We start from the raw sequence: 56,307 nt of genomic DNA, 5'->3' as shown, positions 1-56,307 counted from the left end.
GGTGACGGCCACGACGACGAGCTCCGCCAAGGTGGCATCGCTGGAGCGGCTCGGCGCGGACGGCGTCGTGATGGACGGGCTCGACGCCGTGTCGGTCGGTCATGCGGTGGCCAGGGCGCGGCCGGACACGATCGTGCACCAGATGACGGCGATCTCCGTGGCGCACGCGGGCAAGCCCGACCTGAAGCACATCGACCGCTGGTTCGCCACCACGATCCGGCTGCGCACCGAGGGGACGGACCATCTGCTGGCCGCCGCCGAGGCCACCGGGGTGCCCCACGTCGTCGCGCAGAGCTACGCCTCGTGGAACGGCATCCGCCGGGGCGGCTGGGTCAAGACGGAGGAGGACCCGCTGGACCCGAAGACGGACACGGTCGTGCGCCCTGGTGCCGAGGCGATCCGCCACGTCGAGGACATGGTCCTCAAGGCCGGAGGGGCAGCCCTTCGCTACGGCGGCCTGTACGGCCCCGGTGCCACCGACGACCAGGTCGAGCTCGTGCGCAAGCGGAAGTTCCCACTGGTCGGGAGCGGTGCGGGACACAGTTCGTGGGTGCATCTGGACGACGCGGCGCGCGCCACGGTCCTGGCCGTGGAGCAGCGGGCGCGGGGCGTGTTCAACATCGTCGACGACGAACCGGCCCCGGCCAACGAGTGGTTGCCGTGGCTCGCGACGTGCGCCGGGGCCAAGTCGCCGATGCGGGTGCCCAAGTGGCTCGCCCGCCTGGTGGCGGGCGACGTGGCGGTGACGATGATGACCGAGGGCCGCGGCTTCTCCAACGCCAAGGCCAAACGGGAGCTCGGCTGGGAGCTGCGCTACCCGTCGTGGCGGCAGGGCTTCGAGGAGGACCTGGCATGACGCGGGCCGAGGAGTTCGAGGAGCTGCGGCCCCTGCTGTTCTCGATCGCCTACCGTCTCCTCGCCGGCGTGAGCGAGGCGGAGGACGCCGTCCAGGAGACCTGGCTGCGCTGGGAGGCCTCGCCGACAGAGCCCTCGTCGCCCAAGGCCTTCCTCTCGGCGGTGGTCACCCGGATCTCGATCGACGTGCTGCGCTCGGCCCGCGTACGACGGGAGAGCTACGTCGGACAGTGGCTGCCCGAACCGCTGTTGACGGACCCGTACCAGGACCCGGAGCGCTCGGCGGAGCTGTCCGACTCCTTGTCGTTGGCGGCCCTGCTCCTGCTCGAACGGCTGACCCCGCTGGAGCGTGCGGTCTTCGTGCTGCATGAGGTGTTCGGGTTCGCCTTCCCCGAGGTCGCGGCGGCCGTGGGGCGCTCGGGCGCGGCCTGCCGTCAGATCGCCGTACGGGCACGTCGCCACATGGACGAGGGGCGGCCCCGGTTCGAGGCGGACCGCAAGGAGCGCGAGATCCTCGCAGGGCGGTTCTTCGACGCCTTCAGGGAGGGGGACGTCGACGGGCTGCGGGAGCTGCTCGCCGCCGACGTCTCCCTGGTCGGCGACGGCGGAGGCAAGGCACCGCAGCGGGCCCACCCCGTGGTCGGAGCCGAGAACGTGGCGCGGACGCTCGCCGCGATGGCCGTGCCGTTCGTCCGGATCGGCGGCTCGCTGGAGCCGCACGAGGTGAACGGCCAGCCGGGCGCGGTCTGCCGTGACCGGGACGGGAAGGTCGTCAACACCCTGGCGCTGGACATCCTCGACGGACAGGTCCTGACGATCCGCTCGGTGCTCAACCCCGACAAGCTCGGGCACGTGGGCCCGGTGGCGGACATCTGGGCGCTGGCCCGCGAGGCGCAGGCAGCGGCGCAGGAGGCACGGGCTGCTTCAGCGGAGGAATCCGCCCGTCATTAGGGTTCCTCGCATGGTGGACGGGAACAACTGCGCGGCCGGTGCCATCGCTTCGGCGGCCGGGAGCATCGCCTCAGCGGCCGACGGCATCGACTGGGCTTCTCTGGCGCACGCCTACGGGTCGGCCGAGGACGTGCCAAGGCTGCTGCGGGCGGCGGGTTCGACGGACGCGCAGGTGCGGGACGAGGCCGTCGACGAGCTGTTCTCCTCTCTCTGTCACCAGGGTTCGCTCTACTCGGCGACGGTCACGGCCGTCCCCTTCATCGCCCGGCTCGCTCCCGACCACAGCGCCGGGTTCCAGCCCGCTTTCAGCTCTCGCCCACCTGCGTCATCCGGTCGTCTCCGAGGCGGTGCTGGACGTCGTCGAGCAGGACACCGAGCAGTTCGGTCAACCGACTCTGCTGGTCAGAAGTGAGTCCACTGACCAAGTCGACCTCCCTGCCGAGGACTTGATCCACCGTCGCCTCGACGAGGGTGTGGCCCGCCTCGGTCAGGGTGACCAGGACGGTGCGGGGCCTGCCCTCTCCGGGACGACGGGTGACCAGGCCTTCGCGTTCGGCGCGGGCCACGCGCTGGGAGACGGCGCCCGCCGTGACCATGGAGCGCCGGCCGAGTTCGCGCGTGCTCAAGGTGTACGGGGTGCCGCTGCGACGCAGCACGCTGAGCAGGTCGAGGGTCGCGGCGTCCACCCCGGCGCGGGCGAGGACCCGCCGTCGGTCGTCACCGAAGAGCTTGGCCAGTTGCCAGATCGGCGTGACGATCCCGATCGACGTGGCCGGTGTGCCGGGTCGCTCGCGCTCCCAGGCGGCCACGATGTCCTGCGCGCGGTGCGCGGCCGGCGCCCCGGACCCGCCGTCTTCGAACTCGCCCTCGTCACGCCCGGATCGAGGGTCGGGGTCTCTTGCCACAGTCTCTCCAGATGGATACGTTTAGCTCTAAATTTAGACCTCAACGGAATATTCGGAGCTCAGCTTATGACACGCACCATCCTGATCACCGGTGGCGGCACGGGCATCGGCCGCGCGGCCGCCCGGCACTTCGCCGAGGACGGCGGGGCCGTGATCGTCACCGGCCGCCGCCCCGAACCGCTCGACAGGCTGGCGGAGGAGATCGGCGTACGCGCCCTGGTGTGCGACCACACCAAGCCGGAGGCGCTCACCAAGCTGCTCTCAAAACTGCCGGAGCGCATCGACGTCCTGGTGAACAACGCGGGCGGGAACACCGACTTCGACACCGCCGGGCCGACGGACCTCGCCTCCTACGCGCAGGCCTTCCGCGCCAACCTGGACGCGAACCTCGTCGGCGCGGCACTGACCACGAGGGCCCTGGACGAGCGGCTCGCGGAGGGCGGAGCCGTCGTGCACGTCGGGTCGATCGCCGCCGCCCTGGGCTCCGGATCCGGGGCGTACGGCGCCGCCAAGGCCGGGCTCCACGTCTGGAACCTCGACCTCGCTCGCGCGCTGGGCCCGCGTGGCATCACCGCCAACGTCGTCGCACCCGGCTACATCGCCGACACCGAGTTCTTCCGGAACCACCTGGCCGACGAGCGGCGCGAGCAGCTCGTGGCGGACACCTCGACGGGCCGCGCAGGATCGCCCGAGGACGTCGCGGGCACGATCGCCTTCCTCGCGTCGCCCGCGGCACGGCACATCACCGGCCAGGTGCTGCACGTCAACGGAGGCGCACACACGACGCATTGAGCCCACGGCAGGGGCGGTCCGCGCCCCCTGCCCGGCGAGCCTCCGGGTACCCGCCTGAACCGTCGTGCCCCTCGAAGTGCTCATGCCCCCTAAGATCCGGCTCTTGAGATGCCGCCGCCATGTTTGTGGTGGCCGCTCCGCTGATGCCCGCCGGGTATCCGGCCGGGGCTCCCCGGCCGTCCTTGTCGTCCTTGCCGGTCGAGGGCGGCGCGGTGCTGCGCCCGTGGCTGTTGCGGGACGCCGCTGCCGTCGTGAAGGCGTTCCAGGACCCGGACCTTTGCTGATGGCTGGCACGACATGCATCTCCACACACGCGTCCGATAGCGGCACGGTACTCTCCGGCGTGTGACGAGCGGTGGCGATCGTGAGGCCCAGGTGAACCGGCTGTGGGGTGCCGTTTGCGCCTTCAACGGGATCTTCCTTCTCCTGTGGGCGCTCTCCTGGGTCCATGCGAGCATCGACAATGAGGACCTGCACAATCGCTGCGCAGATCTGCACACGTCCCGCTTCCCCTTCGAGAAATCGTGCACGTATGAGGACGGAACCGTCGCGGGCGCGAACAGCGAGCTCTTCGAAGGGGTCTTCTTCGGGTCGATGGCTGCCGGAGTGGTGAGCCTGGGTGCCGCGTTCGTGATCGAGGGCGTCCGGAGGAAGTAGTCCAGGGCCCGCACCCCGTAGGGCTGTTGTCGTGGGCTCAGAAGAAGCGGGACACGCGTCCGCCCTTCGGGTCTCGACCCTGCTCTGCTGGGACTCCGTCACGGACGAGGACCTCGACGACCCGTCCGACGGGCCGGGCGTCGTCGATGTGGCGCTCGACGACGACGAGATCAACCGCGGCGCCGACAGGGACTCCAACGCCCGCTGCCAGAAGGCACTGGCACGCCTCGCCCGTCGCGGCCGCCCTGCGCGTGGAGTGCCTCAAGAGCGTGGCCGTCCTCATGGCCGAGTGACTTCGGCATGCCCGAGTGACTTCGGCATGGCCGAGCGGCTCCGTATCCCCATCCCCGAGTGAGGTGAACTGGTGTGCGCAGCATTACTGTTGGGGCCTAAATTGTGCGCTGAACAGCTCTACGCCTCGGTGAAAGACGGACCCCCCTCATGACCGACCACGCCACGACGCCGGACCCCTCGGCGCAGCAGAAGATCGACACATCGGTGCCGCACTCGGCCCGGATCTGGAACTACTGGCTGGGCGGGAAGGACAACTACCCCGTGGACGAGGCGGCCGGTGACGCGTACAGCGCGGTCTTCCCCGGCATCGTCACCGTCGCCCGCAGCAGCCGTGCCTTCCTGCGCCGCAACATCACCCACCTGATCACCGAGGCGGGCATCCGCCAGTTCCTGGACATCGGGACCGGCCTGCCGACCGTGGACAACACCCACGAGGTCGCCCAACGGCTCGCCCCGCAGGCCAAGATCGTCTACGTCGACCACGACCCCATGGTCCTCACGCACGCGCGGGCCCTGCTCACGTCCACCCCCGAGGGGGCGACCGCCTACGTCGACGCCGATCTCTCCGACCCCGACCGCATCCTGGCGGCCGCCGCCGAGACGCTGGACCTCAGCCGTCCCACCGCGTTGATCCTCAGCAACATCCTGGGGCACATCGCCGACTACGACCGGGCGCGCGCCATCGTGACCCGGCTGATGGACGGACTGCCGTCCGGCAGCTACCTCTCGGTCAACGACGGCTCACGAGGCACCGACGCCGGCTACGAACAGGCCCAGGACACCTACAACGAGTCCGGCGCCGTCCCCTACTTCCTACGCCCCGTCGACCAGATCGCGGCGTTCTTCGACGGCCTGGAACTCCTGGACCCCGGGGGCGTCTCGGTGCCCTTCTGGCGCCCCGAGCCCGGCTCCCCCGCCGCGGAGCCCATCGGCGAACACGGCGGTCTCGCCCGCAAGCCGTGACCTTCCGACGGGCGAGACCGGTCGCCCTCTCGCCCGTCGGCGCGTCACTCCTGTCACCCGTCGACGCGCCCGCGCCGACGGGTCAGACCGTGCCGAGGTCCGACGCGTACCAGTGCTCGGGCCGCAGGTAGTACACGGCGTGCTCGCCGTGCTCCTTGGCGGCGAACTCCACGTATCCGTCGACCTTGTCGGCCGGCAGATAGCGCGCCGAGATCTCCCGCAGCTTCTCCAAGGTCCCGTCCTCGGTGCGGACCACGGGGCCCTCCACGGACACGTATCGAATGGTCGGCTCCAGGCGGTCCACCATCAGCGAGAACCGTCCGGCGGCCTCGATCAGCCGACCCTTCTTGGAGTGGCGGCCGGTCAGCACCCACAGCTCGCCGCCCGGGGTGTACTGGTACCAGATCGGCAGCGTGAGCGGGCCGCGTCCCTCGCCCGCGTCCACGGCAAGTGCTCCGATGTGCGGTTCGGCCAGGAACAGTTCACGCTCTTCCACGCTGAGGGCCATGCGAATCTCCTTCTGCGACACGTGCGGTCACGTGCGGTGCGGGACGCGCGACGCGGGACCGGCGATGCGGCTGATCGGCGACGCCACCTGACGTGACCCTCAACCCGCCCTCCCACGGCGGATATTCCTCGCGCGGCCGCCTGCCGTCCGCCGCGTGATCCATTCACTCCTTCGAGTGGCAAAGGGGAGGCCGTCGGAGAGTCTCCGGGACAGTTCGAGACCCTGGGCAGGAGTCATTGTGCGCGCAGGGGGCGCCGAGGGCAGAGGGCAGGGGGGCAGTCATGGGGAAAGCGGTCGCCTTGAGCGACGGGAATCCGTTGATACGTGACGCCTTCGGCGCCCGACGCCGGGCCCTGCCCGCGCGTCTCCTTTCGTCGCGGCTCTGAGGCCGCACACGTCCGAGGCTCGGTGCCACGCACTTCGGGACAGTCCGTTCGCGTCCGTTCGCCGCCACGCCTCGTGCCGACAGCCGCGGAGATCCACCGCTGATTCCGCTGCCGCCGTCGCTTCCGTGTCGGTCGAGGGACGGATCCACGCTCCGAGAGTTTCCTGACCCGCTCGACGGGAGAGACCCATGGCCGCGTCCCCATCGCCCGAGCCGTACCGGCTGCTGCGGGCGACCGATCTGCTGGACCTGCACTTCGCCTTCCTGGGGCTGCGCCTGGAGCGCCCCCTGCTCGGCCCACGACGGCTGGTGCGCAAGGACCCCGCCCAACCTGCCTTCCTCGTGGTCACTTTCGGCCCGCAGCACGTCGCCGAACAGGCCTTCTTCGAAGTGAGCCCCGGTCTGCCGGCCCCGGGAACACCGGCCGCGGGCGCCGCGCCCGCCGGCAGCGAGCCGCACAAACCGCCCCCGGTCGCGTCCCGCGTCGGCGGCCGCAGCCTCCTGGTGTTCGCCGTCGCCGCCGAAGACATCATCGAGTACACCGAGTCCGGCCTGCTCACAGCCATGCGGACCCTTCCGCTCCGGGTGGTGGACGCCGCTCGGGAACCCGCGTCGGCGGCCCGGCTCACCCAGGCCATGGGCGGCCCCTCCTCCCCCGGCTCCTCCCCCGACGTGTTCCAGGCGCTGCGCCTGGCCCGCACGACGGCGGTCCTGGCCGCGCGGCACGGAGCACACGGGCCTGTGGCCGCGGGGCTGCTGCGCGCCACGTCCGCACCGGGCGCCTCCGAGGCCGAAGCCACACACGCCAGTGCCGCCCCCGGCCCGGAGAACCCCCTGGCCGACGCCGCCGACCCCCGCACCGCCATCGAACTGCCCTACCGCCTGCTCCTCTCCCCTCCCCGGACGGCCACTTGGACGCACAGCACCGCGCTGCCCGACCCGGACGACCGGATCGAGCTCTGGCACACCCGGATGCCCGCGGGTCCGGCCCGCGCGGTGTGGACCCGCGATCCCGGCTTCGACCCGGCCGACCCGCACCCTCTGCCCGCGGGCGGCGGCGAGTTCACCATGGCCCTGGACCCCAAGGACCGGTCCTCGGTGGTGCACCTGAGCTCGAACCCCAATCTGCCGGACGGCTTCACGCCAACGCCGATCGACGTCGACCACCTCGTGCTGTCCGCCATGGGCGGCTGGCTCGACTCCTTCGGCCGCTGGGACCGTCCCCCGACCGGCTTCGACATCACGCAGTGGCGCCACCGCGCCGCTCTGGGCCGCGATCACTACGTACGCGTGATGTACCGAGGCAGGCTCTGGCCGTTCGGGCACCTGGCCGATCTGGTCAAGGTCACCGAGCGCAAGTTCGACCACGGCCGCCCGGACAACGCCGCCTATCTCAACCAGCGGTTCTTCATCATGGTGCGCGAACCGGTGCGCGCCTATGGCGCCCCGGAGGACAACGACGACCAGAAGCGGCTGCGCCGGCTCTTCCCCTTCACCAGCGTCCGGCTGCTCACCCTGGTCACGCCGGATCTGGAGCAGCCGGTGACGATCCCGGGGCTTTCGGCGATCGGCGGCCAGCCCGACGAGAAGCTCGCCTTCTTTCCGGTGTCCGCCACCGAGGATCCGTTCCAGTTCCAGGTGAGCATGGTCGATCTCGACGGACGCCTCCTGGAGTTCCGTACGCCGATGGCCTTCGTGGGCAAGCTGGTGCACGAGAACAAGGCCGACGTGCGAGCCATCGTCGAGTACTACCGCACGCTCGTCCCCGAACCGACCCCGCAGCCGCCGGACCTCGGCAGTCCGAATGTCAGGCGGGCCGTCGCGGACGTACGCGGCCAGTCCATCGCCTACGCCCCGAGCCGCAAGCCCGGCGACACGTCGCTCTCCACCGGGCAGCTGGTCTGGGGCGCCGTGACCACCGAGGCCATCCTCGGCCTGGACCCCACCGATCACCCCCGGTTCCTGCCGACGGTGCGCTGGGCGCGGGCCGTGATCCCCGCGCTCTGCCAGTTCGGCAGCGGCTTCGGCGGTGATCAGCCGCAGTCGGTGTTCTATCCCGAGCCGTATGTGCGGGACGCCTTCACCGAGGCGAACAAGGGGCAGGTCTTCGTCGAACTGGCCGCGCCCTTCGATCTGACCTTCCGGGGCGGCGGCCAGAGTGCCGGAGCGCTCGCCCAGCCGAACTTCCCGGTCGCCGGTCTCTCCCGGCTCACCGGGCCGGTCGCCGCCACCCCGGCCAGCGCGCTCACCGGCCGAGCGGGCGGCGACGCCGACGACAAGTGGGCCAAGCTCGCCCGGGGCAGGTTCAACCCCCTGGACTACTTCGGCGAGTTGGCCGGGGCGAAGCTGTTCGGGATGTTCCCGCTCACCGAGATCCTGAGCGAGATCGGCCTCGACAACCTCAAGGCCCCGAACTTCTTCACCGCGACGGTCGACGCCGTCACGGGATTCCTCGGCGACCTGCGGGGACTGCGCGATCTGCTCGCCTCCGTGGAGGAACAGTTCCCGGAGACGGTGGACCTGGTCATCCGCGCGACCGACGCGGCGGCGGTCTTCGCGCAGACCCTGGTCGACTACATCACCAGCCAGCTGGAGGGCTCGCCGGACCTCACCACCATCGAAGAGGTCGACAACGCCTTCAGGGCCTTCTCCGACGCCCTGACCGCGCTGCGCCTCGGCCTGCCCGCCGCGGTGGACGCCGGAGTGCGGCAGTTGCTCACCCGGATCGCGGAGCTGTCCGCCACCTGGGAGAGCACCGCCGGACAGGCGCTCGCGCTGAAGAAGGCGGTCGAACTCGCCGCCCTCGGAGCCAAGTTGCCTGACGTCGTCAACTCCCGCCTGCAGTGGCAGCCCGACATCAAGGCCTGGACACCGGGCGAGCCGACGCCGACCGACCCGGAGCACGCCGTGTTCTGGCCGATCGGCAAGCTGACGCTGGTCACCGACCTGCGCGGATCGCTGCGCCCGGACGTCAGCCAGGCCGCGGACGTCACCTGCACCCTGGGCAAGTTCGACCTGCGCATGGTCCCGGGCTTCGACGCGGTCGTGCTGCACTTCGACGAGATCCGCTTCACCATGCGCGCCGGGCAGAAACCGGACGTGGCGGTGAAGTTCGGCGGCGTCGACTTCGTCGGCAACCTCGACTTCGTCCAGACCCTGCGCAACATCATCCCGCTCGACGGATTCAGCGACCCCCCGGCGATCACGGTCGACGGCTCCGGCATCCACGCGAACTACTCCATGAGTTGCCGAACGCGGCGGTCGGCGTCTTCAGCCTGGAGAACCTCTCGCTCAACGCCGCGCTGTCGGTCCCGTTCATCGGCGACACCCCGCTGCAGGCCGGATTCGCCTTCTGCCGCAGGGAGGCACCCTTCCGCCTCACGGTGTCGATGCTGGGCGGCGGGGGCTACTTCGGGATCGTCCTCAACCCCCGGCAGATCGCCGTCCTGGACGCCGCCATCGAGTTCGGGGCCGCCGTGTCGATGAACTTCGGCGTGGCCAGCGGAAGTCTGTCGGTGATGGCCGGCATCTACTTCCGGCTGGACCTGGCCCAGGACAGCGTCACGCTCGTCGGTTATCTGCGGGCGCGCGGCGAGGTCGACGTCCTCGGCATCGTCTCCGCCTCCATCGAGCTCTACATGGAGCTGGGCTACAAGGACGGCTACGCCATCGGCCGGGCCAGCCTGACCATCAGCATCGAGATCGGCTTCTTCGAGACGCCGGTGACGATCCACTGCGAGAAGAAGTTCGCCGGCAGCGGGGCCCGCTCCGCCGCGTTCGCCGCGGGCGAGGAGCCCCCGGCCATCGCCCCGCCCTCGTTCGTCGACCTCATGTCGCCGTACGACGATCCGGTGACCGGCGCCCGCATCGACCCGGTCTTCGACTACTGCACGGCCTTCGCGGAGGTGGACTGACCATGGACGGCATCCGATGGACCGTGCTTCCCGACGGCGTCGTCGACGCGGGCACCGTGCGCGTGTCCGTGCTCGTCAGCCCCAGCCTGACCGGGATCGGCACGCTCGGGCAGTCCGCGTACTTCGCCCGCTGGCCCGAGCGGCTCGCCGCGCTGCTGCCCGCGCTCTGGCTGCGGTTCGACGGCCCGCAGGGCCCTCTCGCCAAGGAGCTTCGGCCGACGGGCCGCTACCCTGCCGCCGATCTCACCCTGTGGCGGACCCTGTTCGACGACAGCACCTTCGTCCGGCCGCAGACACCGCCGACGGCCTTCGGGGCACAGGAGCGGCGCACCCTGCGCTCCTACCCGGGCAAGCTGGTGCACGACGAGGTGACGGGGCTGTACGAGGCGGTCGCGGTGTACACGACCGAGAGCAGGCTGCGTACCGAATGGGCCCGTGAGGAGCGGCTGTTGTGCGAGGAGCCGCCCACCGACCACCGCGGCTGGGAGCTGCCCGCGCTGTTCCGGGTGACGGACATGCTCTCCGAGCGGGTGCTCGAACTCGGCCGGAACGTGCAGGCCGGTTACGAGATCCTGGAGGACGCCCTCAACCCCCGCGGGGTCGCCGCGGCCGACGAGGGCAACGAACCCCGCTGCATGAACCGTCGCAGCGGCGCGTACACCGGCGAGAACAAACGCCTGCTGCCGCTCGCCGAGGCCGCGCGGTTCTACGACCGGGGCGAGGCTCCCGAGACCCTCGCCGAGGAGCCACCGCACCGGATCGACTTCCACGAGGCCTGCGGTCTGCTGGGTGACTATCCGGAGCTGCAGCGCAGGTTCGGGCTCGTCCTCGACCTGAGCTTCGCGATGCCCGCCGGAGTGGCCGACGGATCGAAGGTGCGCGTCCACTTCGACGACCGCATCCCCGAGGCGGAGACACTGAACGCCCCGGGCAGCTGCCCCTGGACGAAGGTCCGGTACACGCCGGGCAGTGTCTTCGAGGCCTCCGTCGGCGACAGTACGGTCATCTCCGGGCGCATGCTCGACCTCGCCGACCCCGAGATCTGGCACCTCACCGAGCTCGACGTGGACGGCGCCGCCCTCAAACACGTCGACTACGCCCGCACGATCGACACCCTGAGCAACGGAAACCTGCCCTCGGGCACCGAGTCGGTGGCCCACCTGGTGTCGGGCACCGGCACACCGGCGGCCCGCGGGGCAGGGATCACGCTCCTGCACAGCGACCACGACCGACATCTGGCCGGGCGCATCGGCGCCGACGTGGATCGTCAAGTAACGCCCGCTGAAGCGGAGTTGACCGCCATCGACCTGCTGCGCGGCTACCGCGTGGACATCGGCGTCGTCGACCCGGCCACCGGCCGCGTCACGCAGTGGCGGTCGGTGCTGCGCCGCCGCGGCCGCTACACCGTGCGCAGGCCGGGCCGGCAGCCCGTCGAGATCCAGGTCCGCCCCGACGAGGGCCTGGTGCGGGCCAGCGCGGTCACCACCGACGCCGCCGACGACCGCCAGCTGTACGGGCACCAGGCCGTGCTGAGCTGGCACGGCTGGAGCCTCGCGGCGCCTCGGCCGGGACGCACCATCGGCCTGGCGGACCAGCCGGAGGCGCCCGCACCGCCGGTGTCGCCGGACGTGCCCCTGGACACCAAGTTCACCGCGGAGCCCGGCTCGCTGCCCGCGCTGCGCTACGGCCGGACCTACCGGATGCGGGCGAGGACCGTTGACCTGGCAGGCAACGGCCTCGACCACACGGCGAGCACTCCGGGCGCCGTCCACTCCGAACCGATCACCTACGGCCGCTGGGAGCCGGTGCCCCAGCCGGTGGTGGTACCGCTCCTGCCGTTCAACGAAGGCGAGTCCACCGAGCGCCTGGTCATCCGCAGCACCGTCACCGACGACGGCCGGTCGATCTCCACCGACGAGTACGCCCTGCGGCGCTCGGACGTCCCCGACCACGGCGCCCGCTCGGAGGTCGACGGTCTCGACCGGCGCTACAAACCGATCGCGGAGCGGCACGTGGCGCCGCCGAAGACCGCCCTGCAGATGGCCGAGGAGCACGGCGTGTTCGACGCCGCCTTCGGCGCGGACAAGCCCGACGAGGTCCGTGAGGAGTACGTCGCCGTCGCGTCCCGCGAATCGGGTTCCTTCCTGGACACCACGGTGCGGGAACCCGAGTGGCCCTACCGCGAGCACGATCTGCTGCGGGAGGACGACATCCACGTCGCCAAGCACAACGTGCACGACCCGCTGCCGCTCACTCAGCTGCCCCTCCCCCGGCGCGGCGCCGAGCTGCGGCAGGGCGAGTTCGTGGTGCACAGCGCCGACCAGCTGCTCCTGCCCTATCTCCCGGATGTGCTTGCCGAGGGCGTGATGCTGCGTGGCCTGCCCGGCGACACGGAGAACCGCAAGATCCCCTTCCCCGGCCCGTGGCCGCAGGCCAAGCCCTTCAAGATCCGTATCAAGGAGGGCGACCAGGAGCCGCGCTGGCGCGACGGTCTCGTCGAGCGCGTCCTGGAGGTGTTCCTGACCAAGGGCCAGATCGCCCCCGTCCGCCTGAGTTGCTACGTGGATCCGGGGAAGCTGCCGCTGCTACGGCAGTGGAGTCTGCTCACCTCCTCCTCGTTCTGGGCGGACCTGCCCGCCGCGGACAAGGCGTTCGTGACGCGGGCGAGCGCCGACGGGGAGAACTGGATGCTCACGCCGTGGGTGGAACTGACGCTGGTCCACGCGGTCGAGAAGCCCGTACTGCGCCCCGCGCTGGCCGAGTTGGCGAGCGAACGCACCGCCGAGCAGACCGCCGCGCGGCTCACCGGGCAGCTGGCCGGCCACTCCGAGAGCAGCGGGCACGTCGAGCTGGACGCGCACTGGAGCGAGTGGCTGGACGACGTCACCCAGGAGGCGCCCAGCCGCATCGAGGGGCACACACACCTGGAGGACATCACCCTGGCCTATGGCGTGGACGAGGAACAGATCGCCCGCACCCACGAGTTCGGGGACACCCGGCACCGCAACGTCCGCTACACACCGACCGCCGTCACACGGTTCCGCGAGTACTTCCACCCCACGCTCACCGAGGACCGGGCCAACGTCACCCGGATCGGCCCGACCGCCGCTCCCCTGCCGGTGCCCAGTTCACGCAGGCCCGAGCCGCCGGCGGTGGCCTACACCGTCCCGACCTTCCGCCGGCGGCGTTCCGTCGACGAAGAACAGAACACCGTCACCCAGCAGCGCCGCTCCGCAGGCCTGCGCGTCTACCTCAACCGGCCGTGGTTCTCCTCGGGAGACGACGAGATGCTCGCGGTGATCCTGGATCCGGTCGGCACGACCCTGCCCGACGCCCAGGCCACCCGCTGGGGCGTGGACCCCGTCTGGGCCGACACCACGGTCCTGCCCGCCCCGAAGGCCGCACACTTCCCGAACGCGGCGAAGAGCCTGACAGGGCTGCGTCTCGCGGAGTCCCCGGATTCCGCACCGGTGTCGGTCGACGCCGTGGCCTTCGCGCCGGCGTACCACCCGGAGAGGCGCCTTTGGTACGTCGACATCGACGTGGACTTCGGGAGCACGGCCGTCGCCGGGACGTCCTACTTCCCGTACGTACGCCTCGCCCTGGCCCGCTACCAGCCGTACTCGGTCGACCCGCTGCACCTCTCGAAGGTCGAGCGCGCGGAGTTCGCACAGCTGGTCCCGCCCCGCTCGATCACCGGCCACCGCGACGGCGACCGGCTCACCCTCCGGATGACCGGCCCGGCGACGTACAACGAACTCGGTGAGCTCAGCGGCACCGGCGCGACCGCCGCGGCCGCGAGTAGGCGGGTCGCCGTGAGCCTGCAGAGCCGGGCGAACCTCCAGACCGACGAGATGGACTGGAAGCCGCTGGGCACACCGGTGGAGCTCACCTGCCGTCCGGAGGGCGGCGGATTCGCGTGGAGCGGTGGGATCGCGGCGCCGGACGGGCAGTTGCTGACGTCGTACCGCCTCCTGGTGCAGGAGTACGAGCTGTACCGCACCGACAAGGACACGGCCACGGACACGGCCACCGTGAACGGCACCGAGGTGCCCGCGGCCCGGCGTCTGGTGCATGCCGACTACTTCGGACTGAGCGTGGGTCTGCTCGGCCGGGTCGACTTCGAGCTCTAGGAGTTCACGATGTCACGACGACCGTTCGTGTACGGCCTGATGGCAATGGTCCTTGCCCTTGCGTGGTCGTCACCCGCGTCCGGCGCCCCGGCGAGCAGGCACAACGACCCGCAGCCGCACCGTGGTGGCGCCGAGTACCACGTCACTGTCAGCGGCAGGACGTACGCCTGTTCCTCGGGGTTCGCCGTGCGCAGGGTCGAGGACGGCAAGCGCGCCATGACCACCGCCGGGCACTGCCCCAGTGCCGTGTCGGGCCTGGAGACGACCTCGGGAGAGTTCCGGTTCGGCACGTTCGTCAAGGCCGTCGACAACGAAAAGGTGGATGCCGCGCTGATCAGCGGCACCCGCGTCAAACCGCAGGTGTACGCGCCGACCCTGTGGACCGACGGCGGCCCTCCCGGCACGCCGGTGGCCCGCCGGGTGCTCGGGAAGGCCGACGGGCCGGTCGTCGGCCAGTCCGTGTGTGTCAGCGGGAAGGTGACCAAGCTGGTCTGCGGCATCGAGGTGAAGTCGCTGACCGACGGCGAATCGTGCGAGGACGATCCGGTGGAGATCTGCACACGCGGTCTGGTCCGTGCGGAGAAGCCGAACGTGAACATCGTGCACGAAGGCGACTCCGGCGCCCCGGTGTTCGTCCCGATCGACACGGAGATCGACGGTCACAAGGTGTACGGCGCCATGCTCGTCGGCGGTGGCCCCACCGGCTCGGAGCCGGGTGCCCCGGAGGACATCGTGACGTTCCACTCCGTGAAGCAGGTCGAATGCGCCCTCAAGGCAAGGGTGTTGACGACCGCCGAGGCGGAGTCGGGCGACACGACTCCGCCACCGCACCGTCCGGACTGCGATCCGGCTCCCGAAGGCGGGTGAACGCTGTCAGGCCGACGGCCCCGGAGCGGCCACAGCGCGGGCGAGCGCCGTGCGGAGCAGGGCGTTGACCGCCGCGGGCCGCTCCTGGTGAGGCATGTGGCCCGCGTCCTCGATCACGTGGAGCTCGCCGTGCGGGGCCAGCGCGGCGAGCTCCCCGGAGACCTCCACGGGGATCTGGGAGTCGAGCAGGCCGTGCACGAAGAGCGCGGGCACCCGCAGCAGACCGAGCGTCTCGCGCGGGTCGTGCGACGCGGCGTCGGTCAGCAACTCGTCGATGTGCGTGCCCGATCGGTGGATCTGCCGGATCGTCTCCGCGGCAAGGTCCGGGTCCGCGTCGGGGCCGAACCACTCGGGGACCCATCCCGCCAGGGTGGCCGCGCGGTCGGTGGCGAGGCTCGTGCGCATGGCACGCAGCGTGTCGGCCATGCCGAGGGTCGGCCAGTGGCCCGAGCCGTCGACGGAGACCACTCCCGCCACGCGGTCCGGTGCCTGGATCGCCGCCTCCAGGGCGTAGGCCGCCCCGATGGAACTGCCCACCAACAGGGCCCCGTCCAGGGCCAGTACGTCCATCAGCGCGAGGATGTCCGCGACGTTGGCCGCCAGGGTGTTACCGGTGGCCGGACGGTCGCTGCGGCCGCACCCGCGCCAGTCCACGGTCACGACGCGGTGGTCCGTCTCCAGGTCGGCGACCTGGGCGTCCCACGCCCGACCGCTGGTGCCCCAGCCGTGCAGGAACAGCACGGGCGCCCCGGTCCCTCCGTCGGTGTGGAACAGCCGGATCCCGTTCACGGTGGCGTGCGGCATGGTGGATCTCCTCGTCTCCTTCGTGCCGCCGCTGTGATCGCGGCGGCGTCCGGAGCCAGTTGACCCCGGCGCCTCGTCCCGACCAAGGTCCACTCCACTCGTACACTCATCAAGAATCGTGATGAATACGGGGCGTGCGGAACGTGCGGGGCGCACGACACGTGCGGGTCGAGTGGGAGCTGGTGGGGATGGAACTGCGGCAGGTCCGCTACTTCGTGGCGGTCGCCGAGGAACTGCACTTCGGGCGGGCCGCCGAGCGGCTGCACATCGTCCAGCCGACGGTCAGCCAGCAGATCCGGCGCCTGGAGCGCGAACTCTCCCTCGACCTCTTCGACCGCACCACCCGCCAGGTCACGCTCACCCCCGCCGGTGCGGCCTTCCTGCCCCACGCCCGCGCCGTCCTGGCCGCGCACCACGCGGCGCTGGACGCGATGGCCGACCTCCGCGCCGACGAGGAGTCGGTGCTGCGCATCGGCACCAGCGTCGGCCTGGGCGCCCACCTGGAGCGCGTCCTCGCCGCGCTCGCCGAGCAGGCCCCCGGCGTCACGGTGGAGTTGGTGAGCTCCCCGGCCGCCGCGCGGCTCAAGGCCGTCCGTGACGGCGAGCTGGACGCGGCGTTCGTCCGCGGCCGGGCGCACGGCCCTGGCCTCGGCCTCGGCCTCGATCTCGTCCCTGTCTGGCGGGACCCGCTCGTCGTGGCCCTGCCTGCGGCCCATCCGCTGGCCGCCCTCCCCGAGGTCCCGCTCGCCGAGCTGGCCGGGATGCCGTTGCGCCTCGTGCCTCGCGAGGCCAATCCGCACCTCGTCGACCTGCTCGTCGGGGCGTGCGCGGACGCCGGGTTCGAACCGGTTCAGGGGCCCGAGTTCACCACCGATCAGGACACCTTGGCTGCCATCGCGACCGGCGAGCCGAGCTGGACGGTCTTCTATGCCGCCCACACCCACTACCTGCCGAGCGGCCGCGCCGTCTTCCGCCCGTTCGCCCCACCGGTCCCGAGCGCCGAGACCTTCCTGGCCGTCCATCCGGCCACACCCGCACGCCGCCTCGCCCCGCTGCTCGGGGCCTGCCGGAACGAGGCGGCGTGCGACCGGTGATCAGGCGGCGGCGCGGACGGTGATCACACGGCCGCCGGTGCCGGTCCCACGAGTTCGCTCAGGACGTCCTCCATGGTCACGAAGCCCAGGACGGCCCCTGTCTCACCGGTGACGGCGGCGAGGTGGCTGTCCATGGCCCGCAGCGCGGTGAGGGTGTCGTCCAGCGGGGTGTCGATGCGGACGTGGGTGACGGGGTGCGGGGCGTCGGCCGGGAAGGGCCGGTCACGGTCGGCGACGCCGAGGGTGTCCTTGATGTGGAGGTAGCCGAGGAGCGCCCCGTGCGGTCCGGTGACCGGGAATCGGGAGTAACCCGCCCGGGCAGCCACCCGCTCCAACTGGGCCGGGGTGACGGTGTGTTCGACGGTACGCATCCTCGCCGCGGGGACGATGATCTCGCCGACCGGCCGCGTGCCCAGCTCCAGCGCGTCCCGCAGACGCTCCCCGTCGGCCGCCGAGAGCAGTCCGGCCTGGCTGGAGTCGACGACCATGCGGGCGAGCTGGTCGTCGGTGAAGACGGACTCGACCTCGTCCTTGGGCTCCACCCGCAGCAGCTTCAGGAGGGCGTTGGCGAAGGCGTTGATGCCGAAGACCAGCGGCCTGACGGCGCGGGTGAGGGCCACCAGAGGAGGGCCGAGCAGCAGGGCCGTCCGCGCGGGTGCGGCGAGCGCGATGTTCTTCGGGATCATCTCGCCGATCAGCATGTGCAGATATGTGGCCACGGCCAGCGCGATGACGAACGCGATCGGGTGGACGAGCGCGTGCGGCACGTGCGCGGCCTCGAAGGCGGGCTCCATCAGGTGGGCGATGGCCGGTTCGGCGACCGCGCCGAGCACCAACGAGGAGGCGGTGATGCCGAGTTGGGCGGTGGCCATCATGGCGGAGATGTGCTCGATGCCCCACAGGGTGATGCGGGCGCGCCGGTTCCCTTCCGTGGCGCGGGGCTCGATCTGGCTGCGGCGTACGGAGATCAGGGCGAACTCGGCGCCGACGAAGAACGCGTTGGTCAGCAGGGTCAGGGCCCCGATGACGAGCTGCAGCGTGGTCATCGGACCGCTTCCTCGCTCTCGTGCCGCTGCCCCGGGAGCGGGGCGGGCTCGGTGATCAGTACCCGGTCGGCGCGGTGGTGCTCGACGTCGAGGACGTCCAGGCGCCAGCCGCCTTCGAGTTCGAGGCTGTCGCCCTCGGCGGGGATGCGGGACAGGAGGGTGGCGACGAGTCCGGCCACGGTCTCGTACGGCCCTTCGGGCGCCCGGAGCCCTATGGCGGCGAGCCGGCCGACACGGACGCCGCCGTCCGCCTCCCAGGCGGCACGGCCGCCCTCGACCGCGCCGGCGGGCAGCAGGTCGGGAACCTCCATGGGGTCGTGCTCGTCGCGGACTTCGCCGACGACTTCCTCGACGATGTCCTCCACGGTGGCGACCCCGGCGGTGCCGCCGTACTCGTCGACGATCACCGCCATGGTGCGGGTGGCCCGCAGCCGCTCCAGGAGGCGGTCGGCGGAGAGGCTGTCGGGCACCAGGAGCGGCTCGGTGGCCAGTTCGGTGACCGGCGTGACGGCCCGCTCGCCCGGCTCCAGTGCGAGGACGTCACGGATGTGGACGGTTCCGATGACCTCGTCGAGGCTGTCGCGGTAGACGGGGAAGCGGGACAGGCCCGTCGCGTACGTGAGGTTCGCCGCGTCGGCGGCCGTGGCGTGCGCCTCCAGGGCGCGGACGTCGACGCGCGGGGTCATCACGTTCTGGGCCGTCAGCTCGCCCAAGTGCAGGGTGCGTACGAAGAGTTCGGCGGAGTCCGCCTCGATGGCGCCCTCGGCGGCCGACCGCTGGGCGAGGGCGACGAGTTCCTCGGGGGTGCGCGCGGAGGCCAGCTCCTCGGCGGGCTCCAGGCCGAAGCGGCGTACGACATGGTTGGCGGTGTTGTTCAGATGCCTGATGAAGGGCGCGAAGGCGGCGGTGAAGCCGCGCTGCGGCCCGGCCACCACCTTGGCCACGGCCAGCGGACGGGAGATCGCCCAGTTCTTGGGGACCAGTTCGCCGATGACCATCAGGACCACCGTGGAGAGGACCACCCCGAGGACGGTCGCCACCGACGACGCGGCCCCGCCGAGCCCGGCCGCCTCCAGCGGGCCACGGAGCAGTGTGGCGAGGGACGGCTCGGCGAGCATGCCGATCACTAGTGAGGTGACGGTGATGCCCAGTTGGGCGCCGGACAGTTGGAAGGTGAGGCGCCGCACGGCCTTCAGGGCTCCGCCGGCACCTCGCTCCCCCGCGTCGGCGGCGCGTTCGAGATCGCCGCGCTCGACCGTGGTCAGGGAGAACTCTGCCGCGACGAACAGGGCGCAGGCCAGGGTCAGGAGCAGGGCGAGGAACAACAGCAGGAGCTCGGTCACCGCGCCACCCCCGTTCCCTCACGCACTGGTCGCGGGCAGGGAGTGGCACGGCTGGTACTGGGAGGCTCACCCATCGCGGGTCTTGGGCCCCTTCTCGCTCGGGAGGGCCGTGGTGCCCTCGCCCACATCGTAAAAGAACGACAAAGCAGCCTGGTCAAGTGGCCTGCGCATGACCGGTGAACGGATCAGGCCGGTGCTGGACCCGGCGCCGGCGAGGTGGAGACGATGAGATGGTCGACGACGTCGGCGAGACTGTCCCGGCGTCGGTAGGCGGCGCGTTGTCGATGGGCCCCATTGCCGGCGGAGCGCAGTCGTGACCACCCTGCGCGGACCAGCTCCAGGTCCCCGTAGTGCCGCAGGGCCGGCTGGATCCATGCCAGGAGCTGTTCGACGCGCGAGGCAACGGGGATCAGGCGGCTGGTGGGCAGTTCGACGCTGACCCCGGACAGACCGTCGCGCGCCGCCCGCCAGCAGGCCGCGCGCAGGAGCTCAGGACGCGGACGCGGCGACGCCTCCCCCGCCACCACGGCCTGCAGCGTCGTCGCGACCATGGCTCTGACGATCGCGGAGGCCAGGAGCGTCTCGTCGGCGGTGGCGGCGGCGTCGGGCACCCGGATCTCCAGGGTCGGCACATGACTGGAGGGCCTGATGTCCCAGTAGAGACCCCGGATGTCGATGGCGGCGCCGGTCTCGATGATCCGCCCGGCGAGCTCCTCGAAGTGCGCCGGGGATTCGAAGTACGGCGGCGGTCCGCCGACGGGCCAGCGCGCCATGGCCATCGTGCGCCAGCTCGCATAGCCGGTGTCCTGCCCCGTCCAGTAGGGCGAGTTGCCGAGGAGGGCGATCAGGACGGGTATCCAGGGCCGCAGATGATTGCTGACCTGGAGGGCCCTGGCCAGGTCCGGTACCCCGACGTGGATGTGGCAGGCGCAGACGGTCTGTTCGTCGTCCAGCGCCTGGAAGGTCGCGACGCTCTTGGCGTACCGGATGCCGGGCGAGATGGGCGTCGGCACCGACTGGCCGAGGACGGGAGTCCCGCTGGAGATGATGCGCAGCCCCTGCCGGGCCGCGGCACGGGCGACGGCCGCCCGCATCGACCGTATCTGCTCGCCGAGTTCCCGCATGGCGGTGTGCGGTTCGGTCCGCGCCTCGATCTGATAGCAGGTCAGTTCCGGGCTGACCCGGTCGCCGAGGCCGAGCGAGGACGCCTGTTCCACCACCTTCTGCGCCTGTGGGCTGACCTGTCTGGTCATCGGATCGACCAGCAGGTACTCCTCCTCGACCCCGACGGTCAGAAGGTGCGGTGTTCCCGAAGCGGTGCGGTGCCGACCGTGGTCGGCGCTGAGGTGCTCTTTGGCGTCTCCTGCGCCGTCCGCTTGACTCGTCATGTCGGTCAGGGTCCCAGGAAAAGGGGCCGAACTGCAGGTCACGAGCAGTGCGGGTTCCCGGCTCCGCTGTCTATCGCACGAACTTCCACGTGATGCCGTTGATCACGCCGACGTCCAGCGGCGCGAGCCTGCGGAACGCTGTCTCGCTGAGGTCCACGTGTGTCGACGCGCAGGACGGACACTTGTCCCGCACCGGCACGGTGATCGTCCTGCCCTGGTAGGTCACCTGCACCGAAACACCCTTGCACAGCGGGTCGTTGTTCGGGTTCGCGCTGGTCCACCAGGCGGCGGAGACGGCGACCAGGTCCTGCGTGGACGCGTCGATGGGCGTGCCGCAGGCGCCGTAGCCCTTGTCGTTGTAGTAGGTGGCTTTTCCGGTCATCGGCTGGCCGATGGGTATGTCCGCGTGCGCCGTACCGGCGCCGAACGCGACACCGACCACCGCGGCGGCCACGACGCCGCTCCACCGTCTGAGCCTCATGAGGGGACACCCCGTTCCCGTTGCGGGCGCTCCCGCCGTCGAGAGCGCTCTCATGCGGCGGGAGCATGCTCGGGGCACCCACGAGCCGGCAAGGCGTCAAAGGGGCAAGTGGCTTCAACCCGACCTATGCCAGGGGCACTTGAGGATCGCGCGCACGTGAGCTCTGACGAGGCACGGAACATCGGAGGGACGACCGCCGTGCGCGTACGTGGCACAGGGCGGGGGAAGGCGCGATGCGTGCGCCACGGCCGCGCCCTGAGCCAGACGGGGCCGAGGAAGGGCCGGTCGACGCAAAGGCCGCCCCGATGCCCTTGTTCGGGCGTCGGGGCGGCCTTGTGCCGGTCGGGGCCGGGGCGGCCTTGTGCCGGTCGCGGTCGGGGCGGCCTTGTGCCCGTCGCGGTCGGGGCGGCCTTGTGCCGGTCGCGGTCGGTCAGTCCGTGCCGAACTCCATCGCGGCGCGGTCCAGCATCTCGTCGTCGCCGGAGACTTCGCCGCGGGAGGCGATGGCCTCGGCGCCGCCCTCCGGCATGGCGCCGATCAGACCGGTCGCGGCCGCCTGGGCCGCACCGATCGCGGGGTTGGCGCTGCCGATCAGGCCGATACCGGCGTACTGCTCCAGCTTGGCGCGCGAGTCGGCGATGTCGAGGTTGCGCATGGTGAGCTGGCCGATCCGGTCCACCGGGCCGAAGGCCGAGTCCTCGGTGCGCTCCATGGACAGCTTGTCCGGGTGGTAGCTGAACGCGGGGCCCGTGGTGTCGAGGATCGAGTAGTCCTCGCCGCGCCGCAGCCGCAGCGTGACCTCACCGGTGATCGCCGCGCCGACCCACCGCTGCAGCGACTCCCGCACCATCAGCGCCTGCGGGTCCAGCCACCGGCCCTCGTACATCAGTCGGCCGAGGCGACGGCCCTCGTTGTGGTACTGGGCGAGCGTGTCCTCGTTGTGGATCGCGTTGACCAGGCGCTCGTACGCGGCATGCAGCAGGGCCATGCCCGGGGCCTCGTAGATGCCGCGGCTCTTGGCCTCGATGATCCGGTTCTCGATCTGGTCGGACATGCCCATGCCGTGGCGGCCGCCGATGGCGTTGGCCTCCATCACCAGGTCGACGGCGGAGGCGAACTCCTTGCCGTTGATCGTCACGGGGCGGCCCTGGTCGAAGCCGATCGTCACGTCCTCGGTGGGGATCTCGACCGAGGGGTCCCAGAACTTCACACCCATGATCGGCTCGACGGTCTCGACACCCGTGTTGAGGTGCTCGAGAATCTTGGCCTCGTGCGTGGCGCCCCAGATGTTGGCGTCGGTGGAGTACGCCTTCTCCGTGCTGTCGCGGTAAGGCAGCTCGTGGGCGAGCAGCCACTCCGACATCTCCTTGCGGCCGCCGAGCTCGGTCACGAAGTCCGCGTCGAGCCACGGCTTGTAGATCCGCAGGTTCGGGTTGGCCAGCAGGCCGTACCGGTAGAAGCGCTCGATGTCGTTGCCCTTGAACGTCGAGCCGTCGCCCCAGATCTGCACGTCGTCCTCGAGCATCGCCCGGACCAGCAGGGTGCCGGTGACGGCGCGACCCAGCGGCGTGGTGTTGAAGTACGCACGCCCGCCCGAGCGGATGTGGAACGCGCCGCAGGTGAGTGCGGCCAGGCCCTCCTCGACCAGCGCCGCGCGGCAGTCGACCAGGCGCGCGATCTCGGCACCGTAGGACTTCGCACGGCCCGGCACCGAAGCGATGTCGGGCTCGTCGTACTGCCCGATGTCGGCGGTGTAGGTGCAGGGGACGGCGCCCTTGTCGCGCATCCACGCGACCGCGACGGAGGTGTCGAGACCGCCCGAGAAGGCGATGCCGACGCGCTCGCCGGCGGGGAGGGAGGTGAGGACCTTAGACATGGGAAGAGTATGCATCATCTCGCATGGTCATGCAAAGACGCTCCGAAAGCCCTGCAGGGTGCCTCCTGGGAACCCGGCTCTTCACCCTGCCGGGAGCCCCCTGGGAACCGGGCTCTTCCGCTCGCGTCGACCGGCCCTACCGGCGCCGCTCCAGCCACTCGCCGTCACGCATGATCAATCTGCCGCGCAGCTCACCCTCACCGCGCCAGGCGCGTACGGTCCTCGGCGTCACGCGCAGATACACGTAGGCGCCCTCCTCCGTGCGCGGATCCCAGCCGAACTCGGCCGCGAAGGCGTCGGCGGCTGCGGTCGGCACGCGCTCCGCAGGGAAGCACTCCGCCTCCCCCTGCAGGAGCACCACGTCGAAGGTGTCGGGGAGCGCCAGGCGTACGCGTGGTTCCTTGCGTACGTTCCGCACGGTCGCGGAGGCTTCGGCGGTGCACATCCACAGCGCACGCTCGTGCCACGAGAACCACAGGGGCACTTGATGCGGGCCGTGGTCGGGGTGGGCCGTGCTCACCCATATGTCGCGCTCGCCGCCAAGCCGTCCGAGGGTGTCGCGGCGGCGTTCCAGCAGGTCACGAGGGGTACTTCCGGAGTTCTGCATGAGCGCCGACCCTAGTCGGCACACCCCGTGCGCACCTGGGGCCGAGGACCTACGTCCAGCGGCCCACGACCAGCACGACCAGGCGCGTTCAGGCGGCCCCGTCGTACGGCGTTATGCGACGGTACGCGGCGCGCGCGGAGCGGATACGGGCCACCGCCGTGCCGATGAGGGCCGCCGCCAACAGGCAGGCCACCCACCCGGGGTCCCGGTGCCCGGCCCAGGAGAGCTCCCCGGTGGGGTGGACGGCGAAGACGTTGAGGAGGGCCCAGCACAGCAGGGCCGTCCCCGGTGCCGCGGCGAAGCGGCCGAGCATTCCGAGCAGGGCGGCCAGGACGGACAGCGCGGCGAGGGCGAGCCCGGTGCGGTCGAGGGCGCCGAGCAGGTCGAGCGTGCCCACAAGCGCCAGGGAGCCCCAGCCTGCCGCCGTCCAGACGAACGGTGTGGCCATGGGTTCGGGAACGGCCCGTGCGCCCTTGGCGATGTACCGCCACTCCACCACCGTCGTTTCCTCCCCAACACCGGGGGTCGGGCGCGAGCCCGGCCCCCGGCCTCTCCCCAGCCGATTCCTCGTACGACGAGACCACGGCTCCGGCGAGGAGCACAGGCGTGGTCTTGTCGGGCGATTGTCCCACCTCAGCCCGGGGATGCCGAGGTCGGTCCCGACAGCCGCCACGCCTGTGGGAGACGGCGGAGGACCCGGCTCACCAGAGCTTGTTCACCGCCGTGGCCGTCGTGGTCTTGAAGTCGGCGACCTGGGCATCGGCGAAGCCGCCCATCTGGCCCCAGGTCACGAGCGTCACGGTGTTCCCGTCACGCCCCACGGAGAACAGGTTGATGTCCGAGGCGCCCCACGAGGTGACGGTGTGGACGCCGTAGACGTGCGCCCCCTCCTCGGCGGCGACCTTGCCGTAGTACTTCTGCTCGGCGGTCGTGCCGGGGTCCAGCTTCATCACCGTCTCCGCACAGCTGTCGAGCTTCTTGCGGAGCAGCCCGGCGAAGTCCTTGGCCCGCTGCTCACTGCGCTCGACCACGGTGACCTGGAGGGCGCCGGTGTCGTAGTCGGTGCGGTAGGCGCGGTGGACCGAGGTCGAGGGCAGTGCCTCGCCGACGCACATCGGCAGCGGGTCCGGCTGCCCGGCGGTGACCGGTCCCGCGGTCCAGGCCGACGAGGCGTGCGGCGGCAGCTCCTTCGGGGCCAGGAAGCGGGGGGCGTCGGCCGCGGCGGCCGGCACGGTGGACGCGGCCACACCTGCCGCTGCCAGCGCGGCACCGACGGCGAACAGTCCCTTGTTCAAACGCATGCTCATCTCCACGGTCTTCCCCCATGTCAGTTGGTCGTACTGCCGGTCAGGTCGCTTGCCCACAGCGGCAGTTCGGGCGCCCGGAGCCGCCCTTTGATCTCTCGCCTCATACGACCACCGACCCCCGAAACCCGTTGCGCGGCCTGACGTCACAGCTCTGTCTCCGGTGTCACCGAACAGCAACAGCCCACCGCCACAAGGGAGTCGCACATCATGGGCTCACCCGGCAAGCGCACACAGCCACTCGTTCAGCCCAACGAAGTCCGTGTCACCGAGCCCGAATCGGGGGTCGACGCGGTGGAGCAGGGCGGGGCCGGAGTGGTGTCTCGCCACCCAGGCCCTGTCCACGTCGCCGATCTCGTCGTCGACCCACGCGAAGGCACGGCCCGCGGCGCGTTCCACAAGGGCACGGGTCTTCCAGTGGAGTCCGACTCGCTCGTCCGCGTCCGACGGCTCGGGCCAGTTCACCAAGGGCAGCGGGGGCAGCCCGATCCGCGGAGCGACGTACTCGTTCGCCTCCTCCATCCATGTCGTGGCCCACACCAACTCGCAGGGCAGAGCCAGCAGTCGGGCCCCGAGCGCGGGGTCGGCCCTGGCCAGGAGCGGGTTCGCCGCGTCCTCCCGCAGGCCGGGCCCTGCCGGGTACGTCGGATATCCGTCGGGAAGGTCCTGCGGCGTCGCCCCGAAGGGGATCAGGGGTCCGTCGACGTCGAGAAAGAGCAGGGGACGGCGCAGTGCCGAATTGATCATGGTGCAACGCTACCGACCCGCCGCCGACCACGACAGAAGCTGTGACCATCGCACGATTCACTCGTTTGAAGGAGGTCAGGACGCAACGTCGTCAGCCTTCGGAAGGCTCCTTGATCGATGAGCGCATCGCAGCGGCGGCGCCGGGCCGAGGCGCCACGGCCCGTGGCCCTCGACCAGGCCGAGACCGTCATCGTCGACCACTACACACGTCTCGTACGCCTCGCCTACCTCACCCTGCCCGGCACCCTCACCAGACACCGGCGCGTCCTCACCGCCCACGCCCTGGTACAGCGTGCCCTCCCCGGCTTCCGGGCGCGGCGGGCCGCACCGAAGGTTCCCGAACCCCGGCAGGGCGGGGCCGGCCGGGCCGGAACGGCATGGATGACCGAGCGCGTTCTGTGCGCCGTGCTGGCCCACGACCGGCGGCCGCGCGGGTGGCCGAGCCAACTGCCGCCGCCCCGTGGACTGCGGCCCATGCTCCCGCTCGTCTGGGGGCTGCGCCTGTTCCCGCGCGCCGGCGGTACCGAGGAGATCGAGCTGGCGCAGGTCCTCGCGCAGGTCTCCGCCCCCGCCCGCGCGGCGTTCGTGCTGTGTGGTCTCGACGGCCTGCCCCGCACCGAGGTCGCCGAACTGCTCGCCACCGCGGACGTGCCCGACCCCGAGGAGGCGCTGCGCACCGCCGAAGGCGTGAAGCGGAGCGTGGGCGAGGCTGCGGGAGCGCTCCTGCGGTCACAGGAGTTCGACGCCTGTTCCGTGCAGACCCGGCCCACCGACCTGCTGCGCCGCAGACGCCGCTTCCGGCTCGCCTGGTGCGCCGCGGGGGTCGTCGTCCTCGGTGGTGCGGCACTCATAGCGGTCGGCCCCGCCCCCTCGGACGAGCCGTCGCGGCCCTCGGGCGGGCCTCCCGCGATCAGCGCCGCCGCCCTGCTGCGCACGCCGCCCGGCGACTGGGCCGACACCTCCCGGGTCGACTTCACCGCCTGGCCCGCACGCGGCTCCCGCGCCGACGACCGCGCCCTGCTCACCCGCGCACTCTCCATCTGGACCGACCCGCCGCGCGGCACCCGCGTCGACTCCACCACGACCACCTCCACCGAACCGCCGTCCAGGACAACGCAGTTGCTGTACGCCGATGACGTGGGCCGGGAGACGGTCGTCCTGTTCCACGACGGGCGCCGCGTGGTCCGTTACGCCGAGCCGGACTCCGCGTCCGAGCCCGTCTCCCTGGACTTCGCCCGCGCCGACGACGCCGACGTGACCACGGCGGCGGCGCTCGCCGTGGGCCGCGAGGGCGGCAAGGTCCGCTACCTCACCGCTCCCTGGATCGCGCAGGCGCAGACACGCGACCTGCTGCGCCCCAACGCCCCCGGCCGCCCTCTCGACGTGTCGGACGAAGGCCTCACAGCCCCGGTCGACGAACCGCCGGGCGCGGACTCGGACTCGGGCCCGAACTCGAACTCGAACTCGGGCTCGGGCTCGGGCCCGAACTCGTGCGACAGCCTTCCCGTGCTGCAACTGCGTTCCTCCGCAAGGATCGTGGAGAAGCACGCCTTCCTCGTGGCCGACCTCGGCGACCTCTCCCCCGTGCACCTCAGCTACACACCCCTGCCCGGCTCCGGCGCACCCGCACGCCAACCCCGCGAGGCCACCGGCCGAGCGGCACTGCTGAGTTGGGCCCGCGGCGCGTGCCGACTGCCGCAGCTGCGCGGCAGCGGCGTACGGTCCGTCAACCACTGGGACTTCGCGGAACAGAACCTGCCCGAGGACGCCGGCCGGGCCGTGTGGTCCTGCACACGCGCCTCGACCTGGCGCGGGCCCGGCAGCGTACTCATCCAGTTCCGCACGTCCACCGAGTCCGCGACGGCGCCCGCGAAGCTGGTCGGACAGGCCCGGTCGACCGCCGCCTGCAGCCGATTCGGCCAGCACGTGGTGGCGGGCACGGCCTGGACTGCGGGCTCCGGGCACCGCTACCTCCTGGCCGCGGGCAGCCGTCAGGTCACCGGGATCTCCGTCACCGGGGACGTCGAGACCGACCGGCGCGGCCGCACCCTGGCCGTCCGCGCCCCCAAGGACGCCCGGGTGACGGTGCGGGCACGACTGACGGACGGCGCGTCGCTGGCCGAGGTGGGCGCGGCAGCCCGAGCGGCCCGATGAGGCGCCCGGCCAGGACGAGGCCACTGCCCTCGTCGACGCCGCCCTCGATGCCGGGATCAATCTGATCGACACCGCCGACGTGTACGGCACGACACACCGCCCGCGCTGCTCGACCCGTCACCGCGCCGCCGCTGATCGGCAGAGTTCCTCGCGAACTCCACCCGTCGCGACGCGACCTCGCCCGCGTCGCGACGGGTTCCGTTTGAGCACAGACGCGAAGGGCAGACGAATGTCGTGCTTCGGACTGGAGGCGCGTTCGCGGGAGCGGTGTGTTCACTCCCGGTGGATGCCTGACGCCGGGGCACCCCGTCTCTCGCGGTCCATCAGTAGTCGGCACCGTTGAGGAGCGATTTCAGATGCTTACCGACGCCACCACCCGCCCTCGCACGCCGGCCCGCCCTCGCACGGCGGCCCGGCGCTCGCACCACGACGCCCCCGACACCACGGACGCATTCGCCCGCCTCACCTCCCTCGACGACGGCCCCGAACGGGACCTGCTGTGCGAGGAGATCGTGGAGGCATGGCTGCCGATGGCCCACCGCATCGCCGGCCGGTTCCGCAACAAGGGCGAGGCGGCGGAGGACCTTCAGCAGGTCGCCGCGATGGGCCTGGTGAAGGCCGTCCATCGGTACGAGCCCGGCCGCGGGGCCTTCGAGAGTTACGCCGTGCCGACCATCACCGGCGAACTGCGACGCCACTTCCGCGACCGCATGTGGGACGTCCGCGTGCCCCGGCGCGTCCAGGACCTGCGCAACAAGGTTCGCGTCGCGCGCCGCGAGCTCCTCGAACAGCCGAGCAGCGGCCGAGAGCCGGGCATCACGGCGCTCGCCGAGCAGGCGGGTCTGACCGAGGACGAGGTCCGCGACGGGATGGAGGCCATGGAGGGGTACAACGCCCTGTCCCTGGACGCCGAGGTCTCGTCCACCGAGCCCGACGGGTTCAGCCTCGCCGACACGCTCGGGGCGACCGATCCGGCGTACGACTCCATCACCGACCGGGAGGCCGCGAAGACGGGCCTACGCGCGCTCCCCGAACGCGAGCGGACCATCCTGTACCTGCGCTTCTTCGAGGACATGACGCAGAGCCGGATCGCGAAGGAGCTCGGCATCTCGCAGATGCACGTCTCGCGCCTGCTCTCCCGCAGCTGCGCCCTCGTACGCGAGGAGGCCACCGGCGGCGCGGACGACATGGCGCGCTCCCGGGCCGCGTGATCTGCCACGACCTGCGGATTGACGTGGAGACCTCTCGGGAACCCGCCCCACCCCGCCCCACCCCGCCCCACCCCGCCCCACCCCGCCAAGGAACGGAGTAGCACCATGAACCAGCAGAACCCCCCGTCCGTCGGCCAGGACGGCGACCCCGTGCCCAGGGACCTGCCGGATCAGCAGGCCTCGGAGGGGGCCGCCCCCTGGGACGTGGACGAGGAGACCGCCACCACGGGCAACGCGCCGGACTCCGACGACGACGTGCCCGACACGAGCGAGGCCGGGACCGGGCGGCGCGGCACACCCGATCCTCATGAGTCGGGGCAGGAATCCCCTGAGCCCGAGGAGCCCTCCGGCTGAGGGCCCTGCCGCCCGCCGTGCCGCGCCGCCGCTCCTGGGCGACGCTGGAACGGAACGGACGCCCTGGAACGACACGGACGCCGCGCGTTCGCTCACCGGTGGCCGGAGGTGCCGATGGAGCCCGTGGAAGCGCTGGAGCGGATCGCGTTCCTGCTGGAGCGCGGCCGTGCCCCCACCTACCGCGTACGGGCCTTTCGCACCGCGGCCGCCGTGGTCGCGGGGCTGCCCGAGGACGAGGTCGCCCGGCGCAGCGCCCAGGGGTCCCTGGAGTCGCTCAAGGGGATCGGGCCGAAGACCGCGGGGGTGATCCGCGAGGCGCTGGCGGGTGACGTGCCGGGATATCTGGAACGGCTCGAAGGCGAGGCCGAGGAGCCCCTGGCCAAGGGCGGCACGCGACTGCGGGAGCTCCTGCGCGGCGACTGCCACCTGCACTCCGACTGGTCCGACGGCGGCAGTCCGATCGAGGAGATGGGCCGTGCCGCCCGGGCCATCGGCCACGAGTGGGCCGTGCTCACCGACCACTCGCCGCGACTGACCGTCGCGCGCGGCCTGTCGCCGGAGCGGCTGCGCGAGCAGCTGGAGGTGGTGACCGACCTCAACACGCGCTGGGCGCCCTTCCGGCTGCTCACGGGCATCGAGTGCGACATCCTCGACGACGGCTCCCTCGACCAGGAGCCGGAGCTGCTCGACCGGCTCGACGTGGTGGTCGTTTCGGTGCACTCCCAACTGCGCATGGACGCATCCGCGATGACGCGGCGTCTGGTCGCCGCCGTGAGCAACCCCCGGGCCGACGTGCTCGGGCACTGCACCGGCCGGCTCGTCGCCGGGCGCGGCAGGCCCGAGTCGCGGTTCGACGCGGACGAGGTGTTCGCCGCGTGCGCGGCCGCGCGGACGGCGGTGGAGATCAACAGCCGCCCCGAACGCCTCGACCCGCCACGCCGTCTGCTGCGCCGCGCGGTGGACGCGGGCGTCCTGTTCTCCATCGACACCGACGCCCACGCGCCGGGCCAGCTGGACTGGCAGGTGATCGGCTGCGCGCGGGCCGAGGAGTGCGGGGTGCCCGCCGCGCGCGTGGTGACGACTTGGACGGCGGAGGACGTGCTGGCCTGGACTCGGGAGAGCCGGGCGAGGGCCGCTTCCTGACCTTCGGCAGCCTGGACGACGACGCGCTTCCGGTCGGACACGGCAGCCTGGACGGGCCACTTCCCCGGTGAGACACTCCCCGCCACGGAAGCACCCTGGTGCCCGATGGGGGGTGGTCACGGGACATGCCGTCCTTCCCGCAGTTCCCGCACATCTCCCTTTCGGCGTCGGACACGGCTGCTTCCTCCCCCACCGTCGACCCGGTCGTCGAGGCGCTCCTTGGCCTTCGGGGCGGTGCTGCAACGCGTGGTGCGTCTGGCGCTCGGCACACGGGTCGAGTCAGGACGTCACCCTGGTCGCCCACGGCGCCGGGGTGCGGCTCCTCAACTGCTCCCTCACCGGCTTGGACGCCCGCCGCTCCGTGACCGACCGGTTCCTCCGGACTTCCGCCTCCGCAACATCGTCCTGCCGGCACATCGTCCTGCCGGCGCCCGCCTGTCGGCCTCCCGATCCACGAGCGGTGACCGTCGCGGTCCGCGCCGAGGTCAGTCGTCCGTTCTGGTCGCCTCGATGACGCACATCGGCCCCGTCGTCTCCACGACGCGGTCGAGGCGGAAGCCCGCTCCGGACAGCAGCGTCCGCCAGTCCTCGCGGACGCGTTCGCGGCCGTCCAGCATGCCCATCATCGTCAGGTCCAGCAGGGTCGCGACCTCGGGGGCCGTGCCCTCGCCGAGCACGGTCTCGACGAGGTAGAGGCGGGCTCCGGGGTCGGCCGCGCGGTGGATGCGGTCCAGGATCGTGGCGCACTGCTCGTCGTTCCAGTCGTGGAGGATGAAGCAGGCCAGGTAGGCGTCGGCGCCGTCCGGCACGCTCTCGAAGAAGCTGCCGCCCTGTGTGCCGATCCGGTCGGCGACCCCGGCCTTGTGGAGCACCGGGTCGGCGCCCTCGACGACGTGCGGCAGGTCGAAGACGGTGCCGTGCAGGTGCTCGTGACGCCGGGCCAGGTCCGCCAGTGCGGTGCCGTCGGCGCCGCCGATGTCGACCAGGTGCCGCACCCCGCTCAGGTCCAGGCTGTCGAGGGCGTCCTGGCGCAGCGTGGTCATCAGGTCGCTCATCGCGGCGCTGAAGCCCGCGACGCGGTCCGGTTCCTCGGCGATCCAGTCGAAGAACGGCTTGCCCAACTCCCGCTCGGCGGCGGGCACTCCGTCGTGCAGTGTGGACCAGAGTCCGGCAAAGGGCCGGTAGTGGGTGTCCATCCACATCAGGGCCACATCGCGCAGCGAGTCCCCCGAGTCGCTGCGCAGGGTGTGCCCCAGCGGGCCGAGACCGACGGTGTCGCGGTCCGCATCGAAGTCGAAGACCTGCTCGGTGGCGAGGCTGCGGACCAGTCGCCGCAGCAGGTCGGTGCGCACGCCCGCGGCCTCGGCGGCCTCAGGCACCGGCCTGGGGCCGTCGGCCAGATGGTCGGCCACGCCCGCGCGGGCGACGACGTACAGGGCCTGGGAGATCTGGAAGCCACCGAGCAGGCGCAGCATGGCGACGGCCGGAGTGCGCGTACCGGAGGCGGAAGAGGAGGGTCCGTTCTGCAGCATGATCGGAGACCTACCCGATTCATGATCGAGTGCACCCTCTCTCCCGTCTGTGGCCGAAAGGTCCCCGCGGCCGGGTACCGATCAGGCCGCCGCCCTCTGGCCGATCAGGCCCCCTCCGACCGGCCTGTCAGGCCCTGGCCTCCGGCACCTCCGAGGCGGTCACCGGCGCCGGGGCCCCGGCCGGTTCGGGCCGCGCCGCCGGTCGCACGGGGATGAGCGAGGCAAGGGCAGCGGCCGCCAGGCCCACGCCGCAGCCGATCGCCATGGCGACGCGGAAGCCGTTCTCGGAGGGCAGGGTGTAGCCGCCGAAGCCGGTGGTCATCTGGGCCAGGACCACACCGATCACCACGGCCGATACCGAGCTGCCGATCGATCGCATCAGGGTGTTGAAGCTGTTGGCCGACGCGGTCTCCGAGGGCGGGACCGCGCCCATGATCAGGGCGGGCATCGCGCCGTAGGCGAAGCCGACTCCCGTGTTGCAGACGATCGTCACGGCCAGCAGGCTCCACGTGGATCCCGAGCTGATCAGGGGCAGGGCGAGGCCGTAGCCCGAGGCGATGACCAGACTGCCCACGGCGAGCGTGACCTTGGGGCCGCGGACGGCGGAGAGCTTGGCGCCCAGGGGTGACATCGCCATCATCATCAGGCCGGCCGGAGCCATCCACAGCCCCATGGCGACCATCGACTGGCCGAGGCCGTACCCGGTGGCTTCGGGGAGCTGCAGGAGCTGGGGGACGACCGGGGACTGGGCGTACATGGAGAATCCGACCAGGATCGAGACCACGTTCGTCATCAGGACCTGGGGTCGGGCGGTCACGCGCAGATCGACCAGCGGGTCGTCCCTGCGCAGTTCCCACCAGGCCCAGGCAAGGAGCGTGACGACCGCCGCGGCGAACAGGCCCAGCGTGGTGGCGCTCCCCCAGCCCCAGTCGGCGCCCTTGGAGACGGCGAGCAGCAGGCAGACCAGGCCGACACCAAGGCCGACGGCGCCGAGCAGGTCGAAGCCGCCGGGCGCGGTGTTCTTCCTGTCCTCGGGTACGAGGGTGCGGATCAGGGCGGCGACGGCCAGCGCCAGTGCGGCGACGACCTCAACCGCGACATCGAACGGCTCGACGGCCGCCCCTGGCTCCGCGACTGACGTTTGCGGGCGCCTGCCTGATCACCGGATCTCCAGCGGCTCCGAACCGGCCTCTACCGGCTCGGAACCGGACCTCTACTGGCTCAGCGGAGTGGGCGGCGTGGACTCCGGAACCGGGGCGGCGAGCGGTGGATGGGCCGGGCCCGCCTTCTCCTTCGTCAGCGCCTTGGTGATCCTGCGCGCAAGCAGCGGATCGGCCGGAAGGACATGGGAGGCGAACCAGCGGGCGGCCGTCGGGTCGGGCGAGGGTTCGACGAACTCCGCGCCCGCGTAGTCGTCGAGCGGAGGGTCGTAGACGTACCCGGCGACCACGCCGTGCCGCACCAGGCGGTCCAGCAGGACGTCCCGGTCGTGGACCAGAAGCGGAACCCGAAACAGGGGATGCGGAGCGCCGCCCGCGGGCCGGTCGCGGAGCGCCGGGGACGCCCAGGCGGTGCCCGACAGCAGCGCGGCACCGACCCTCCGCCGGGCGAGGTCCGCGTCGAGCCGGTCCGTCCGCAGCTTCAACTGCCCGCGCACAAGGGGTCCGTGACGGGAGCGGAAGCCGTGCAGGTCGACGCGTATCCACGGTTCGTACGCGGTCAGGCTCGGCGCCTTGGCCGCGCAGTCGGCGAGGCGGGGCGCGTGCAGGTCCATGCGGAACTCGTCGCGCTCCAGCATTCCCAGGTGCTGCATCGTGCGCCACACGGGCCGCACCAGATGCAGGGTGCGGACGCCCGAGCGGGCCAGCGGGCGCAGCGTGGTGGTCAGGTCGGCGCGCAGGCTGCGGGGCACCAGGAGTTCATCGCGCGCCCGTTCCAGCTCCCGCCGGGTGCGGGCGTCCTCGACGGCGAGGAAGCCTCCGGCCATGGCCGCCACGTGCTTGGAGAGGCTGAAGGCCGCCGCCCTGCCGAAGGTACCGACCGGCTGCCCGTCCACCCGGGTGCCGATCGCGTGGGCCGCGTCCTCGAACAGGGGGATGCCCAACTGGTCGCAGCGGCGGCGCAGTTCCACCACGCGGTCCGGCATCCCGTACAGATTGGTGGTCAGGACGGCGTCCACGGTGCGCCAGGTCGACTCCGGTACGGCGGCCGGGTCGATGTTGCCGTCCGTCGGGGACACGGGGGCCTGGACCGGGCGCAGTCCGGCCGCGAGGACCACGAAGAGGATCACGTCGTCGTTCACCGGTGACATCAGCACGCGTGCACCCGGTCTGCACCAGTGCCGCAGCGCCAGGTACAGGGCCAGCCGCGCCGAGGGGGTGTAGACGCATTCGCGTCCCAGTCGCTGGGTCATCACCGCGGCGAGCCGCGATCCGTACGACATCCTCACCTCTTCTGTCGAAGGGTCGTTGAAGCGCAACACCGTTTGGGGGGTGGGGTCTTGGACACGGGAGGTGCGCTCAGCGCCCCTTGGACGCCGCCCTGCCCGACGTCCGCATCCCGCCGACCGTCTTCAGGAGCTTGTCCGCGGGCTCCCGCAGCCGGGGATGGGCCAGGACCGTGTTCCGCAAGCCCCGCACAGGTCTGCGCCAGAGACGGTGCGCGGCCGCCACCGGGTGGGGGCGGCTCGCGAAGCCCTCCCCCACGCGCAGGTCGCGGGTCTTGAGCCAGTCCTTGTACTCCTTCTCGCCCCGCCCCATGTCCATGATCCGCACACCCTCCCTGCCCGCGGACTCGGCCATCCGCAGATGCATGAGCAGTCCGGGCGAGTAGTAGCGGAAGTCGGGGTCGTACGCGGTGAACCAGGCGGCGAAGACCGTGCCGGAGGTCGGCCCGAAGTGGGCTGCCACCGGCCGGTCGCCCGCGTAGACCACGGACAGCATGCCGGTGAAGTGCTCCTCGCGGACCTGGAAGAGGTGCTCGACGAGGTCGACGATCCACGGCCGGGCGAACCGGTCCATGCGTCCCGTCCTGCGGTACTGGGCGGACTTCCAGCGCATGAGCGTGCGCAGGACCTCCGGGTCGCGCTCGTCGTAGACGAACCGCATCTCGCCCACGTCGCGGCTCAGGCGGCGCTCCTTCTTCAGCGTCGTCTTGGCCAGTCCCGGGTAGGCGCCGCGCAGCCACTCCGCGTAACTCTCCTCGCCGACCTTCAGGTCGAGCACCGGAGAGGCGAAGGTACCGGTGACATGGCTGCCGAAGGGCCTCTGCTCCTCGACGAGGTGGTCGAACTCGAAGACGGACAGGCCGCAGGCGTGCAGCAGTTCGCGGGCGTCCCAGGTGACGCCGGGGCGGTGCACGAGGGCCTGGCAGTCGGAGAGGCCGAGACCTATGGCCCTGCCGATCCCGAAGGCGTTGCGCTCGTAGGGGAAGAAGCCGACGGGTTCGCCGTTCTCCCGCAGGACCGCGAGCCGCGCGCCGCCGCGGTGCCGGGCGACGCCGACCGCGAACTCCGGCGCCAGGAAGGGGTTGGCGTACTGGGGCGACTCGTCCATCGTCCGGTGCCAGGCCGCGCGGAGCGGGTCGCTCAGGTCGTCGAGGCCGTGGGTCGTGATGTCCATCTCAGGCCGACCGCCCTTCCGCGGTCGCCCCGCACGACGTGTCCGCCGAGGCACCGGCCCGTGAAGTGTGCGGTTCAGCGCCCATGGCTGTCGTGACTGTCGTGGCTGTCGTGACTGTCGTGGCTCTCCCGGATCTGACGGATCTCATGGATGACCGCTCCCCCCGTTCCCCAGTCCTGCGGGGCTCAAAGGTCGCGAAACCGCACGCACGTGTCAAGGGTGCACACCGCAGCGGAACGCCGCGTTTCGGACGCCCCGCCGCTTCCCACTACCGGGCCCTTTGCGCCAACATCACCCCGGCCAACACGGCCGCGACGCCGAGCAGTTGGAGCGGTGTCAGGGTCTGGCCGAGCGCCAGCCAGGCGACCGCGGTGCCCGCCACGACCTCCAGCGAGGCGCACGCGCCGGCCCGCACCGGGGCGAGGACGCGCTGCGCCGCGATGCCGCTCACGCAGGCGAGCCCCGTCGCCACGACCGCGGTCCAGCACACCACCGCCCATACCGGCACGGCCAGTTCGCCGTACCGCGTGATGTCCGTGAGGACGTCGTAGGGGAAGGCGGCGGTGGGCGAGGTCGCGAGGAGCACCGACGCGGCCGCCGTGATCGCCAGCGTGGTGACCGCCACCGGGTCGCGCCCGCGCAGCGCCCGTTCGGCCAGCAGGAACCGCACCGACAGGGCGGCGGCCGCGCCGAGGGCCGCCAGCACCCCCACCGCGTCGAGGCGCAGATGCGACCACACCCGGCCCACCAGCAGGAGCCCGGCAAGGACCACGACGACGCCCGCCCAGACCGGCGCGGGCTGGCGGACCCGGCGTATCACCCGCGTCCACACCACGACCATGGCCGGGGCCGTGAACTGCACGACGACGAAGACCCCCACCGGGATCCGTGCCACCGACACCCCGCACAGGGTCTGCACCCCCGCGTACGACACCACGCCGAGCACGCCCGCCACACCGGCCGCGCGCCATCCGGGCCACAGGTGGCGCGGGCGCGTGACGGCCGTGAAGACGAGCAGCACGAGCGCGGCGACGACCAGCCGCGCGCGGGCGATCTCCAGCGGCGTGGCGCCCGCGTCGCCCAGCATCTTGGTGGCCGCGCTGCCCGTGCCGAAGCAGCAGGCGGACAGGGCCGCCAGGGCGAGGCCCGATGCGGGGGTGGCCTTCATCAGATGCATCGCCCTCGGCGTCCGCCCCGTACGTCGAGGCCCGGCCGCGGGACGACTTCGAGGTACGGGTCGAGGGCCTCGGCCACGGCCGCGCGCAGCTCGGCCGGGCCGTCGAGGGTCACCTCCCCCGCCCTGTGCCCGGAGGCCGTGCACGCGATCGTCACGCGGCGATCCAGTACCGCGTCAGATGCCTGGCCTCGTCCGCGTACTCGGAACGGGCGTGCAGCATGCGCTGGTTGTCCCAGACGAGCAGGGCCCCGTCGGGGATCAGCACTTGGACGCGGTGCCTCTCGAAGAGCTCGCCGACGCGGTGAGCGAGGTCCATACCCGCTTGGCCTAGGGGGAGTTGAGCGACGGGCGGCCGGGCGTCCAGGGCCGCGTCGTAGTCGGCCGCGGTCAGCAGGTTGTAGCTGAATCGCAGGACGGGGCGTTCTCCGTCGTACGAGATCATGGGGACGGTCACCGGCCCCGTGCCGCCCACGTCCGCATCGGGACCGGGAAAGGCGATGGTCCCGCGCATCATCAACTCGTGTTCCTCGTCGGTGAGATGGGCGCACAGGACGTGGAGATCGAGCAGATCGGTGCGGCCGCCGCCGCAGCGGGCCTGCCGGTGGCAGTACAGGGCCAGATGGCGTGGGCTCGGCGACCATCCGGGGGCCTCGGTGTGGGCGCGGATGGTGTTGCGGCTCTGCGAGTAGGCGCGGTCGTCGTTGCCGGGGCGGTAGACGACCTCGTGCTCCACGGTGCCGCCGTACTGCGGGACGAAACGGCCGACGTCCTGGAGCAGTTCGATGGCGTGACGCTGACCCTTGAGGTTCTCCACCACCGTGTAGCCGTCGACGTCGAGTGCGTCGCGAATCCGTGCGGCACGGTCGTCGGACGTGTGTGTACGTGACATTCTGCCTCCCTCCTTTTCGCCGGGGAGTGTGACCGGCGCACCGCGGGGCCGTCTTGTAAGAATGCGAGGCCGTGGCATGACTGGCTCAATGCCGAGCCGACCCCATCGGGCCCCGGCGCGTGCCCCAGTACCGCTCACGGGGGCTTTCGGACCCAAGTGGCCGTTCACAGGAAGGAGTTCGGCGGTCCGCGGTTCTGGCCGGGACGTGTCACCCCCGGGTGGTGCCGCTCGCCGCTGGACGAAAGGCGGACATGCGTCCATTAGCGGAACATCGACGTCGGCGAATCATGTAAAACGGAGCACATTCTTCTGCACACAATGCCCATGACACCGAAGTCGACTGGCTTGAATTATTCCCTGCGGAAACCCTCTCCCTTGGGCCTGCTCACCGTACCTTGTAGGGTTTCGTTCTCGAAAAGCGCCACAGTCCACCATTCCCCTGCACACGATGTTGGGAGCTGGTCATGCGACCGGACGAGCGGATCGGGGGCCTCGTTCAGTCCCTGTCGAAACACCTGATCCACGGTGTCGATGAGAAGCAATGGGAGCGGGCACGGCGGGACTTTCTCGATCTCGGATTCGTCAAAGTCCCTTTCCTCGCACCCGAGAGCACCAAGACCGCACTCGCGGACGAAATCGAGATGCTCGTCGCGGAGCACGGCGTGCGCCGCGAAATGAGCTTCAAGGAGACGGGCCACACACCACGGCTGATGCGGAACGTCCGCCACCACGAAATTCGGCGGCATGGTTCCTTCATCCCGGAGGTGTACGCGTCAGAGGAATTCCGTGAGGCGCTCGGGAAAGTAGCGGGCGAGCCGGTTCTGGAGTGCCCTTACGAACCGGAGCGCTATGTCATCACCGAGCTGGAACAGTCCGGTGACACCCATGGATGGCACTGGGACGACTACAGCTTCGCGCTCGTCTGGGTCGTCGCCTGCCCTCCCGTCGAGCACGGCGGATTCGTGCAGTGCGTGCCCCGCACCCGGTGGAACAAGGAGGACCCGCAGCTCCACCGGCAGTTCATCACCCGGCCCATCCACTCCTTCGAACTGCGCCCGGGAGACCTGTACTTCCTGCGCACGGACACCACCTTGCACCGCGTCTACCCGCTGAGCGGCGGACGGCGGCTGATCATCAACATGGGGTACGCGTCCCGGGCCGATCTGGACAAGAGGATCAGCCACGAGACCATGGACAGCCTCTGGAACGGATCGCGCGAAGGCCAGAACGCGTGACAGCGGTCGAGGGGGCTCCACCGGACTCGTCCAGACCTCCTCAACTGCGGCGCCAACTGGGCACCTCGGGGCTCGTCATCCATTACGTCACCTCTGTGATGGGAGCGGGCGTCCTGCTCATCCCCGCCCTCGCCTGGCGGGTCGCGGGGCCGTTGTCGCTGCTCGCCTGGGGGCTGCTGATCCTCTACAGCTTCCCCTTCGCGCTGATCTTCGCGAAGCTGTCCACGCTCCACCCCACGAGCAAGGGTGTCGCCCGGTTCGTGGAAGCGGCGTTCGGCCCGCGCGCGGGCCGGATCGCCGCCGTCTTCCTGCTCATCACGCTGCTCGCGGGCAACCCCGTCCTCGGGCTCGCGGCGGGACGCTGTCTGCTGGCGGCGGTCGATCCCGCTGCGTCCAATCGTGCGGCCCTGCTCGCGGGAGCGGCGGTCATCGTGTTCTGCGTCCTGGTCAACCTCCTCGGGATCAAGGTGAGTACGGGCGCGCAGACAGTGGTGCTCGGTACCGTCGTGCTCCTCCTGGCCGTGGTGATCTGCCTGGCCCTGCCGAAGGGCGACCACACACGCCTCACGCCGTTCGCGCCCCACGGCTGGGGCGCGCTCGGCACCGCCCTGCTCATCTGCTTCTTCGGCTTCATCGGGTGGGAGAACGCGGCCCCGGTGGCCGAGGAGGTCCGCGATCCCGAACGCACCTTTCCCCGCGGCATCTTCTACGCGGTCAGCTGTGTCGGGCTGCTCTACTTCGCCATGGCGTTCACCGTCGCCGTGGCGCTTCCCGACACCGCGGACGGCGCCTCGGACCTGACCGCCTTCGTGCGGCTGCTCCATGTGGCCACCGGGGCCGGCCTGGAGAGCGGCGGATATCTCCTGGCGGGCGTTCTGCTGCTCCTCACGACGAACGCCTGGTGCCTCGGGACCTCCCGCGTCGTCTTCGCCCTCGCCCGCGACGGCATCCTGCCGACCCGGCTCAGCAGACTCTCCGCGCACCGGCACATCCCCGTGCGCGCCGTCCTCGCACTGCTGCCCGGATACGCGGTGTCGGTCGCCGCCCTGCTCGTCACCGACTCCAGCGAGGCCACCCTGATCAAGGCTTCCTCCGCCACCTACGTACTCATCTTCCTGATGGCGTTCGTCTCCGGCACCCGGCTGCTGCCCCGGGGGCCGGTCGCGTACCTGAACCTGGTGGTCGTCGCGGCCACCCTCGCCATGCTGCCGTTCTTCGGCTTCAGCGTCGTCATCGCCCTCGCGATGCTGCTCGTCTCCGTCGCCGCCGAACGGTGGCTGAGCCGGTACGCCACCCCACCGAAACAGAAGAGAGGGACACTCACGTGACCGTGCGACACCTCCTGAGGATGCAGGACCTCTCCGCCAAGGAAATGTGCGCGCTGCTCGACCTCGCCGAAGCGATGAAACGGGGCGACGACAGCCGCCGTCATCTCGCCGGGCGCTGTCTCGGACTGCTCTTCGACGTGCCGTCGACCAGGACCAGGGTCTCCTTCCAGGTCGCCGCGTCCCAGCTCGGCGCCGACAGCTTCCCCTACGGAGTGGACGAACTCCGCCTGGCCAACCGGGAGTCGATCGAGGACACCATCGGCGTACTCAACCGCTATCTCGACGCGCTCGTCGTGCGCTGGTACGACATGCGGGACCCCGGCGCGGGACACCGCCGTCTGCGCACCATGGCCGACCTCGCGACGATTCCCGTCATCAACGCCCTGGACGACGAGGAACACCCCTGCCAGGTGCTCGCCGACCTCCTGACGCTGCGCGAGCTGTACGGCGGCGACGTCCCCGCCCGGCGGGTCGTGTACGCCTGGTCCTACTCGCCGCGGCAGAAGACACCCGGCGTGCTGCACTCCTCCATGATGGCCGCGGCCCTGCTCGGCCATCGCGTCACCGTCGCGCACCCGCCCGGCTTCGCGCCACAGGAGCGGGTGACCCGGGCCGCCCGTGACATCGCGGCGCGCACCGGGGCGAGCGTCGAGCTCACCGAGGACCTGGCGGAGGCGGTCCGCGGCAGTGCCGTCGTGTACACCCTGAGCTGGAAGTCGCCGACGCTCGCCGGGCAGGAGGAGATCCAGGCCAGGACGCGCCTCGCGGACCGCTGGCGGATCACCGAGCCGCTGATGCGCCTTGCCGGTGACGAGGCGGTGTTCCTCGACTGCATGCCGACCAACCGGGGCGAGGAGGTCGACGCCGAGGTCAAGGACGGGCCCCGGTCGAGGATCTTCCAGCAGGCCGAGAACCGCCTCCACGTCCAGAAGGCGCTGCTCACCCAGCTGTTCGACGGAACGCTCACGGGAGTGCCGCGCTGAGTGGGGGCGCGGCGGTGAAGGCGCCGTCCACGAGGACCGGCACCGCGGTGCACGCGTCGAGTTCGGTGGCGATGACGACGTCCTCGGCGAATCCGCCGTCGATCAGCTCGCCGCCGGAGGCCCCTGCGGTCACCGCCGCGCGGACGTCCGCCGTCGCCCGGAACCCGGCCTCCGCCACGGCGGCTTCGGGCGACAGCGTGTCACCGAGCCGTTCGCGCAGGACGTGGAGGACGGCCCCCGCGCCGAGCAGATCCTCCACGGCGGGCCGCAGGCTTCTGTCGGGCCAGCGCTCCCCCGCGGCGATCAACGCCACGGGGTGCTCCGCCGTCCCGTAGCCCTGCCGGACGAGCCAGCGCCCCACGGCCGTGGCGTTGCGCAGGGCGCCCGCGACCACCGGGGACGCACCGGCCGACGCGGCGATGGCCGAGCCGTTGGGCGAGGGGAGCACCAGGCGCGGCACTGCGGGGGCGGCGCGCAGGGCCGCGGGCGACAGCGACCAGGGCGACGACGGGGTGGCCATGCGCCGCCCGACCGCGAGCCGGGCGTCCTTCTCCGCCGCGTACGCGGAGGCCGTCTCGTCACGCCACCGATAGGGGAAGACGCGCGTCCCCGCCTCCACCGCGACCGTCACCGAGGTCGTGAACGACAGCACGTCGACGATGACGACGCACTCCACGTCCGCCGCCAACCGCTCGGCCCCCGTCGGCCCCCACTCGAAGCGAACGCCGTGCCCTGCCTGCCGATACCAGTCACCCATGGCGAGAGCATGCCAGTAGAGGCAGGACGGCGTCCTGCCGCTCCCCTCGTCAGGACCCGCAGTACTCGGCTTCCTTGATCGTGCTCATGGTCTGCGGGGCCCAGTCCCCGTTGTAGTTGTAGGCCAGTTGGTGGCGGCCGTCGCCGGTGGTGACGGCCATGGAGAGCCAGCCCACCATTCCTCCGCCGTGGCCCCAGAGCTCGGTGCCGCAGCTCGTCGTGTAGCGGGTGAGCCCCAGGCCGTACGCCATGTCCGGGTTGTCGGGGACGGTGACGGTGGTCTTCATCGCCTTCAGCTGCTTCTTCGGCAGCAACGTGCCGCGCATCAGGGCCTTGTAGAAGCGGTTCAGGTCGCCCGCGGTGGAGATGATGTCGCCGTCGCCCCAGCCCTGCGAGCCGTTCATCTCGGTGATGTCGTCGATCCGGTCGGGCTTGGACGGGAACAGCTTGGCGTAGCCACGACCGCTGGGCCGCGGCAGGTGGGTGCTGTTGCCGGGATTGGACGTCGACTTCAGCCCCAGGGGCTTGATGATGCGGTCGCGGACCTCGGCCTCGTACGTCCGTCCTCCCACCTTCTCGATGATCAGGCCGGCCAGGATGTAGTTGGTGTTGGAGTAGGAGAAGCTGTCGCCGGGCTCGAACAACGGCTTGTGCGCGAGCGCCACTTTCACGTGCTTCTCGGGCGGCAGGGTGTCGTAGCGGTGCTTGAGATAGCCGTTGCCCTGCATGTACGTCTTCGAGTACTCCTCGTCGGCCAGGTAGTTGAACAGGCCGCTGGTGTGGTTGAGGAGCTGCCGCACGGTGATCCTGCTGCCGTCGTTGCCGTTGCCCCGCACCAGGCCGGGAAGATGGTCGTCGACGATGTCGTCGAGGTCGAGTCTGCCCTCCGCCTCCATCTGCAGCAGGACGGTCGCCACGAACGTCTTGGTGATGCTGCCGATCCGGAACCGGTCGTTCTTGCCGCGCGGTTCACCCGTCTTCAGATTCCCGACGCCGGATGTCGCCGACCACACGCCGTTCTTGTCCCGCGCCTGGGCCGTGACACCGGGCGTACCGGCCTTCACGGCGGCGTCCATCGCGCGCTGCGTGACCCGGTGGTCCCCCGCCGAGCGCTCCGCACCGGATGCGGCCCCTGCGGGTCCCGCGAGAGCCGTCGCCGTGAGCGTCGCCGCCACAACACCCACCACACCAGCCGTGGTCCTCTTCCGTAACGTCATACCGCACTCCTCACTGTCGAATGTCGTCTGTCGAATGTCGAATCACGTGCCACTCGGGCAGCAAGACCACGAACAGGGCGTATGGGTTGAGTGGGGCGTTCCACGAGAGATCGCGGGACCTGTGTGGTTGGTCGAGGCGGCCTCCGGGGCGCTACCGTGTCGGCTTGAGCATCACGTCACCCACGCGGACACGGCGCCCTTCCCCGCCGGGCAGACGCACGGGACTCCCGGAGATCCCAAAGGCATCGAGTACGTCTGGTCCGGGGAGGGGCATGGGCGCTCTTCACTGGAGGGTGTACGAGTTCGCCGTGAGCGGGGGCCGAGGTCGACCATTCGGGGGCGTCGGTCCGCCTGCTCGATGTCGTCGCCGCGGGGCGGGCCTTTCACCGGGCGGTCGCCGATGTGCCCCGGCCGGACTTCCTCGACCGTCGCCGTGACTGATGGGCCGTCGGTGACCGGGTGGCCTGGCAGGAGGAGGAGACCGATCTGCTCCCCTGCCTGCGGGTGCTCCACGACGAGTTGGCCGCGCCGGCCGGGCCGAGGCCGCGGGTGCGGTCGCAGCTCGTTCACGGTGACCTGACGGGCAACGTCCTGTTCCCCCCCCGGCCTTGCCCCGGCCGTCATCGACCTCTCGCCCTACTGGCGTCCGCCCGCCTTCGGCGAGGCGGTCGTCGTGGGCGACGCCCTGATCTGGCACGGGGCCGGGCCGGAACTGCTCCGCGAGGTCGTGTCCTCGTACGGATCCGGCGTCGTTCCCTACGTCGCGCGGGCTCTCCTCTTCCGGCTCGTCACGACCAATGAGCAGTTGCGGGTGGTGACGGCCGAGCGGGGTTCAAGCGCTTCCGGGACCGAAGTCCGTCGCTATGCGCGGGCCGTGCGGGTGCTCGTCGGAAAGGCCTGACCGGCACGCCTCAGGGGCGGCGTGGAAGTGCCGTTCATTCACCGGGCCGCGTTCTCGTTCCGCCAGACGAAGACCTCCGTGCTCGGGCAGCGTTCGGAGAACAGGCCCGATGGGGATGCCTTGCGGAGCAGTTCGCGCAGGTCCGATTCGAAGTCGGGGCGCCGGGCGCCGAACAGGTGCGGGGCCGAGAACGACATCGAGAAGACTCCGGCCACCACGTCGTCGTCGGAGCGTTCCAGGGGCCGGCCGCCGGGGACCACGTAGCGCCGCGGGCCCGCGTATCCCGCTTGGGCGAGTACCTCCGCCTCGCCGCCTGGCGTGCCCTGCGGGAGGGCCCTGCGGCCGGCCCGGCGGACCGGGCCCAGATAGTGCTTCACCAGGTCCTCCATCGCGGCGTAGGGCGCCGACGGGTGCGGGAGACCGTCCGCCGACCGTGTCTCCGTCTTCAGGTCCGAGACGTGCACCCACGCACCGCCGGGCACCAGCATGTCCTTCATGGTCGCCGCCACCAGGTCGCGGTCCATCCAGTGGAAGGACTGGGCGAAGGTCGCGACGGTGAACGTGCCGAGGCCCGCGGGCAGGTCCTCCGCCCTGCTCTGCACCCAGTGCGTCGTGTCGGTCAGGCCCCGCTCTGCGGCCTCGCGGCGCGCTTCGGCGATCATTCCGCCGTCCGGGTCCACGCCCACGGCTTCGCCGAACAGGTGGGCCAGCGTCAGGGCGAGGATTCCCGGCCCGCAGCCCACGTCGATGAGGCGTCCTCGGCCGTCGAGTTCCAGGGCCTCGGCGAGCACGTCCGCGAGTCCCGGTGCGTACGGCAGCCTGCCGCGCCGGTAGTAGGCGGCGGTGCCCGCGAACAACGTGTCGTCCCACTCCCAGCCGGCCACCATGCCCGCTCACCGCCCTCACCCGGTTCCGGTTCCGCTTCCGGCTCCTGCACACGGCCGTCTGTTTCAGTACGACCGCCGATGATTTCACCACTTTCCGCTCCGGTAATCTGGCTCTTTTCCCGCAGGAGGAGTTACATCCGTGGAGTTTCGGCTGCTCGGAGCGGTTTCCGTCGCCACTGAGGTAGGCGTGCTGCCGCTCGGTCCCGCCAAGCGGCGCAGCCTGCTCGCCGCGCTGTTGCTGAGGCCCAACCATCCCGTTCCGGTCGACCAGTTGACGGACGCCCTGTGGGACCACGAGCCGCCACCGCGGGCCCGCGGCGTCATCCAGGGCCATGTGTCGCGCCTGCGGGTGCTGCTCACCGGCGCGGACGCCGAGATGTTCGGCGTCGAACTGGTCACCCAGGGCACGGCGTACGTGCTGCGGATGCCGGAGTCGCTGCTCGACGCCCACCGCTTCGAGGAGTTGGTGACGCTGGCCCGCAGTCAGCGTGCGCCCGCCGATGCCGTGGCGATGTACCAGGAGGCGCTGTCGCTGTGGCAGGGGCCCGCGTTGACCGGCGCGTATCCGAGTCAGCCGCTGCAGGCCGCCGCCCAGGCGCTGGAGGAACTCCGCCTCGCCTCCGTGGAGTCGCTTGCCGACGCCTACACACGCATGGGCGAGCATCCGCGGGCCGCCGCCGTGCTGCGTGCGGAGGCCAGTGTGCATCCGCTGCGCGAATCGCTGTCCGCCGCGCTGATGCGGTCGCTCCAGCGGGCGGGGCGGCGCTCGGAGGCGCTCGACTGGTTCCACCGCACGCGGCGGCTGCTCGCCGACGAGCTGGGGGTCGATCCGGGGCGGGAACTGGCCGACGCGTACGCGCTCGTGCTGCGCGGCGAGGACGTGGCGGACCACACGGTGCGGGCGGCGGCTGCCGCCCGTCCCCCGGCCGTCGTGTCGCGTCAGGAGCGGGCGCCGGTCGTGGCTCCCGCGTCCGCTACGGCTCCCGCGTCCGTTCCGGCTCCCGTGGCCGCTCCGATGGCCGCGGCCCCGCCCGCGCCGGGGCCGGTGGCGCCCGCTGCCCCGCTCCCGGGCACGATCGACCTGCTGCCGCGCATGCCGCGTGGTTTCCACGGGCGTGCCGGTGAACTCACCGCGCTGTCCAGGGCCGCCGCGGGTGAGGCGCCCGTCTGTCTGGTGACGGGGCCCGCCGGCGTGGGCAAGACCGCGCTCGTGACGCACTGGGCGCACCGCAGCCGCGACCAGTTCCCCGGCGGCCTCCTCTACGCCGACCTGCGCGGGTTCAGCGACACGGGCGAGCCGTCGCTCCTCGAGGTGCTGCGCGAGTTCCTGCTCGCGCTGGGCGTCGCGCCGCGCCGGATACCGGAGTCGGACAGCGCCGCGGCCGCGCTGTTCCGGTCCCTGAGCGCCGAGCGTCAACTCCTCGTCGTACTCGACAACGCACGCGCCTCCGAACAGGTGCGGGACCTGCTGCCGGGCGGCGCCCAGTGCGTCACCGTGGTCACCAGCCGGTACCGGCTGCGCGGCCTCATCGCCTCCGACGCCGCCCGGCCCGTCCCCGTCGACGTGCTCGAACCGGAGGACAGCACCGCCCTGCTCGCCGCGGTGCTCGGTCAGGAGCGGGTCCTCGCGGAGGAGGTGGCCGCGCGGCGCCTCGCCGAGCTGTGCGGCGGACTGCCGCTCGCGCTGCGCGTGGCCGCGGCCAGGCTGGCCGACCAGCCGGCGTGGTCACTGAGCTCCATGGCCGCCGAACTGTCCGACGAATCCCGCCGGTTGAGCCTTCTGGACGTCGAGGACACGGGCGTACGGGCGGCGCTGCGGCTCACCGCGGGGCGACTGTCCACGAGCGCCGCGCACCACTTCGCCCACCTCGGGCGCCATCCCGGTACCCACGTCGACCGGTACACGGCCGCGGCCCTCGCCGGTTCGGACCCGGGCACGGCCGAGGCGGCGCTCGACGAGCTCGCCGCGGCCCATCTCGTCGTGCGGACCGGTCCCGACCGCTGGACGCTGCACGATCTCGTACGGCTGTACGCGCGCGGCCTGGACGCCGGGCCCGACGCGCTGGTGCGGGCGCTCGACCACAGCGTGGCCACCGCGCTGGCCGCCGCGGACGCGGCCGAGCCGGGCGACGAGTCGTGCTTCACGCTGCCCGCGGACTTCCGTCCGCCGCCGGCGACGAGGCGGTTCCATGGCCGCGAACAGGCCATGGAGTGGTACGCGGCCGAGCGGGACGACCTGGCGCTGGCGGCGGCAGCCGCGCACTCCGCCGGGCTGCACGGCAGGACGTGGCGGATCGTGCTCGCGCTGTGGCCGCAGATCGTGTGGCGGGTGCGCGACGGGTGGACTCCCCTGCTGCAGACGGCACTTGAGGCGACGCGGGCCGACGGTGACGCGCGCGCGCAGTCGCGGGTGCTCGCCCTGCTCGGGTGGGTCCTCACGGAGGAGGGGCGCACCGCGGAGGCGCTGGTCCATCTGGAGGCCGCGCCCGCGCTCGCCTCCCGGTCCGGTGACACGCGCGGCGAGGCGACCGCTCTGATCAACCTGTCGCTGGCGCAGGCGGAGCTCGGCAGTCCCGAGGAGGCCGCCGAGGGATGCGCGCTCGCGGCGGAGCTCGCGCACAGCGTCGGCGACCGGCACACCGAGCGCCTCGCCCTGTACCACCTCGCCCGGCACCGCCTCGACGCCAGGGAGTGGCAGGCGGCCTTCGAGACGGCCGTCGCCGCGCTCGACCTGGACGGCCCTTCGGACAGTTCGACGGCGGCCCGCGTACTGCTGCGCACCGTGCTCGGCGAGGCGCTCCTGGGAATGGGCGACGAGACCGAGGGCATCCGCCGTCTGGAGGCCGCGGCACACGAGGCGGAGTCGTGCGGCTTCGACGACGGCGCGGTCCGCGCCCTCGGCGCGCTCCTGCGGGTGTCGCCGGACACGGGGCTGCAGGCGCGGTACGACACGGCGATGGTGCGGCTGATGGCTCGGCCGTGAGGCGGGCCTGAAGGGGCGGCGGTCGTAAGGAGGGCCTCAGGGGGCGGCGGTCATGAGGGGGCCTCAGAGGGCGGTCGTGAGGAGGGGGGGCTCAGGGGGGGCGGTCGTCAGGAGGGGCCTCAGAGGGCGGCGGTCATGAGGGGGCCTCAGAGGGCGGTCGTGAGGAGGGGGGCTCAGGGGGGGGCGGTCGTCAGGAGGGGCCTCAGAGGGCGGTCCTCAGGAGGGGCCTCAAGGGGCGGTCCTCTGCGTGGTCCTCCCCCGCCCCGCGGCACTCACCTCACGTGGCGGAGCCCTCAGGTGAGGCTTCGGGCGCCTCGCCCGTGGCGTGGGCCGTGAGTTGCCGATTCACCTCGTGGGCCTGTTCCGCCAGCTCGCGGGCGCGGGTCTCGGCCTGGTCGGCGCGGGCGTTGATGCGGGCGATGTCCTCCTCGATGACCTGCAGAGCCAGGTCTGTCGCGGCGCCCGCGGCCTCCGGGGACAGATCGTCGGGGAGGGCCTCCAGGGCACTCTTGACCGCCGGGATGCCGCCGCGTTCGTGGGTTTCTTTCCAGAACTCGTAGTCCATCGCGCCATCTTGGCCGATCGGCCGCCTCCTGCGCGAGGCGGGGCTGCCACTGCCCTTCAGGAGCCGTCCGAGGCGTCCGGCAACGCCCGCGCGCACGCCCTCAAGCCGTCCGGCGGATCGGACGCCCGAGGAGATCCGCGCGCCGGGCGAACTCGGTGACGATCTCGCTCCCGTCCCGCATCCGCTCGACCGGCGCCCTCCCGCCCTCCATGCCGCGCCGCGCCCGCCGGGACTCCGCCCGGAACCCGCTAGGAAGCGGGTCCGGCAGGCGTGCCCACCCGGGTGGGGGTGCTGAAGTCCAGCACGTCCTCGGCCGTCTGCCGGGTCTCCTCGGCTGCCTTGCGGGCCGTGGCGAGGACGTCGCCCTGCTCCTGGACGAGGGTGTGGTAGATCGGCGCCTGGGTGGCGTCATTGGCCGGCATGACCTGCGGCTCCTTGTTCGATGACTGCGTGACTCGGGTCGGCCGCCCGTATGCGGCCGACCCGCGACCTTACGCGAATTCGGTGCCATGGTGGCACCTGATTCCGATCATGAGACCACCGCTTGTGACGACCTTCACACGTAAGGGGTTCCTCAGGGACAGAAGGTGTCCTTGTTCGGCCGCTTCCCCGTCGCCAGGAAGCGGGAGACCGTGCGGTCGCCGCATTCGTTCCCGTTCGCGAGGTAGGCATCGTGACCGGTGGCGTTGACGGTCACCATGACGGCACGGCGGCCGAGGGCCTCCCGCATCTTCAGGGCGCCGCTCAGCGGAGTGTTGGGGTCGCGCTCGTTCTGGACGAGCAGGATGCCGGACGGGCCGCGGTCGGTGATCCGCACCGGGGCCTCCTTGGGCGCGAACGGCCAGGCCGCGCACGCCATCGCGTTCCTGGGCATGCCCGCGGTCAGCGGATACTCGGCACGGCTCTCGGCAACCCCCTTCTCGTACACGGCGGTTGAGGTGGGCCACGTCACGTCGTTGCAGAGGGTCGCCTGGCCGACCGCGACGGAGTTCTGGAGCACGGCCTCGGGCGGCGACGGGGGCGCGGGCGGCACGGTGCCGTTCCGGGCGGCCAGGATCAGCCGGGCGAGCCCCGGGAAGTCGTCGGGGTCGTCCATGGCGTTGAGCATGGTCTGGCGCAGTACATTCCCGTTCAGTTCCTCGGGGTTGGCGCCGGGCCAGGGAATCGGCTCACGGTCCAGGCGGGCGGCGAGGCGGAGGAAGAGCGGACGTACCTCGGCCGCCGTCTCGGCGACGCGATCCGGATTGCCGGGCGCGGAGGCCCACTTGGCGAACTCGGGGAAGGTGTCCTCGACGCCCTGTTCGTGCGCGGCGAGCCAGGCTCGGTTGACGCGGGCGGCATCGGGGTCGTCGTTGCTGTCCAGCACCCAGCGGTCCGTGCGGTGCGGGAACAGTTGGCTGTAGACGGCGCCGACGTACGTACCGTACGAGACGGCCCACGCGGAGAGCTTCCGCTCGCCGAGCGCGGCGCGGATGCGGTCGATGTCGCGGGCGTTGTTGGCGGTGCTGATGTTCCGGATGAGGTCTCCGCCGTTGCGGGCGCAGGCCTGGGAGACGCGTCGCGCGGTGGTCATGTTCCGCGCGACGGAGCCGTCGGGGCCCGGCCAGGGGCGCAGCCCGGACGGGGCGAGGTCGGCGCGGTCGAGGCCGCAGGTGACCGGGGTGGAGCGGCCGAGGCCGCGGGGGTCGAAGCCGATCAGATCGTGAGCGTCGCGTACCCGCTGAGGCAGCTTCTGGCCTTTCCCGGAGGGGTTGTCGATGCTGGAGCCACCAGGGCCTCCGGGGATCAGCAGGAGGGCGCCTCGGCGGGCCGAGGGCTTCTCGGCGGGGATGCGGGAGATCGCGATCTCGATCTTCCTGCCGTCGGGGTCGGCGTAGTCCATCGGTACGTCGAGCGTGGCGCACCGCTGCCGGGGGTCGACGCCCCTGCCCTCGCACGCCGTCCAGTCGAGCGCGGCGGGCCCAGGGGCGGTCGTCTGCGCCGATGCCCGGGAGGTCGTCGACGCCGATGCCGGTGCGGCGAGGGGGGCCGTGAGGATCAGGACCGTGGCGGAGGCGGCGAGCAGCGCCGCCTTTCTTGCCTTCTTGGCTGTCTGCTGCGTCGTCTTCATCGTGTTCATCGTGTTCATCGTGTTCATCGTGTTCGTCACGATGAAGAGCCTCGCCTCAGACGCCGGATCACCACATCGTTCCAACCGGCCCATCTGAATGGGGTTTTACCCTGACGCACCACCTAGGGACTGCCGACCACCTCCGACTGCTGATGGGGCGTCGCCCGGGTCGCTGCCGTGCCGGGCGCCGCCGGTCTCCCCTCCAAGGAACGGCGGCGCCCTGCGCTGACCCGTACGGGTCAGGAACAGGCCTTGTAGAAGTGCTTCCAGCCGTCGCCCGGCATGGACGGCGGCTCGGCCGGGGTGCCCCAGTCGCCGTACTTCTGCTCGTCCTCCTGGTTGTAGTCGCCCGGCCCCGTGCCCGGCTTCGACAGGCGCACGTCGCGCTCCCACACGCCGTCCCCGGCGTTGCTGAGCACCGCGAGGTCGGGGTAGGCGTCGCCGCCGTAGTTGGCGACGCGGAGTTCCTTCGCCTCGCTGGCGTCACCGATGTCGAGGTGGCGGGAGCGCGCGGAGGCGAGGTTGGCGCGCTTCAGCGGTCCGGGGCGGAAGTCCGCGACACGGGCCGTGTTGGGGTCGTCCACGCCGGACGGCTCGACGATGTTGACGACGATGTCCAGGGTGCCGTCGTTCTGGAAGTCGGCGACCGCGGCGGTGCCGACCTCGCCCCGCTTGGTGCCGATCAGCTTGCTGACGTTCTGCTTCGCTCCGAAGGAGCCGTCCGCGGCGCCCCACTGGACCGTCATCTTGGTGCCGGTGTGCCCGGGGTTGATGATCTTGTCCGCATGGCCGTCGCCGTCGAGGTCGCCGAGCAGCGTCGTGGCGCCGGCCAGACACGGGCCCGCCGCCTGGGCGGCCTTGCCCGACTGTCCCGCGCCGCCCGAGGCCGCCGAACCGGCCGCGTTGGCCTGGTAGCCGGCGACCGTCAGGGTCAGCGCGACGGCCGCGACGGGTGCGGCGATCAGACGTGAGCGCTTACGAAGCATCTGTGCGAACTCCTCAGGTTGTTACTGCTCTTCACTGCCGCTCTTCACTGCTGCTCTTTACTGCCGCTCGCTAGTGCTGAGCCGTGCGTGCGCCGGAAACGGGCTTGCCGCCCTGATCCCGACGAGCACGTACCGAGCCTGTGGGGTGATCGGCCCCAGAGGCAACGAAATCGGGGCAGTTGGGGACGCTGGAACACGGAAACGGGTCTTGACCAGGGCGGACGTAGGCTGCCTGGAACGCGGGAATGGGACGCGGGATCGTGCGCGCACCGTTCACGGGTGATTCCGGGATCATTCACGGCTCATTCGCGGGCCGTTCGTGGGCCGATCGCGACGGGCCGCGCTCAATTCGGTACCCCGTCCGACAGCGAACTGCTACGGTCACCCGCATGAAGCGCGCTGCGATGAACACGACGACGCCGGAGAGTGTCCCGGCGCGCTGACCGATGTTCGAGTCCGAAGCCCCGGGGCGAGTGCCCCGGGGCTTCGGCTTGTGGTCACTCGCCCTCTGTCCGCGAGGAGACCGCCATGCAGCAGCAAGAGGCACACCAGGATCGACAGCAGGACGTACGGCACGACCACCGCAGACTCGGCCGCGAGCTCGGCCTCTTCGGCACCGACCCGCTGATCGGCGCGGGACTGCCGTACTGGCTGCCGGACGGCGCGGCCGTGCGGCACGCCCTGGAGGAGTACGTCCGCGACGCCGAACGCCGGGCCGGCTACCGGCACGTGTACTCGCCGGTGCTCGGCAAACGGGAGCTGTACGAGATCTCCGGGCACTGGTCGCACTACAGCGAGGACATGTTCCCGCCGATGGACCTGGGCGGCGAGCAGGTCGTGCTGCGCCCGAGCCTGTGTCCGCACCACGCGGTGATCTACCGTTCCCGCTCCCACAGTTACCGCGAGCTCCCGCTGCGCATGGCCGAGCTGGGCGGTATGTACCGCGCCGAACTCTCCGGCGTCCTCGGCGGGTTGAGCCGGGTGCGGGCCATCCAGCTCAACGACGCCCACATCTTCTGCACCCTGGACCAGGTCGCCGACGAGGCGCGGGACGCGCTGGCGATGATCCGCAGGGCGTACGAGGCCCTGGGCATCCGCCCGGCCCGCTACCGGCTTTCCCTTCCCGGGCCCGGCGGCAAGTACGTCGCCGACCCCGAGAAGTGGCGGCGTTCGACCGCGCTGTTGACCGAGGTCCTCGACCGGTCGGGGCTGCCGTACGAGGCGGAGGAGGGCGAGGCCGCGTTCTACGGGCCCAAGATCGATGTGCAGGTCGTCGACGGGGCGGGGCGCGAGTCCACCCTCTCCACCGTGCAGGTCGACTTCCACCAGCCCGAGCGGTTCGACCTGCACTACATCGGGGCGGACGGCGCCAAGCACCGCCCGGTGATGGTCCACCGCAGCGTCATCGGAAGCGTGGAGCGAGCCGTCGCGCACCTCGTCGAGCAGCACGGCGGGGCCTTTCCCGCCTGGCTCTCCCCCACCCAGGTCGCGGTCCTCCCGGTCTCGGACGCCCAACTGCCCGGCGCCGAGCGGCTCTTGCGGCGGTGCGCCGAGCGGGGGCTGCGGGCCGACCTCGCGGGACCCGAGCACGGCAGCCTGGGCGCCCGCATCCGGGCCGCCCGTCTCGTGCCCTATCAGGCGGTCGTCGGATCCGAGGAGGACGCCGACGGTCTCGTGGCGCTGCGGCTGCGCGACGGGCGGCGCATCGACCCGATGCCCGCCGCCGAGGCCCTGGCCCGCATCGGCGCCCTGGTCGACGCGCACCGCACCGAGCTGTGGGACCGAGGGTCCCTGAGGTAGCCGCGGGGCTCAGAGGGCGCCGACGAGCAGGGTCACGCCCATGACCCCCATCGTCGCGGCGATCAGTCCGTCCAGGACCCGCCAGGATCCGGGGCGTGCGAAGAAGCCGCTGAGGAGGCGGGCGCCGTAGCCGAGCGCGGTGAACCAGCACAGGCTGCCGAGCACGGCGCCGATTCCGAAGGCCCAGCGCTGTCCGTCGTGCCCTGCGGCGACGGAGCCGAGGAGGAGGACGGTGTCGAGGTAGACGTGCGGGTTGAGCCAGGTCATGGCCAGGCAGGCGAGCAGTGCGGCGCGCCGTGACCCAGCCGTCGCGCCGGTGGCCGTCAGTGCGCTCGGACGCAGGGCCCGGCGCGCGGCGAGCGCGGCGTACGAGATCAGGAATCCCCCGCCGATGAGGCCGACGAGGGTCAGCGCCGGGGGCCAGGCCGTCACCACGGCGCCGACCCCGGCGACACCCGCCGCGATGAGGACGGCGTCGGACAGGGCGCAGACGGCCACCACGGTGAACACGGCCTGGCGGCGTATGCCCTGGCGCAGGACGAGGGCGTTCTGCGCGCCGATGGCGACGATGAGTGAGAGTCCGGTGCCGAATCCGGCGGCTGCGGTGGTCAGTGCTGTTCCCATGGCCTCGACGTTAAAGATCCTTGACGCCATAAGTACAGATAAAGATTCTCAGGTACCTTAAGCAATCGTGATGACAGGAGCGGGAACGGGATCAAGAACGGGAAGCTGTGCCGGAGCCGGGGCGGCAGGCACCGGGGCGATGGCGGAGCTGCCGCTCGACCATGTGCGGACCCTCCTCGCCGTCGTCGACGAGGGCACCTTCGACGCCGCCGCGGTCGCCCTCCATGTGACGCCGTCCGCGGTCAGCCAGCGCGTCAAGGCGCTGGAGCGCAGGACCGGGCGCGTGCTCCTCATGCGCACGAAGCCGGTGCGGCCCACCGAGTCGGGGCAGGTCGTCGTGCGGTTCGCGCGGCAGATGGCACGCCTGGAGCGGGACGCCCGCGCCGACCTCGGCATCAGCGACTCGGGCGAGCCCGCCGTGCTGCCGGTCGCGGTGAACGCCGACTCGCTCGCCACCTGGTTCCTCTCCGCCCTGGCCCGGATCCCCGACGAGCTGCGGATCTGCTTCGAGCTTCGCCGTGAGGACGAGTTCCACACCACGTCGCTGCTGCGGGAGGGCGCGGTGATGGCCGCGGTCACGTCGTCGCCGGACGCGGTGGCGGGCTGCACGGTGCGCCGCCTGGGGCGGATGCGGTATCTGCCGGTCGCGGCGCCGGGGTTCGCGGCGCGCTGGCTCGGCGACTGGCCGGGGGCGCCGCTGGGGCCCGGCCTCGCGGAGGCGCCCGTGATCTATTTCGACCGCCGCGACACCCTGCAGGACCAGTTCGCGCGGGAGGTGACGGGCGGGCGCGGGGCGAGCCGGCTGCGGCACTACGTCCCTTCGTCGCGGGGGTTCGTCGAGGCGATCGAGGCGGGGCTCGGGTGGGGCGTGGTGCCGCGGGCCCAGGCCGAGCCGCTGCTGCGCTCCGGCGCGCTGGTCCTGCTCGACCCCGAACGCGTCGTGGACGTACCGCTGTTCTGGCAGCAGTGGAAGCTCGACTCGCCGGCGCTCGCGGCGATGGCGGACGCCGTGGTGGCCGCGGCGTCGGAGGCGCTGGACCGGTGACGGGCGCCGCCTCGGAACCCCCCTCTGGAGTCCCCCGGAGCCCCCAGACCTCCCTCGCATTGTCATGCACACCGCAGCTTCACGCCCCTCCGTGAGATGCGCACCGCCCCGCAGAAACAAGAGCCGGACCCCCTTCCGATCTGCTCCGCAACCAGGAAACCCTGGTGACACAAGAGATCGCCCGCTGCCCTCAGGAAGTGAGTCCCTCGTGAACGACGCCCCCACCGTCCACTCCTTGGAGACCGGTTGGTCCGTGGACGAACGCTGCACCAACTGCGACGTCGCACGGCAGCTCGCGCCGGATCTGATCGGCGAGGTCGACGGCCGCTCCGAGATCACCCGGCAGCCGCGTGACGCGGCCGAGGAACGGCTCCTGTACGCCGCCGCGTTCGCCTGCCACACCCGCTCCATCCGCCCCGCGTCCGGCCGGTTGGACGCGGCGCGCGACCTCTACCCCCTGCCCATCGACGACACCGTCCTGTTCTGCGGGCACAACTCCCCACAGACCGCGGGCGCCAGCTCCTATCTCCTGCGCCGCCCTTCGGGGAACCTGATGATGGTGGACACCCCGCGCTGGAGCGAGGCGCTGGCCACGCGGTTCGAGACGATCGGGCCGGTCACCGACGTGCTGCTCACGCACCGGGACCACGCCGCGCACGGCCGCAGGTACGCGGACCGGTTCAAGGCCCGGCTGTGGATCCACGAGGGCGACCTGGACGCGTCCCCCGAGGCCGACCGCGTCCTGCGCGGCACCGAGAGCGTGGAGATCGCCGACGGCGTCGTCGCCCAGCCACTGCCCGGCCACACCCTGGGCAGCGTGCTCTACCTCGCCGACGAGCGGTACTGCTTCAGCGGGGACAGCTTCTACTGGTCGCGCTCGACGGGCGACGTCG

At 71.6% G+C, this 56,307-nt stretch carries 50 protein-coding genes and 2 pseudogenes (2 of these 52 cut by a window edge); 25 read left to right on the top strand and 27 right to left on the bottom strand.

Annotated elements, in window-relative coordinates:
* Positions 1-856: the 3' portion of an NAD(P)-dependent oxidoreductase gene (locus AB0B50_RS03300; protein ID WP_362324697.1), read on the top strand. Its footprint begins 77 nt before the window's first position; 856 of the gene's 933 nt are visible here — the last part of the coding sequence; its start codon lies off the left edge, out of view; it ends in the stop codon at positions 854-856.
* Positions 853-1,806: an RNA polymerase sigma-70 factor gene (locus tag AB0B50_RS03295; protein WP_362324694.1), complete on the top strand. Its 954-nt coding sequence runs from the start codon at positions 853-855 to the stop codon at positions 1,804-1,806. The genes AB0B50_RS03300 and AB0B50_RS03295 overlap by 4 nt, the downstream gene beginning before the upstream one ends.
* Positions 1,807-2,111: 305 nt before the next feature.
* Here AB0B50_RS03295 and AB0B50_RS03290 read toward each other — a convergent pair whose 3' ends face one another.
* Complete coding sequence (locus tag AB0B50_RS03290; RefSeq protein WP_362325074.1) at positions 2,112-2,618, bottom strand: MarR family transcriptional regulator; 507 nt, start codon at positions 2,616-2,618, stop codon at positions 2,112-2,114.
* 159 nt (positions 2,619-2,777) lie between these two features.
* Between AB0B50_RS03290 and AB0B50_RS03285 the strand changes: the two genes are divergently transcribed.
* From AB0B50_RS03285 to AB0B50_RS03265, 5 genes are all read left to right on the top strand, one after another.
* The gene (locus AB0B50_RS03285; RefSeq protein WP_362324691.1) at positions 2,778-3,503 is read left to right on the top strand and encodes an SDR family oxidoreductase; all 726 of its coding nucleotides are present in this window, start codon (positions 2,778-2,780) and stop codon (positions 3,501-3,503) included.
* Between the two features lie 119 nt (positions 3,504-3,622).
* Positions 3,623-3,787, top strand: a complete 165-nt coding sequence (locus tag AB0B50_RS03280; protein ID WP_362324688.1) for a hypothetical protein — start codon at positions 3,623-3,625, stop codon at positions 3,785-3,787.
* A gap of 61 nt (positions 3,788-3,848) precedes the next feature.
* Entirely contained in the window at positions 3,849-4,160 is a 312-nt protein-coding gene (locus AB0B50_RS03275; RefSeq protein WP_362324685.1) for a hypothetical protein, read from the top strand.
* A gap of 31 nt (positions 4,161-4,191) precedes the next feature.
* Positions 4,192-4,515 carry a hypothetical protein gene (locus AB0B50_RS03270; protein WP_362324682.1) on the top strand — a complete coding sequence of 108 codons (324 nt, stop codon included), beginning with the start codon at positions 4,192-4,194 and terminating at the stop codon, positions 4,513-4,515.
* 86 nt (positions 4,516-4,601) lie between these two features.
* Complete coding sequence (locus tag AB0B50_RS03265; protein WP_362324679.1) at positions 4,602-5,417, top strand: SAM-dependent methyltransferase; 816 nt, start codon at positions 4,602-4,604, stop codon at positions 5,415-5,417.
* Between the two features lie 82 nt (positions 5,418-5,499).
* On the opposite strand, the gene AB0B50_RS03260 is transcribed toward AB0B50_RS03265, so the two are convergent.
* Positions 5,500-5,925: a pyridoxamine 5'-phosphate oxidase family protein gene (locus AB0B50_RS03260; RefSeq protein ID WP_362324676.1), complete on the bottom strand. Its 426-nt coding sequence runs from the start codon at positions 5,923-5,925 to the stop codon at positions 5,500-5,502.
* Positions 5,926-6,499: 574 nt separating this feature from the next.
* Here AB0B50_RS03260 and AB0B50_RS03255 point away from each other — a divergent pair.
* Genes AB0B50_RS03255 through AB0B50_RS03240 form a run of 4 tightly spaced genes read left to right on the top strand, consistent with a single transcriptional unit; the run spans position 6,500 to position 15,224 of the window.
* Positions 6,500-9,796: a hypothetical protein gene (locus AB0B50_RS03255; RefSeq protein ID WP_362324673.1), complete on the top strand. Its 3,297-nt coding sequence runs from the start codon at positions 6,500-6,502 to the stop codon at positions 9,794-9,796.
* Positions 9,700-10,224, top strand: a complete 525-nt coding sequence (locus AB0B50_RS03250) for a hypothetical protein (RefSeq protein ID WP_362324670.1) — start codon at positions 9,700-9,702, stop codon at positions 10,222-10,224. Before AB0B50_RS03255 ends, AB0B50_RS03250 begins: the two co-directional genes overlap by 97 nt.
* Positions 10,225-10,226: 2 nt before the next feature.
* Positions 10,227-14,357 (top strand): hypothetical protein, encoded by a 4,131-nt coding sequence (locus AB0B50_RS03245; RefSeq protein WP_362324667.1) that lies wholly within the window; start codon positions 10,227-10,229, stop codon positions 14,355-14,357.
* A 9-nt stretch (positions 14,358-14,366) separates the two neighbouring features.
* Positions 14,367-15,224: a hypothetical protein gene (locus tag AB0B50_RS03240; RefSeq protein WP_362324664.1), complete on the top strand. Its 858-nt coding sequence runs from the start codon at positions 14,367-14,369 to the stop codon at positions 15,222-15,224.
* A 6-nt stretch (positions 15,225-15,230) separates the two neighbouring features.
* On the opposite strand, the gene AB0B50_RS03235 is transcribed toward AB0B50_RS03240, so the two are convergent.
* A complete protein-coding gene (locus tag AB0B50_RS03235) occupies positions 15,231-16,028 on the bottom strand; it encodes an alpha/beta hydrolase (RefSeq protein WP_362324661.1) in 798 nt (265 codons plus the stop codon).
* A gap of 161 nt (positions 16,029-16,189) precedes the next feature.
* On the opposite strand from AB0B50_RS03235, the gene AB0B50_RS03230 reads away from it, so the two are divergent.
* Positions 16,190-17,122, top strand: coding sequence for a LysR family transcriptional regulator (locus tag AB0B50_RS03230; protein ID WP_362324658.1), 933 nt, complete (start codon positions 16,190-16,192; stop codon positions 17,120-17,122).
* Between the two features lie 23 nt (positions 17,123-17,145).
* Here the strand turns inward: AB0B50_RS03230 and AB0B50_RS03225 are convergent, their stop codons facing one another.
* The 9 genes from AB0B50_RS03225 to AB0B50_RS03185 form a co-directional block, all read right to left on the bottom strand.
* Positions 17,146-18,168, bottom strand: a complete 1,023-nt coding sequence (locus AB0B50_RS03225) for a hemolysin family protein (RefSeq protein ID WP_362324655.1) — start codon at positions 18,166-18,168, stop codon at positions 17,146-17,148.
* Positions 18,165-19,511: a hemolysin family protein gene (locus tag AB0B50_RS03220; protein ID WP_362324652.1), complete on the bottom strand. Its 1,347-nt coding sequence runs from the start codon at positions 19,509-19,511 to the stop codon at positions 18,165-18,167. The genes AB0B50_RS03225 and AB0B50_RS03220 overlap by 4 nt, the downstream gene beginning before the upstream one ends.
* A 185-nt stretch (positions 19,512-19,696) precedes the next feature.
* Positions 19,697-20,899: a glutamate--cysteine ligase gene (locus tag AB0B50_RS03215; RefSeq protein ID WP_362324649.1), complete on the bottom strand. Its 1,203-nt coding sequence runs from the start codon at positions 20,897-20,899 to the stop codon at positions 19,697-19,699.
* A 70-nt stretch (positions 20,900-20,969) separates the two neighbouring features.
* Entirely contained in the window at positions 20,970-21,380 is a 411-nt protein-coding gene (locus AB0B50_RS03210; RefSeq protein WP_362324646.1) for a cysteine/serine endopeptidase inhibitor, read from the bottom strand.
* 430 nt (positions 21,381-21,810) lie between these two features.
* Entirely contained in the window at positions 21,811-23,256 is a 1,446-nt protein-coding gene (argG, locus tag AB0B50_RS03205; RefSeq protein WP_362324643.1) for an argininosuccinate synthase, read from the bottom strand.
* A 136-nt stretch (positions 23,257-23,392) separates the two neighbouring features.
* The gene (locus AB0B50_RS03200; protein ID WP_362324640.1) at positions 23,393-23,863 is read right to left on the bottom strand and encodes a pyridoxamine 5'-phosphate oxidase family protein; all 471 of its coding nucleotides are present in this window, start codon (positions 23,861-23,863) and stop codon (positions 23,393-23,395) included.
* Positions 23,864-23,951: 88 nt separating this feature from the next.
* Entirely contained in the window at positions 23,952-24,362 is a 411-nt protein-coding gene (locus tag AB0B50_RS03195) for a hypothetical protein (protein ID WP_362324637.1), read from the bottom strand.
* Between the two features lie 202 nt (positions 24,363-24,564).
* Positions 24,565-25,170 carry a hypothetical protein gene (locus AB0B50_RS03190; protein WP_362324634.1) on the bottom strand — a complete coding sequence of 202 codons (606 nt, stop codon included), beginning with the start codon at positions 25,168-25,170 and terminating at the stop codon, positions 24,565-24,567.
* Between the two features lie 213 nt (positions 25,171-25,383).
* Positions 25,384-25,914 (bottom strand): hypothetical protein, encoded by a 531-nt coding sequence (locus tag AB0B50_RS03185; RefSeq protein ID WP_362324631.1) that lies wholly within the window; start codon positions 25,912-25,914, stop codon positions 25,384-25,386.
* Positions 25,915-26,031: 117 nt separating this feature from the next.
* Between AB0B50_RS03185 and AB0B50_RS03180 the strand changes: the two genes are divergently transcribed.
* From AB0B50_RS03180 to AB0B50_RS03160, 5 genes and pseudogenes are all read left to right on the top strand, one after another.
* On the top strand, positions 26,032-28,068 hold the full coding sequence (locus AB0B50_RS03180) for a hypothetical protein (RefSeq protein WP_362324629.1): 2,037 nt from the start codon (positions 26,032-26,034) through the stop codon (positions 28,066-28,068).
* Positions 28,069-28,078: 10 nt separating this feature from the next.
* Positions 28,079-28,156, top strand: a pseudogene (locus tag AB0B50_RS03175) (aldo/keto reductase); the annotation flags it as partial.
* Positions 28,157-28,424: 268 nt separating this feature from the next.
* A complete protein-coding gene (locus AB0B50_RS03170) occupies positions 28,425-29,279 on the top strand; it encodes a SigB/SigF/SigG family RNA polymerase sigma factor (RefSeq protein WP_362324626.1) in 855 nt (284 codons plus the stop codon).
* A 105-nt stretch (positions 29,280-29,384) separates the two neighbouring features.
* Positions 29,385-29,633: a hypothetical protein gene (locus AB0B50_RS03165; RefSeq protein ID WP_362324623.1), complete on the top strand. Its 249-nt coding sequence runs from the start codon at positions 29,385-29,387 to the stop codon at positions 29,631-29,633.
* 114 nt (positions 29,634-29,747) lie between these two features.
* On the top strand, positions 29,748-30,776 hold the full coding sequence (locus tag AB0B50_RS03160; RefSeq protein ID WP_362324620.1) for a PHP domain-containing protein: 1,029 nt from the start codon (positions 29,748-29,750) through the stop codon (positions 30,774-30,776).
* Between the two features lie 485 nt (positions 30,777-31,261).
* Here the strand turns inward: AB0B50_RS03160 and AB0B50_RS03155 are convergent, their stop codons facing one another.
* The 7 genes and pseudogenes from AB0B50_RS03155 to AB0B50_RS03125 all read right to left on the bottom strand — a co-directional run bounded on the left by AB0B50_RS03155 (position 31,262) and on the right by AB0B50_RS03125 (position 37,994).
* Positions 31,262-32,308 (bottom strand): methyltransferase, encoded by a 1,047-nt coding sequence (locus AB0B50_RS03155; RefSeq protein WP_362324617.1) that lies wholly within the window; start codon positions 32,306-32,308, stop codon positions 31,262-31,264.
* Between the two features lie 127 nt (positions 32,309-32,435).
* Positions 32,436-33,395 (bottom strand): annotated as a pseudogene (locus AB0B50_RS03150) (MFS transporter); the annotation flags it as partial.
* 126 nt (positions 33,396-33,521) lie between these two features.
* Complete coding sequence (locus tag AB0B50_RS03145; RefSeq protein ID WP_362324614.1) at positions 33,522-34,751, bottom strand: DegT/DnrJ/EryC1/StrS family aminotransferase; 1,230 nt, start codon at positions 34,749-34,751, stop codon at positions 33,522-33,524.
* 76 nt (positions 34,752-34,827) lie between these two features.
* Complete coding sequence (locus AB0B50_RS03140; protein WP_362324611.1) at positions 34,828-35,928, bottom strand: GNAT family N-acetyltransferase; 1,101 nt, start codon at positions 35,926-35,928, stop codon at positions 34,828-34,830.
* Between the two features lie 268 nt (positions 35,929-36,196).
* Entirely contained in the window at positions 36,197-37,105 is a 909-nt protein-coding gene (locus AB0B50_RS03135) for a DMT family transporter (RefSeq protein ID WP_362324608.1), read from the bottom strand.
* Complete coding sequence (locus AB0B50_RS03130; RefSeq protein WP_362324606.1) at positions 37,096-37,260, bottom strand: hypothetical protein; 165 nt, start codon at positions 37,258-37,260, stop codon at positions 37,096-37,098. The genes AB0B50_RS03135 and AB0B50_RS03130 overlap by 10 nt, the downstream gene beginning before the upstream one ends.
* Positions 37,257-37,994: a TauD/TfdA family dioxygenase gene (locus tag AB0B50_RS03125; protein WP_362324603.1), complete on the bottom strand. Its 738-nt coding sequence runs from the start codon at positions 37,992-37,994 to the stop codon at positions 37,257-37,259. The genes AB0B50_RS03130 and AB0B50_RS03125 overlap by 4 nt, the downstream gene beginning before the upstream one ends.
* A 464-nt stretch (positions 37,995-38,458) precedes the next feature.
* Here AB0B50_RS03125 and AB0B50_RS03120 point away from each other — a divergent pair, with 464 nt between their 5' ends.
* From AB0B50_RS03120 to AB0B50_RS03110, 3 genes are read left to right on the top strand one after another with little or no spacing between them, the layout of a single operon-like run.
* Positions 38,459-39,229 (top strand): ArpA protein, encoded by a 771-nt coding sequence (locus tag AB0B50_RS03120; protein ID WP_362324600.1) that lies wholly within the window; start codon positions 38,459-38,461, stop codon positions 39,227-39,229.
* Positions 39,226-40,557: an amino acid permease gene (locus AB0B50_RS03115; RefSeq protein ID WP_362324598.1), complete on the top strand. Its 1,332-nt coding sequence runs from the start codon at positions 39,226-39,228 to the stop codon at positions 40,555-40,557. The genes AB0B50_RS03120 and AB0B50_RS03115 overlap by 4 nt, the downstream gene beginning before the upstream one ends.
* Positions 40,554-41,540, top strand: coding sequence for an ornithine carbamoyltransferase (locus AB0B50_RS03110; protein WP_362324595.1), 987 nt, complete (start codon positions 40,554-40,556; stop codon positions 41,538-41,540). Before AB0B50_RS03115 ends, AB0B50_RS03110 begins: the two co-directional genes overlap by 4 nt.
* On the opposite strand, the gene AB0B50_RS03105 is transcribed toward AB0B50_RS03110, so the two are convergent.
* On the bottom strand, positions 41,521-42,297 hold the full coding sequence (locus tag AB0B50_RS03105; protein WP_362324592.1) for a 2-phosphosulfolactate phosphatase: 777 nt from the start codon (positions 42,295-42,297) through the stop codon (positions 41,521-41,523). The genes AB0B50_RS03110 and AB0B50_RS03105 overlap by 20 nt on opposite strands.
* A gap of 49 nt (positions 42,298-42,346) precedes the next feature.
* A complete protein-coding gene (locus AB0B50_RS03100; protein WP_362324589.1) occupies positions 42,347-43,513 on the bottom strand; it encodes a serine hydrolase domain-containing protein in 1,167 nt (388 codons plus the stop codon).
* A gap of 673 nt (positions 43,514-44,186) precedes the next feature.
* Here AB0B50_RS03100 and AB0B50_RS03095 point away from each other — a divergent pair.
* Complete coding sequence (locus AB0B50_RS03095) at positions 44,187-44,414, top strand: hypothetical protein (protein ID WP_362324586.1); 228 nt, start codon at positions 44,187-44,189, stop codon at positions 44,412-44,414.
* 38 nt (positions 44,415-44,452) lie between these two features.
* On the opposite strand, the gene AB0B50_RS03090 is transcribed toward AB0B50_RS03095, so the two are convergent.
* Positions 44,453-45,301, bottom strand: coding sequence for a class I SAM-dependent methyltransferase (locus tag AB0B50_RS03090; RefSeq protein WP_362324583.1), 849 nt, complete (start codon positions 45,299-45,301; stop codon positions 44,453-44,455).
* A 139-nt stretch (positions 45,302-45,440) separates the two neighbouring features.
* Here AB0B50_RS03090 and AB0B50_RS03085 point away from each other — a divergent pair, with 139 nt between their 5' ends.
* Positions 45,441-48,284, top strand: coding sequence for a BTAD domain-containing putative transcriptional regulator (locus AB0B50_RS03085; RefSeq protein ID WP_362324580.1), 2,844 nt, complete (start codon positions 45,441-45,443; stop codon positions 48,282-48,284).
* Positions 48,285-48,561: 277 nt separating this feature from the next.
* On the opposite strand, the gene AB0B50_RS03080 is transcribed toward AB0B50_RS03085, so the two are convergent.
* The 4 genes from AB0B50_RS03080 to AB0B50_RS03065 form a co-directional block, all read right to left on the bottom strand.
* Positions 48,562-48,849, bottom strand: coding sequence for a hypothetical protein (locus AB0B50_RS03080; protein ID WP_362324577.1), 288 nt, complete (start codon positions 48,847-48,849; stop codon positions 48,562-48,564).
* A gap of 248 nt (positions 48,850-49,097) precedes the next feature.
* The gene (locus AB0B50_RS03075) at positions 49,098-49,271 is read right to left on the bottom strand and encodes a hypothetical protein (protein ID WP_362324575.1); all 174 of its coding nucleotides are present in this window, start codon (positions 49,269-49,271) and stop codon (positions 49,098-49,100) included.
* A gap of 152 nt (positions 49,272-49,423) precedes the next feature.
* A complete protein-coding gene (locus AB0B50_RS03070; protein WP_362325071.1) occupies positions 49,424-50,959 on the bottom strand; it encodes an alpha/beta hydrolase in 1,536 nt (511 codons plus the stop codon).
* Between the two features lie 239 nt (positions 50,960-51,198).
* A complete protein-coding gene (locus AB0B50_RS03065) occupies positions 51,199-51,945 on the bottom strand; it encodes a VCBS repeat-containing protein (protein ID WP_362324572.1) in 747 nt (248 codons plus the stop codon).
* Between the two features lie 528 nt (positions 51,946-52,473).
* Here AB0B50_RS03065 and thrS point away from each other — a divergent pair.
* Positions 52,474-53,745 carry a threonine--tRNA ligase gene (thrS, locus tag AB0B50_RS03060; protein WP_362324569.1) on the top strand — a complete coding sequence of 424 codons (1,272 nt, stop codon included), beginning with the start codon at positions 52,474-52,476 and terminating at the stop codon, positions 53,743-53,745.
* A 9-nt stretch (positions 53,746-53,754) separates the two neighbouring features.
* Here the strand turns inward: thrS and AB0B50_RS03055 are convergent, their stop codons facing one another.
* Positions 53,755-54,369, bottom strand: a complete 615-nt coding sequence (locus AB0B50_RS03055; RefSeq protein ID WP_362324566.1) for a LysE family transporter — start codon at positions 54,367-54,369, stop codon at positions 53,755-53,757.
* A 139-nt stretch (positions 54,370-54,508) separates the two neighbouring features.
* Here AB0B50_RS03055 and AB0B50_RS03050 point away from each other — a divergent pair, with 139 nt between their 5' ends.
* A complete protein-coding gene (locus AB0B50_RS03050) occupies positions 54,509-55,414 on the top strand; it encodes a LysR family transcriptional regulator ArgP (RefSeq protein WP_362324563.1) in 906 nt (301 codons plus the stop codon).
* A gap of 208 nt (positions 55,415-55,622) precedes the next feature.
* Positions 55,623-56,307: the 5' portion of an MBL fold metallo-hydrolase gene (locus AB0B50_RS03045; protein WP_362324560.1), read on the top strand. The gene runs 215 nt beyond the window's last position; 685 of the gene's 900 nt are visible here — the first part of the coding sequence; it begins with the start codon at positions 55,623-55,625; the stop codon falls past the right edge of the window.

Origin of the sequence: Streptomyces sp. NPDC041068, from assembly GCF_040647455.1 — a bacterium.
Lineage (GTDB): Bacteria > Actinomycetota > Actinomycetes > Streptomycetales > Streptomycetaceae > Streptomyces.
This window is presented reverse-complemented; position numbering and strand designations above follow the sequence as displayed.

What these genes read in the sequence shown, in the direction of transcription:
- AB0B50_RS03295 (WP_362324694.1), top strand. Translation starts at nt 853, where the DNA reads ATGACGCGGGCCGAGGAGTTCGAGGAGCTGCGGCCCCTGCTGTTCTCG.
- AB0B50_RS03285 (WP_362324691.1), top strand. Translation starts at nt 2,778, where the DNA reads ATGACACGCACCATCCTGATCACCGGTGGCGGCACGGGCATCGGCCGC.
- AB0B50_RS03280 (WP_362324688.1), top strand. Translation starts at nt 3,623, where the DNA reads ATGTTTGTGGTGGCCGCTCCGCTGATGCCCGCCGGGTATCCGGCCGGG.
- AB0B50_RS03265 (WP_362324679.1), top strand. Translation starts at nt 4,602, where the DNA reads ATGACCGACCACGCCACGACGCCGGACCCCTCGGCGCAGCAGAAGATC.
- AB0B50_RS03260 (WP_362324676.1), bottom strand. Translation starts at nt 5,925, where the DNA reads ATGGCCCTCAGCGTGGAAGAGCGTGAACTGTTCCTGGCCGAACCGCAC.
- AB0B50_RS03255 (WP_362324673.1), top strand. Translation starts at nt 6,500, where the DNA reads ATGGCCGCGTCCCCATCGCCCGAGCCGTACCGGCTGCTGCGGGCGACC.
- AB0B50_RS03250 (WP_362324670.1), top strand. Translation starts at nt 9,700, where the DNA reads ATGCTGGGCGGCGGGGGCTACTTCGGGATCGTCCTCAACCCCCGGCAG.
- AB0B50_RS03245 (WP_362324667.1), top strand. Translation starts at nt 10,227, where the DNA reads ATGGACGGCATCCGATGGACCGTGCTTCCCGACGGCGTCGTCGACGCG.
- AB0B50_RS03240 (WP_362324664.1), top strand. Translation starts at nt 14,367, where the DNA reads ATGTCACGACGACCGTTCGTGTACGGCCTGATGGCAATGGTCCTTGCC.
- AB0B50_RS03235 (WP_362324661.1), bottom strand. Translation starts at nt 16,028, where the DNA reads ATGCCGCACGCCACCGTGAACGGGATCCGGCTGTTCCACACCGACGGA.
- AB0B50_RS03225 (WP_362324655.1), bottom strand. Translation starts at nt 18,168, where the DNA reads ATGACCACGCTGCAGCTCGTCATCGGGGCCCTGACCCTGCTGACCAAC.
- AB0B50_RS03215 (WP_362324649.1), bottom strand. Translation starts at nt 20,899, where the DNA reads ATGACGAGTCAAGCGGACGGCGCAGGAGACGCCAAAGAGCACCTCAGC.
- AB0B50_RS03210 (WP_362324646.1), bottom strand. Translation starts at nt 21,380, where the DNA reads ATGAGGCTCAGACGGTGGAGCGGCGTCGTGGCCGCCGCGGTGGTCGGT.
- argG (WP_362324643.1), bottom strand. Translation starts at nt 23,256, where the DNA reads ATGTCTAAGGTCCTCACCTCCCTCCCCGCCGGCGAGCGCGTCGGCATC.
- AB0B50_RS03200 (WP_362324640.1), bottom strand. Translation starts at nt 23,863, where the DNA reads ATGCAGAACTCCGGAAGTACCCCTCGTGACCTGCTGGAACGCCGCCGC.
- AB0B50_RS03190 (WP_362324634.1), bottom strand. Translation starts at nt 25,170, where the DNA reads ATGAGCATGCGTTTGAACAAGGGACTGTTCGCCGTCGGTGCCGCGCTG.
- AB0B50_RS03185 (WP_362324631.1), bottom strand. Translation starts at nt 25,914, where the DNA reads ATGATCAATTCGGCACTGCGCCGTCCCCTGCTCTTTCTCGACGTCGAC.
- AB0B50_RS03180 (WP_362324629.1), top strand. Translation starts at nt 26,032, where the DNA reads ATGAGCGCATCGCAGCGGCGGCGCCGGGCCGAGGCGCCACGGCCCGTG.
- AB0B50_RS03170 (WP_362324626.1), top strand. Translation starts at nt 28,425, where the DNA reads ATGCTTACCGACGCCACCACCCGCCCTCGCACGCCGGCCCGCCCTCGC.
- AB0B50_RS03165 (WP_362324623.1), top strand. Translation starts at nt 29,385, where the DNA reads ATGAACCAGCAGAACCCCCCGTCCGTCGGCCAGGACGGCGACCCCGTG.
- AB0B50_RS03160 (WP_362324620.1), top strand. Translation starts at nt 29,748, where the DNA reads ATGGAGCCCGTGGAAGCGCTGGAGCGGATCGCGTTCCTGCTGGAGCGC.
- AB0B50_RS03155 (WP_362324617.1), bottom strand. Translation starts at nt 32,308, where the DNA reads ATGCTGCAGAACGGACCCTCCTCTTCCGCCTCCGGTACGCGCACTCCG.
- AB0B50_RS03145 (WP_362324614.1), bottom strand. Translation starts at nt 34,751, where the DNA reads ATGTCGTACGGATCGCGGCTCGCCGCGGTGATGACCCAGCGACTGGGA.
- AB0B50_RS03140 (WP_362324611.1), bottom strand. Translation starts at nt 35,928, where the DNA reads ATGGACATCACGACCCACGGCCTCGACGACCTGAGCGACCCGCTCCGC.
- AB0B50_RS03135 (WP_362324608.1), bottom strand. Translation starts at nt 37,105, where the DNA reads ATGCATCTGATGAAGGCCACCCCCGCATCGGGCCTCGCCCTGGCGGCC.
- AB0B50_RS03125 (WP_362324603.1), bottom strand. Translation starts at nt 37,994, where the DNA reads ATGTCACGTACACACACGTCCGACGACCGTGCCGCACGGATTCGCGAC.
- AB0B50_RS03120 (WP_362324600.1), top strand. Translation starts at nt 38,459, where the DNA reads ATGCGACCGGACGAGCGGATCGGGGGCCTCGTTCAGTCCCTGTCGAAA.
- AB0B50_RS03105 (WP_362324592.1), bottom strand. Translation starts at nt 42,297, where the DNA reads ATGGGTGACTGGTATCGGCAGGCAGGGCACGGCGTTCGCTTCGAGTGG.
- AB0B50_RS03100 (WP_362324589.1), bottom strand. Translation starts at nt 43,513, where the DNA reads ATGACGTTACGGAAGAGGACCACGGCTGGTGTGGTGGGTGTTGTGGCG.
- AB0B50_RS03090 (WP_362324583.1), bottom strand. Translation starts at nt 45,301, where the DNA reads ATGGTGGCCGGCTGGGAGTGGGACGACACGTTGTTCGCGGGCACCGCC.
- AB0B50_RS03080 (WP_362324577.1), bottom strand. Translation starts at nt 48,849, where the DNA reads ATGGACTACGAGTTCTGGAAAGAAACCCACGAACGCGGCGGCATCCCG.
- AB0B50_RS03075 (WP_362324575.1), bottom strand. Translation starts at nt 49,271, where the DNA reads ATGCCGGCCAATGACGCCACCCAGGCGCCGATCTACCACACCCTCGTC.
- AB0B50_RS03070 (WP_362325071.1), bottom strand. Translation starts at nt 50,959, where the DNA reads ATGAAGACGACGCAGCAGACAGCCAAGAAGGCAAGAAAGGCGGCGCTG.
- AB0B50_RS03065 (WP_362324572.1), bottom strand. Translation starts at nt 51,945, where the DNA reads ATGCTTCGTAAGCGCTCACGTCTGATCGCCGCACCCGTCGCGGCCGTC.
- thrS (WP_362324569.1), top strand. Translation starts at nt 52,474, where the DNA reads ATGCAGCAGCAAGAGGCACACCAGGATCGACAGCAGGACGTACGGCAC.
- AB0B50_RS03055 (WP_362324566.1), bottom strand. Translation starts at nt 54,369, where the DNA reads ATGGGAACAGCACTGACCACCGCAGCCGCCGGATTCGGCACCGGACTC.
- AB0B50_RS03050 (WP_362324563.1), top strand. Translation starts at nt 54,509, where the DNA reads ATGGCGGAGCTGCCGCTCGACCATGTGCGGACCCTCCTCGCCGTCGTC.